Below are 57,671 nucleotides of genomic sequence, written 5' to 3' on the forward strand. Positions count from 1 at the left end.
TGCTGGCACTGCGATCGCTGTGTTACTTATACGCTTGTGTGTTGCCGTGCTGTTGTTCCATACGCTGCAATGCGATCGCTTTTATACTTGCAAGCCCTCTTCTGTATTTGCTTTATTTCGTAAAAGCGTTGCTGTGTAAGCGTTTTAGCGTCCTTGCTCATGCGATCGCTTCTTGCCTCTGCGTTGAGACACGCATAAAGCTGTATGTATACATTCAGCTTGTTTACTTTAAGCGTATATTTTGAGTGTACATTCAGTGTGTATATATTGTGCCTTTAACTTGCATAGGAGACAGATCGCGGGTGCTATCCTATCGGCTTCCTTTCGGATGCGATCGCGCTAAGCTCAAGGAGAGCTTACAAGCATTCTTAGTGTGCTGCAGAACCCTGGGGCCATCCCTTCTGGCGATCGCGTTATTGACTTGGAAACTATCATTCACGCGATCGCTGGTAGTGGAGGCTGTTGTTGTTTCTTAGGAGCTTGGAGAACTCGAACTTTCTACTCGAACTTTCTATCAGCTTGGCATAGGCCGTTTCGTAGCATGATAGGCAAGAAAACTCCTCTCTGCCTCTATGAATACAGATAGCCCTGTCTCTGACAGCGTCATCGATCAAATGATCGACCTGCGATTGCAACTCGCTCAACTCGAACACAAAATTGATACCCTCAAGCCCGCTTTCTTTCATGCCTGCGCAGCTCAAAAGCTCACTCAGTTTAGACATGAGCATGGAATCATCTGTCGTCGGCTTACGCCCGGCAAATGGGACTATCCTAGCGATATCCTGAAGCAGGAAAAACGCCTCAAGCTGCTTAAACAGCAATTTCAGCAAACCCATGAACCTACAGCTGGGCGTGAAGTTACCTGGTCTATTCGACTGACTCTTTAGCTCTAGTCTTAGCTCGTCAGCACCATTTTCATAAACAACAGCTCACAGCGATCGCATTGGCCTGTTTGCCAGTAGCTCGGCAGCTGGAAAGGGCAAAGCCAGGCAACAAGCTTTAAGGCGATCGCCTGCTCACACCTTTTTCTCCTTCACTACACTTATCCAAAATCTCTCTATCACTACTTCAATGCACATTCCACCTCATCATCAAAAGTTGGGAAGATCCCACTTAGCCTGAAACGCGACACCAGGCGCACCCAACGCTTAAACCAGTATTTCATTGGCCTCACCCTCGATTTGGGTGGCGCTGCCGGAGCCCGACAGGCACAGCGCAGCGGTTATGGGGTCAGTCTGCACACATTGCTGCGAGCGCTGGCAAAAGTGCCTCTGCCTCTGCCCACTCATCCCCACTACATTGGGGTCGATGATTTTGCCTTCCGCAAAGGAAAACGTTATGGCACCGTCATCATTGACCACGAACGACAGCAACCAATCGCTCTACTCAATGACAGAAAGGCCCAGACGTTAGCCGATTGGTTGAAAGACTATCCCGAGATTCAACTCGTGACCCGTGACCGCTCTCAAACTTATCGCGCTGGCATCAACCAAGGCGCTCCTCAAGCAATCCAAGTCGCAGACCGCTTTCATCTTCTCCAAAATCTGGCTCAAACCCTCGAAGCCGTTTTCAAAGCTCATCCGAACGATATCAAGACCGCTGACCATCAGACTTGGAGCAGGCGGTATACGCCCACTGCGTTGAGGCATAACCCGCGAAAACGACAACAACGGCTCGCTCGCTTTCAGGCCGTTCAGCAGCTCAAACAGAAAGGCCAGTCTTTAGCTACGATTGCTCAGCTGACCGGCCTCAGTGTTCGCACGGTCCGGCGTTTTCTTAAACATCCCCAGTTTCCTGAACGCAAGGTTCGCAGTGACCAGGGGGGCAGTCCTCAGTTGCAACCATTTCAAGCTCTACTGGAGAAATCCTGCCAGCAAGGAGAACGTAATGGGCGCCAACTCTTTCGGCAACTTCAACAACACGGCTATCAGGGCAGTTACCGCACGATCGCTCGCTTCCTACAACGCTTACAGCAGACCAGCCAAACACCACCCGAAAGGATCTCAAAACCAAGGCGCCGGGTGGTCAAACGAGCTAAACTAACGCCGAGACAGGCCGCTTTCCTCGTTCTCAAACAGACCGATAAACTTTCTCTCAGGCAGCAGCAACAACTCGCTCAGCTGCGGCAGCAACCACATTTTAGCCTCGCTCTTCAACTCGCTCAGGACTTTATTACCATCGTTAGAAAACGGCAGGCAGAGCGCTTTGATGGTTGGTTACAGCAGGTTGAGGACGCTCGCATCAAGCCACTCATCGCTTTTGCCAAGAGCCTCAAGGGTGATTATGATGCGCTGCTAGCGGCGCTCTCCACGTCTTTCAGTAATGGCCCCACTGAAGGCCACATTAACAAGCTCAAAATGATTAAACGACAAATGTTTGGTCGAGCCTCGCCTGAACTCCTGACAAAACGCTTCTTACTCGCTAGTTGATTACTTTATCTATTGCCTTCCTTTTCTGTATGGGCCGGAATAGAAAAGTGTGGCCGGTATTGGAAAAGTCTGGCTGGAGTGAGCGATCTCGGCCTTCAATACCAAAATTCTCCTGATCGGCTCATTCACAAACACTAAAATGGCCCTGCTTCTCTCTCGTTTCGCTGCTTCTCTCTATAGCTTCACCTAAAGTGAGAAAGAACCGAAATAATTCGGCTAAACTATAAATAGTGTTAAATCGCCGTGCTCACCTCATCAAAACACTATCTCTAGCACTGAAGCACTAAAAGTACCTTAAGCTGATTAACTTTGCTCCTGAATCGTCATGCCTAATTTCCTCAATCTTGTTAGCGATTATGCCTTCTCTGGCATCCCAAGTAACGCTGTTTATGACCTGATTAAGAGAGCATGGCAAACCATCACTCATAAAACCTGGGAAGAGCTTTATATCATTGCTTTTCAAGCTGCTATTGAAGAATCACGACCATATTTAATGAAATATGCTGCAAGTGATGGCGTGATTGAAATCGATCGGGCAGAACTTCAGCGAATTTTGCATCAAGATTTTAATATAGATGCAACGACTTTCAGCGAACTCAACAGCGATGAGTTTGTCTCGACACTTGCTCTGGCAATGGCAAATCAATCTGTGCTAATTATTGGTGGACATCCATTGAGCAATCAAGATTATACTCATCTAATCCACAACTTGATTGAGCAAGTCAAAATTCACTTTAAGCAATCTGTTCTTTCTGATCCCACAATTCTTAATCGCGTGCTGCTGGAAGAAAGCTTGAAGAATCAAAATCTAGCTAAGGAGACTTCTACCTACTTAATAAACCAATTTGGTTTGGTTCTTTCTAAATTAGAAGAGATAGAAGCGAAGGTAAAACAAATTGTAGAGGATAGGCCACTTCCTACTACAGAGCTTGCGAAGGAAATTTCTACTCGGGTTTCTGTCGATACCTTTGGTGCTCTAACTCTTGAATATCAAGCTGAACTAGATTATGCAAAAGAACTGATCAACAAGTATCAACCTCAGCAAGCTCTGAATTACTTGGAGTCCCTAAAGCAGCGCATTGAACATCAATCTCAACCGACTGTTAAGTACAGATTACTAGCTAACATGGGTGCTGCAAGACTCAGCATGAATCAATCGGTAGAAGCTGCAAAGCTTTTTATCCAAGCCTATAACTTGAATAAGGATGATGATAATGCTCGCTATTACGCAGCTTTAGGCTACGCACTTTTAGAACAGTATGACGAGGCAAAGAAGTTAATTCACCAAGTTTTAGAGAGCAATCCTACTCACGAAAGAGCTTACACAGTACTTGTTCAAATTTATCCTGAAGATAATTTGCAGGCACTGATTGAGAAGATTCCAGTTTATTGTAGAAACTCTTCTAGTGTTGCTTATGCATTAAGCCATGTTGCTAGACAACAACTTGATTTTGAACAGGCCGAATTCTGGCTTCAAGTTGCTCTAGAAAAAGATTCGGATAGCTTTGAAACACAAGCTGCATACGGAACTCTTTTGCTGCAACTAGTCAATGCAGATCCTTGGTTAGTTCAAAGCCGTCAGTTTAACGAGGAAGATCAAAAGAAGCTACAAAAAGCCAATCAGCTTTTAACAGACGCTTGGGAAAAAGTTGTTGACACTGAGCTTCATAATTTTAGATCTGATATCATCATTAATCGCAGTACCACAAGAAGATTGTTGAATCGGCTAGAAGAAGCCATTCAAGATGCTGATATCGCGTTAAAAATTGAACCTGACAATTCCACCTTCATAAGAATTAACGCAACTCTAGCTTATGAAAACAGCGATAGCGAGAAGGCAATTAGGTTACTTGAAAGGATTCTTGAGTCAGGAGATACACCTGAAGCACCTATATTGTTGGCTGATATCTTAAGAGATGTAGGAGAGTATGATCGATCAATTGAGATAGCTAAGTGTTATCTTCAACAAAATCCTGACTCTCCTCTCTCAGATGCTGCCCATAAGATAATAATGCAATCATGTGTGGAATCTAAAAATGCTGAAAGAGCGATCGAAATTTTTAACTTGATCCAAGAAAAAGAATCCAAAAGCCTTAATGATCTAGTTAATGCTGCAACAATTGCAATTTTTTTGAACGAAAAGTCTGTTGCCGTAAAACTTTTACGTGAGGCAAAAGGTCAAATTGATGCCTCCACCTTGAAAATACAAGTCTCAGAAGCTGCAGATAGATTTTATACACTTGGGGAATTTCTAGATGCGGCACAACTCTATGAAGTTATTACTGACTTCAGTCTTGACACTCCTTATAGCCGTACTCTTATCAAAGCTTACTATCATTCAGGTCAATATCGTAAAGCTCTCAATTTATGCCAGATTCTTCGTCAAAGTCATGGTATTTCTATAGCTCTTTGCGAAATCGAATCATCAATACAGGAGAGCATTAATAACTTGACCGAGGCGAAGTATCTCTGCCAAGAGTGCCTCACCAAATTTCCTGATGCTTTACTAATTAAACTTCGTCTAGCATTAATCAACTACAGGCTTGAGAAATTTGACGAACTAGACGTTTTCTTGAATTCACCAGTTGATGTGGCTGAATTGCCATTTGAATTAGCAGTTCAGCTTACTGATTTATATGGTGCTAGGAGCCTTACCGACAAGTTTTTTGAGTCATTATATAAGATTAGAAAGAAGTTTTATGGAAAGAGTATTGCACATGTTAATTATGTGACCAGATTCTTTGAAAGAGAGAAGAACAGTGATAGCTTTCTTGTTTTTCATCGCGTTTGTGTTAATTCGGCAGTTTATTTACAGGATGAATCGGGGCAAGTTTCCAGTTTTGTTATAGAAGATAAGCAAAGTGTAGACTTTAGACATAATGAAATTAACTTGGAAGACTCTCGAACTCAAAAGCTGCTCAATAAAGCTGTAGGAGATGAAGTCGTTTTTAAGGACGATTTTATTTCTAAAGACGTTAGAAAAATAGTGGAAGTTACAAGTAAATACGTTTACGCCCTTCGAGAGAGTTTAGATTTGCTGGAAAAGCAGTTTTCAGAAACTCCTGGATTTTGGACGCTCAAAGTAGATTTATCGGAATCCACAAATGGACTTCCTAAAAACCTAAAATCAGTTCTGGATAAAAGTAGTGAGTCAATTCGGGAAGCGGAAAAACTCTATAAGACAAGTCATATTCCAATCGGAACATTTGCCAAACTAACTAACAAGGATATTCCCTCAACTTGGGGCCATTTCATTAGTTCTCCTGAGCTAGGGATATTTTGCTGCCAGGGTAATCAAGAAGAACGTAGCCATGCTTTATCATTGCTAGCAATAAAGCCGCTTAGACTAATTATTGACATTATCTCACTCCTCACCATACATGGCCTCGGCGCGGCTGATGCAGTAGTTAGAGCATTCGGTCGGCTAGGTATTGCACAATCCACAATAGATATATTGCGAGATGTTGTAGAAGACTACAAAGGCATGAAGTCTAATGGTACGGCTTTTCTAGGCACAGAAGGCGGTCATTTTTTTCTACATGAGGTCACTGCTGAGGAAATTCAACGCAGCCGTGAATATTTTGAGAAAATTATCATCTGGGTTAAAAATAATTGTGAAATTTTGCCATGTACAGCAGCGTTAGATATGGAGCAGGATGAAAGACGGGAGCTTGAAAAATTATTAGGAAATTCATCCTTTGACACATTATTAATTGCCAGTGAGCCTGGGAATCTGCTGTATTCTGATGATTGGGCACTACGGCAGGTTGCTAAATCTAGATTCAAACTGGATGGAGCGTGGACTCAAGCTGTTCTCTTACGCTGTCAAGAACTCACTACTCTAGAGCAATCTGAATATAGTGAAATTGTTGTTAAGCTAGTTCGTTCCAACTATCGCTATACCAGTATTGATGATCATGCTCTTATTGCGGCGGCTAAACAAGCAGACTGGCTACCAAACGAACCATTCATTTCTCTCCTGAGGCTTTTAGAAAACACTCAACGTCAAGACTCATTAATTCTGAATGGGCAAGCGGATAGAATTGCTCTGTCATCAGTGATTGGAGTTGCAGTCAACTTCTTGTATAGGTTGTGGGAGCAGGATATATCAGTACAGCGCAAACATGCTTTAGGGATTAGCCTTCTAAACTCTCTAATGCGTGGTAGACACAATTTAAATTCTGTTTTAAGTGCTTTAGCTTCAGGAGTCAGCCGGAAATCTTTTATTATTCTTCCCTACGAGTTAGAAATACTCTTCTTAATACGTCAATGGAGAAATCACTATTACGCATAAATAAAGCGTAACTACAGTACTTATCTAATAAATATACAGAATCTAACAGGCACCTCAATTGTCGCTGGAAAGATAAGAAAGATGCTGGGTAGTGCTAAACAGGTAATGATTGGTTGTAATGGTGGATAAAATTCCACAGCAGTCCGATGTGATTACGCAGACTCTTTGAAAAGGCTAAACTGCGCCGCACAAATCGCGAGACTCGCTGCCGCAACGTACAGTTAAACCGCTCAATATAGCTGGTTTTGCCGCTATCTTTGGACACCACTCGATGCCGCTTGGATGGCAGAACGCCCTGATAGGCTTCCCAGGCATCGGTGTAGATCACGGCACACTGACGATAGACGGCCGGTAACGAGTCCCAAAGTGCCTGAGCACTCTCGTGACTTCGATTACCAACATGAGCCCCAATAATTTCTCGTGTGTGGGCATCGAGGGCAAGCCAGACCCACTGTTTGTTGCCCTTGTTGTCTACAAAAGACCAGAGTTCATCCATCTGTACGTTCAAGGGCTGTTTTTTTTGACTGAACCTCAGCCATGGTGTTGATTTGGCTCGATTTAGCGTTGACGTAATTCTGTAACCATTGCTCTGAAAGCTGCACTGCTCGGGCAATGCCAGCCATCGAAATGCGCTCTAGCAGCAGCCGGTCAACTAATTCACGGGTTTCGGTGTCAATCACTTTATTCGTTGGATTCTCAACAAATTGACGACCGCAGGTTCGGCAGAGAAAGCGCTGTTTGCCAGTATGGATATGGCCATTCTTAACGGTCTGTTTGGACGTACAGTTCGGACAACAGGGCATTGATACGATCGCTGGGCTTCGCGATCACCCTAGCAAATCCATCATTACCCTTGGGGCTCCACCAACAAATGTTTATTCGCTACTTGACATCGCTGTACACTAATTGTCCATCTACCTATTTTTATACGTGAAAAAACTTTTGCCCGATTCTTAATTCATCCCTAATTCAGACCAGGCAAAAACAAGAGGGTTTTTCTCGATTTTGAGTGGCTACTCGCAATCTCTTGTCGTTTTGTAGCTCTAATTCCCTACAACCTACTTAAATCAACCACTCTCAGCTTTTTTAGTCAGCTTCATCTTTCTCAATTCAACTTCAACTAAAACACCCGTTGCATCTCTTCATCTATAACAGCCAGATGACCTCAACTCATCTCTGCCCAAATCCCTCAAACTACTGCCAAACATAGTTCACAGCCTCCTCAAACTTGTAAAGAAAAATGCAACTAAGGGACAGGGCTTTTGCATGAAGGGGTTTGACAATTGTTCACAAACTAGCAAGGTGCTAGGAGCCAATGGACTCGTTCTATACTGGGAATTGCTGTTGACTGATGCCTTCCGTTTTAGCAATCAGATTTTCTATTTCTATAAACGCCTTAGCATCACGGAAGACGGGATCGCGATAGAGTTCCGGGATAAAAGATTTCAGTATCTCCTCAATCTTAACGGCTTGAGAGTCCCCTGGGCTCCAAGCATAAATGCCGCCTCTACGAATTTCATACTTGTAGCAATGATAATTTTGAATGTCGAAAGGTAGCTCAAGATTGTCAACTTTTTGATGCAGCAAGATAAACTTCTTGTTCAATATCATCATCATGCCCAGTTCCAGCATGATGTTAGGGCTAAAACCTGTAATATCAACGATGCCAAAATGAGAATCTTTGATTTGCTTCATAATTTCAGAAACAACATACCGATTTCCAGGAGGATGAATGTAGCGCTTAGCTTGAATATTGTTTGCGACTAAAAACTCTCTAATGCAATCCTCTAACTCATAAAAATCAGACGTTTCGCTGGTGAAAGGTCTAGCAATAAAACCAGTCCGATAAGGATTTACCTGAATCCGTGAGCCTTGAACAATCTCCTTGAAATTGACAATAGCCTGAGAAGTTTGAGTGTCGTTCAACTCGTAGGCATCAGCTTTCCAGATAATATTAGCAATTGGCTTCGACAACCGTTTAATAAAATCTACAATTTCTGTAGTAAAGTTTCCAGAAACAGGTAGCTCAATACAAAGGATTCCGCACAGCGCATCTCTAAAGAGAAGTGGAACGGCAAGAATAGAATCAGTGTCCCGAAAAAATTCCAAGTCCCTGGACTCTACTAGTTGTCCTGTTACTTTATTCTCAATAGGCTGCGTCAAATTGCTGGAATGAATATTTTCAATCCATATTGCTTCCTTGTTCCGGTAGACCCAAGGCCATATACCGACTGAATCTTTCCTGATTTCGCAAGGCTTTATAGGCTCTCGTCGGCTGACGTTTAAGCTACTAAAAGGTTGCAGGATGTCATGATATCTTCCTTCCTGTCTCCATAGAATATCTATGATGTGGGCATTTAAATTTTCTTTTATTTTCTCACTGACAACCTCAGTTACCTGACGAGCTTCTTCTCGATTTAGAAAATCTAGCGTCAGACTAAGTTGCTCAAGTTCGCTTAGCATATCTGCTGAATGATATAGACCTTGATTCTCTTGGAAATGGATAGTTTTTTTGTTAAAACCGACTTGCTCAGTCGATTCTTTCTCGTACGACCTAAGTGTCTCTCTTTCATCAGATTCATCAATAAAAACCTCAAGATCTGGAGATTTTATACTCTCAATTTGAAAATCTAAAATCTCTGTTAGCCGGCCTGAGTCAAATAGTTCTTTGAATATTTCAAATTCTTCCTGAGAACCTTCCAAGAAAAGTTTTATGCTTCCCCGTTCTATCTTTTTTAAGGTTAGTGACGAATCTCCAAGAATTTCACAAAGTTCACTAACAATTGCCTCAGCTTTATGTTTGGTTTCATCTGTAAAGGTTCCACTAAGTTTTAATTGCCATTGAATTTTTGGAGTATCGTTCAACATGATCGTCTTTTTTTTGGTAAGAAGTGTAGGGATTTTATACTCAGAAATACCTTCCAGTCGGATTTCTATGCATCCAAACTTAAATGCTTTATCAATTGGGCAACCTGCCCCTAGAGCTCTGTAAAATCCAGTTGCAAACGCAATGGCGGCTTTATCTCCAATATTTTGATTCATGCCAACTACATAGGAGATATGTTTAACAATTGCTTTGGCCAAAATCTCAGAATAACAGGCATTTAAAATAACGCAGTTAGTTTGATCAGAAACTAACATGAATAAATCAGCAAGGACTTCAGGCTCGAGAGGTTTCATCTTACCTGAGTCGTTTTCAAAACATAGTTCACCTGTGGTCAGGCCATGACCTGAAAAGTGTATTATGTCAGGAGTAGAATCAAGAAGAGCTTGCGTAATATCGGCTGGTCGTGCAGCCATGCAGTTGCTTAGAACAAATTTAGCTTGACATTTAGATGAGTTGATTTTTTCTTGAATATCTCTTAATTCCTGGCCCAAGCGAAGACGGACTGTATCACTAGGATTTGCACTTAAGAATAAAATTTTGAGATTGTCGTTATTGTTCATAACTTATTGAATGGGCACTGTCCGCTCAGCGAGTGACTGTCAGAACATAGAGGCAGTATAACTTTCAGAGAATGAATTGTATTTATTGTCAGAGTGAGCGAGTGGTGAAGAACGGCACCAAAAGGCTGAAGACTCGACAAGTGATACAAAATTATGTTTGCAAGGAATGTGACCGTCGCGTCAACGAGCGCAGCGGCACCCCCATGGCTCTGGTTGAGGATTCAAGGATTTCAGCAGTTGGGCGATGTGATTGAGGACGTTGTTTTTAGAGACGGCATCAGGCTCGAAGAGGCTGAAGTCAGCGATCTACAGAAGGCCGCCTGAACCAATGCCGTACACCACATTTGACAATATCTCAATTCGCGAAGTGGTTGTCTTTTGGCGAGAACGTCATTACTAGGCCTAAAACAACGGAAGCTGCGATTTAGTGCCATTTAGTACATTTGAATTTATGAGATTAACGAGTTTTGGTGGTTTCAGCTCCTATGGGTAAAGGTCATTCTCAAGAACTGCCTCATGATGAGAATCCCTAAAGTCATTGTCAGCAAAGGATTTGAAGGGTAAGTGACACTAAATCACACCTTCGGTCGTTTTGGGCCCTGATCTGAAAGTTATTTTGAATGTTTCAGAGATCGCTCAGCTTTTGGCAGAACACGGAATCGAGCAAATCATCCTGATTCCCCACCGGGACTTGCATCGGTTTCCGCTCCATCATTTGTTTGATGCCCATAGCTGCACCTATTTTCCCAGTGCCCACCTCGCACTGACTCACCATCAACGGCGATCGCCCGCTGTTCCCCTTGACTCTCTGCTCCTGGTCGAGAATCCAAAAAGTACGCCTCAACTCAGCAAGGGAAAGCAGGCGCTTGAACCGTTGCCATTTGCCGAAGCTGAAGCGGCGTTGATCCAGCAATGGATGGGGTCGGCTGTTTCTGATCGTCAGCCTGCCGTAACGCTGGTCGCCAGTCAGGAAGCAACGTTTACTACTGTAACGACAGCCCTACAACAGCCTCATCACATTCTTCATTTCACCGGGCACGGCACTTACGATAGCCTCAATCCTTCCCAATCCTGTTTGTTTTTAGCGGGGAGCGATCGCCTCACCCTCTCAGAAATTGTGCAGTTAGATCTGAGCGTTTATCATCTCGTCTGTTTGGCAGCCTGCGAAACGGCGGTGACGGGTGACCAGACCATTACTGCTGAATATGTGGGCTTGATGAGTGCCTTTTTGAAAGCAGGAGTAGGGCATGTATTGAGTACCCTCTGGCGAGTAGAATCCGTAACCAGTATGTTGATGATGGTGCAGTTCTACCGGGAATTGCAGCACCAGCCTCCCGTCATTGCTCTCAGAGCGGCGCAAGCCTTTTTACGGAATGGCGCCCGTGAGCAGTTTGTAGATTGGTTAGCTGACGCGATCGCGCTCCTCTCGACAAATCCAGCAAATCGCTCCTTCTGCATTTTGCTCACAGCTGAGCGCGATCGCCTCCAGAGTCTTGAGGAGGAATATCCTTATGCTCATCCTTACTACTGGGCAGCGTTCCATATTGCCGGAGCCATTTGATTTCAAGCTGTGATTCCGGCGGTCAATTTCTGCCGCTCTTGCCTAAAAATAGCCAGGTCAGGAATGCTCCTGACAAGCCAATCGCCACACTTAGGAAAAATGCCAGTCCAAAACTGAGCCAGAGATTAAGAGCAGGTGTGGGTTGATTAGCCGGGACTGGACGCCAGATTTGAATGATTTTTTCAGATTGGCCGCCAAAAGTTGAAGCGGCAAGAGACGCGGTGCTGATGCCAACACTCGCGATCGCCACCGTGCGATTAAAGGTGCGATCGTTTTTGGCCTTCTCGATATCAATAATTCCTTCAACTGTTTTGATGAAATTCTCCAAAGGTTTTGAGCCTGCACGGAAGGCTTCATCTTCAGTCTTTATTGTACGTATATATTGATCAGCCGCAAACTCAGAAAAATGACACAAAAAATTGAAATCATTATCGGGGTCAAGGTTTTTAAGTTGCTCAATTCGGGCTTTATAGTTGTTGGTATTAATGGTAATTGTTGCCATCTGTTCTCTCAGATAGACTAAGTTAGTCTCATAGTAATGAAAAATCGTTAAAGCAGTTGCCAAATCCTCTTGCAATTGTTTGAGGTTGAGCTGGGAAGTCTCGATGTGTTGGGTTAGAGAATTAACGATCTTCTCAACTCTCTGAGAGGTGGTCCTCAGTTGGATTTTTAATTGACGGCTCTGTTCATAAACCCAAAGGATTTTGTTGCGGTAGTGAAGCAGATGTATCAGGTTTTTATACAGCTGATTGATCGTTTGTTGAATCTCTGACTTTGATTGCTCATGAGGGAATAAACATATAATCGCATGCATGGTTCGATTAACCCCATCAGGAGTATCATCAAGGCGTTCTATTTCAAATAAAGTTGCCCCTTGAAATATACCTTTACCTTTGCGATCTCTCTGCCAGTTAGGGTTTTCAGTAATCTGAAGGGCTCTATAGCAATCTTGAGCAATCGCTTCTGCCTCTTGATTAGCGTCTGTTAATTGGCCCCAGAGCAGCCAGTTTTCTCCTAAATCTCCTCGGATTTGATGCGTGTATTCTAGAACGGTTTCCTTGGCCTGCTGGAGTTTCTCGCGCAATGATAACTGATCCCAGTCTGGATCATTTAATCTTCCAGAATAGTCAATCTGAAGGGCATAGGTATCGCCTAGTTTAACTGGGTAGTAGTAGCCGTTAATTTCATCAGATAATTTTTGATAGCGTTGCCCGCCTTGTGCCCCTAATAACTCAATGTGATTAGAAAAGGTATTTTCCACCTCTTGTAAAGCAGCTAGTTTCTCTTCGCCAACTTCTCCATAGATGCGTTGCCAGAATCGACGCCTACCTTCATCAGTGGTGCTCAGAGTACTACCAAGACCATCTTGTAAATCGTAAAGAAATAAATCGACCGTAAGATAAAGAAGTTGATTCACGTAGAGAAGAAGAAACGTTAACGCAACTCTTGTTGAGCAGTGCTGCTAGGACTAGAAGATTTGAGTATTTTAGGCGCTTGCTCCAATTTTTGATCAATCAATGCTAGAACACTTCGCATTTCTTCTATGTGAGGACGAACATCCCTAACAATATTCGGTGTTTCCCCAGGTACACCTGAGTCATCTGGCTCAGGTGGCAGAAAGTCTAGCCCTAGCCCTCGCTCTGCGGCGCTAGCGGTCAGCCAGCGATAGGCAGTTTTATAGGGAAGTTCTAGCACAGGAACGGCAGTGGCCAGGTCATGCAGCTCGACGACACGGGTGTCGAGAGAGTCCGAAATCGCCTGCATTTGATGCAAGACTGTTTCTGGCAATGCTTCAGTTTGTCGCCAGAGAGCATAGAGAAATGCTTTTAAGATTTGGGCCTCTGCATCTTTCATAGTCGGGAGTTTTATAGTCCAGAGAGGGTAAAGGCTGCCCAGAAGTATGGGTGACTGTAGGGTTGCTTGGTCGCCATCATTGTAATTAACTCTTGCTCACTTTCCAGAATTAGGCTGAGGGATCGCGGCAATTTGGGAATAGCCCAGTCCAACCACTGAATCAGGTCGGCTCGGGTAGCCGTTCGCAAAAAGGTTCGAGCCTTTTCGAGTGACGTCGAAAGAGATTGCCCCTGCTGCAATTCTCGATAAAACTGCACTATCAGAATGGCGGTGGCTGCCGATTCAACTTTCCAGAGGGTACTAATCACACCTCCCACCTGAGCTTTCAGGAAGGCACTCACTAAGCCCACATACTCAGCGGTAATGGTCTGGCTGCCAGTGATTGCTGTCTCGCATGAGGCTAAACAAACCAGACGATAGGGGCTTAGATCCAGGGAGACAATATCTTGCAGAGTTAGACGATCCGGTCCACTGAGGAACAAACAGGACTGGGATGGATCTTCGCTGTTGTAAGCACCATGCCCGTTAAAGTGCAAAACTTGGTAAGGCCGAGACAAATGAGCTTTGAGTTGGATATAGGTCGCGGTATGTGCCTCACCCATTCCCTCCGATAAAAGAATAGCCTCTCCCCCAGTGTCGATAAACACACGGTGAACTAAAGCGGCTTCCACTTCTGCAAAGGGCAAATCCACCAGCTTTTTCAACTTGCTAGGTGTGCCGTCGTCTTCAGAGATGGGGCGATGCTTGGGATTTTCGGCCAGTAGTAAGCTTTGAAAGGGCGATCGCGCCAGCGACTTTTGCTGGAGCATCAACCCAAAATAAGCACTGGGTAGATAAGTGCAAGTGTGGGCGGGAAAGAGCGAATGTAAAGGCAGACGATGAAGATCACGGTGGGGAATCAGGATAAGTTGAGAAAGATTTTCCAGATGCAGGTTGACTTGATCAATATTCAGCAAGTCACTCAGTTCTGAAAGCCTTGTGGGCAAATTTTGCCGCCAGGTTTCGTCACGGTTAGGGTTGAGTTCTTTATTGCCAGCGTAGCGATCGTAGGTCTGGTTCCAATTTTGAAGCCACCTTTGGAGTCGGTCGACTTGACGGATACCTGCTTGGTGATCGTCTCTGATGCGACCAACAACTACAGGTTGAGCCTGATCCCAGAGTAGGATGAAGATGGTGAGGGCATCGGAACTGAGGTGCCAGTAGACAATAGCAGTATCGGGACGAAGAAGCTGCCTCATGAAATCGTGGTTGGCAGTTGGGATGTCATCGGGGTCTTGCCAGCGCAATAGCCAGGTCATCAGCCAATTCTTGTCTAGTTCGGCGGTTTCTAGGGCTTTAACCAGGTTCCCTTGCTGAACCAGTAAATCAACTGTGGCTTGCCCAAAACTGGCAAACTGCAAGCCCAATCTTTGTTTTTGGGCTTCAGAAACAGCCTCACGCAATAGCCGGATCAGGAGCGCGGTGCCCTCACGTACCAGCGCTGCCACCGTTCCATCGTGGGTCTGCAAAGTGCGATGAGTACGGATCAGCAGGGCAAGAACCTCTAGCCGTAGCTGGGGAGAGGTGTCTGCCGTGAAAATATCCAATGCCTGGTTATAGCAGGCGATGGCTTTACGCCAAAAGGGCAACGGACTCTCCTGGTAGTTGCCCCAGATTCGATGTGCTTCCCCCAATGCTTGATGCAATTTACCCCAATCCTCACTCCTTTCGGGGGTATATTTGAATCCCTCTTGAATACAAGCCCGACACCCCTCATAGCCGCGCAAGTCCAGATCTGGATTTTGCAGATCCGGGGGTAATGATTCTGCTACTAGGGTGGGACTGCCCCAACCGTGGTTAAGGTAAAGATCTGAATACAACCTAGCAAACCCCCGGCTGATCCAGGCATCAGTGAAGTTAGGCTTGAGACTTAATACTTTGTCATAGCTAGAAATTGCGTCTTCGTAGCGCCCCAGGTTGGCGAGGGCAACCCCGCGACCATGCAAAGCCTGAGACATTTTGGGATTGAGTTGTAATGCCTGGTCTAGGTCAGAAATCGCGTCTTCATAATGCCCTAACCTGATTAAGATGGCACCGCGACCGCCCCAAGCTACAAGGAGATCAGATTTGTACTGCAATGCCCGATCGTGATGCTCAATAGCCACCTCATAGCGTCCCAAGTCTGCCAGTACCCCACCACGACCTACCCAAGCTGAAGCATTGTCTGGTTCGTAGTGCAACGCTTGGTCATAACTGGCAATAGCTTCCTCATAGCGATTTAGCCCATCCAAAGCAAAACCTTTGATACGCCATCCTTCAGCTGATTCTGGCTGGAGTGTAATTCCCTGTTCAGCAGACTCCAGGGCTTCTTGAAACCGCCCCAAGTTGTTTAATGCTGCTCCTCGATTGTTCCAAGCACTGAAGAAATTAGGGTCAAGTGCTAGCGCCTGATCGTGGCTTGAGACCGCTGCCTCATAACGTTCTAATGCCGACAGTGCCCCAGCGTGATTACTCCAAGCGTGAGCATTGTCTGGGTCATAGTGCAATGCCTGATCAAAGCTTGTCAACGCCTCTTCGTATCGTCCCGATTCAAGCTGGGCAACACCGCGATTTTCCCAAGCTCGGGCATTGTCTGGTTGGTCGGCCAAAATCTGTTCAAAATTAGTAATGGCTTCTTCATAGCGCCCCAAGATAATCAGGGTGATCCCCCGATTATTCCGAGCAGGAAGGAAGTCTGGTTGATGGTGCAAAGCTTGGTCGTATCTAGCAAGTGCCTCTTCGTAGCGCTCCAAGTTAGCTAAAGCCAATCCACATTCATATAGAGATTCCGCTTTGTTAACCTTAATCTGGAACGATCGCTCGTAATAGGAAACAGCCTCTTCATAGCGTTTTAATTCGAGCAGTGCAAGTCCACAATTTCTCCAGGCAAGTACATTTTGAGGTTGATATTGCAACGATCGCTCACAATCTGCTAGTCCTTCCTCATAGCGCTGCAAACGGATCAGAGCGAAACCTCGATTATTCCAGGCAAAAGCATCATCAGGCTTATATTGCAGTGCCCGATCATAATCTGTGATTGCTTCCTCATAACGTTCCAAGCCAGCCAGTGCAGCCCCCCTGATTGTCCAGGCTTTGGCAAAATCAGGTTTGTAATGGATCGCGCGATCTAAGCTAACCAATGCTTTTTCATAGTGCTCTAACTGAGCAAGTGCTGCACCGTATTCACACCAGACTTTAGGATTATTGGGTTGATATTGCACTGCTTGATCAAAGCAAGTGCCAGCCTCTTCATGGCAGCCCAATTGGCTCAGGGCAAAACCGCGATTAATCCAGGCTTGGGCATCCCCCGGTTGAATCTGTAGTACTTGATCAAAGTTGGTTAGCGCCTCTTCATAGCGTTCTAACTGAGATAAAGCAGATCCCTTATTGTTCCAGGCTAGAACTAGAGTAGGTTGATACTGCAAAGCCCGATCACAATCTGAAATCGCTTCTTCGTAGCGTCCCAAACATGCCAAAATAAATCCTCGGTTTGACCAGGCTGAGGCATAGTCCGACCGATAGTGTAGAGCCTGGTCAAGACTCTCTAAGGCTTTTTCGCAGCGTCCCAACTCTCCTAATGCCGCTCCTCGACAATCCCAGGCTTGGGCATTGTCAGGCTGATGTCGCAATGCCTGATCAAAGCTGGAGATCGCTGCCTCCCATTCTTCCATGTCAAGTTGTGTAATCCCTCGATTGGTCAACGTTTGAGAATCTTCAGGCTGATACCGCAACGCCTGGTTATAGCTGAAAAGAGCTTCCTCATGACGTTTCAAACGATTTAATGCGATGCCGCGACCACTCCAACTTCGAGCATCGTCTGGTTTATGATGCAAGGCTTGGTCATAACTAGCGATCGCCTCTTCGTAACGCCCCAAGTCTGACAGCGCCTTAGCCCGACCATAAAAGGCTTCGGGGTCTTCAGGGTTATGCTGCAAGGCCTGCTCAAAACTTGCAATTGCTTCTTCAGCCCTGCCCAAATTGATGAGCGAAAAACCCCGAAAAGACCAGATACTGGGAAAGTTAGAATTAAGTTGTAGTGTTCGGTCAAAATCTGCGATCGCTTCCTGATGGCGTGTTGAAGACATCAATGCAATGCCACGAGTAAACAAAGCTCTGGCATTGTCTGGTTGATACTGCAATGCGCGGTCAAAATCCGCGATCGCCTCTTCATAGCGTCGCAATAGACTCAATCCTGCACCTCGACGAATCAAAATCTCAGGATCATCGGGTTTATACTGCAACGCCCGGTCAAGACTAGCAATGTTATCTTCGTAACGTTGTAATTTACTGAGTGCCGAAGCCCGATCGCGCCAAGCTAAAGGATCATCGGGCTTGATTTGCAAGGCCCGGTCATAACTAGCAAGCGCTTCTTCATAGCGACCCAATCGATCTAATGCGTAGCCTCGAACGTACCAGCCGTGAGCCCCTTCCGGCTGAAGGGCAATACACCTTTCCGCAGATTCAAGTGCCTCTTGATATCTTCCAGAATTGTTGAGGGCTGCGCCCCGACCACTCCATACCCAAGCCAAATCGGGATTAAGGCGCAAGGCTCGGTCATAGCTAGCAATTACTTCTTCCTGTCGGCCTAGTGTCGCAAGTGCAGCACCACGGTGGCTCCAAGTTTGAACATCCTCAGGATTATGCTGTAGCGCTTGGTCATAGCTGGCAACTGCTGCTTCAATACGTCCCAAGCTGTTCAGGGCTGAGCCACGGTAATACCAAGCCTGGAAGTCATCTGGCTTAAGTTGCAGTACCCGATCATAGCTGGCAATGGCTTCTTCATAGCGTCCCAAATTCATCAGGGCAGCGCTGCGGCTGCTCCACACGGAAGCGTTGTCTGGTTTGCAATGTAGAGCTTGGTCATAACTGGCGATCGCCTCTTCATAACGTTGTAGGTTAGCTAGTGCTATCCCCCGATTACTCCAAGCTTGAGCATCCTCAGATATAAATTCTAAGACTTTGTCAAAACTGTCTACTGCATTCTCATATAGTCCTAAACTATTCAAGGCAAATCCCCGATAACGCCAAGCATTAGCATTATTAGGTTCAATCTGTAAAACTTGGTCATAACTGGAAATAGCTTCTTCCAAACGTCCTAAATTACTAAGCGCTCCTGCGCGATTACTCCAGGCTAGAGAGAATTTAGGCTCATATTGCAACGCTTGATCGTAGCAAGCAATCGCCTCCTCGTACCTGGACATGTAGTAGAACGTATTTCCTCGATTACTCCAAGCTTGGTGGTAGTCTGGTTTGAGCTGGATGGCAGAGTCAAAAGCAGCAATTGCCTCTTCATACTGCTCTAAGTTGCGTAGGGAATTTCCTAGATTATTCCAGGCTTCATGAAAATCAGGATTGAGGGCGATCGCCTGCTCAAAACTCGCCAATGCATTCTGGTGAGCCTCTGTGCTGTCCACACCATGCCCCTCAGCACTCCAAAGTCTACCAACCTGTTGCCAGATCTCTGCTGATCGAATGTCGGAGAATCCGTTTTCCAGAATTTCTTGTAACTGAGCAATCTTGGTACGCCTTTCTGGGGAGGTGAGACTGCAGTAGGTGTCCCAACTCTGGTCTCCTAAAATACTTTCCCAATTAGAATCCGTATCCATAGCTGTTGGTCAACTCCCCAGCTTTCAGTTTGTGATGTACCTCCCAATATAAGGAAGTAAGTTCGGAAAGCTACCGTTTTTCCAAAAGCCTTTAGAGCCTGACTGCCTTGTAGCAGTGCGCAAGCTTACCCCTCTTTTGTCAGTCTGAGAAAATTCGACGAATTTGCATCATTTCAGCCTAAGAGGTATCAAGGTTTGACCCCAGTTTGATTACAGAGGGATAATTCATATCCAAAATTAGCAATGCCAATTTTTGAAGTGCATCGAGTTTTGGAAATTTCACCAGCCATTACGCATCAAGGTTTCAATGCTGTGGCGCGAGAGTACCCTTGCACAGTTTCGCCATTCATCTTCCTTAGCATCAAGATTGGCGTTGTAGCGAATGTCAAAGCCATTGACCCGCTTCTGAGCGTTGATGTACTCGTCGAGTTTCTCGTCTAGGGTCTCAATATTTTTAATCCAGCTATCTTCAATCGTGTCGGGTAAGGAGCCAAAAAGATCGAAGCGGTCTTTCATTCGCTCTGAGAGACGTTCGTAGATGGTTTCATCGACGGTATCCTGGTATACCAGGTTGAGCATGTCAACAGTAGGGCGAGTTTGGCCAAAGCGTTTGATGCGCCCTATCCGTTGCTCTAAGCGAGTTGGGTTCCAGGGTAAGTCAACATTGATGAGAGTACCAAGGCGCTGAAGGTTAAGTCCTTCACAAGCGGCATCGGTGGCCACCATGATGCGAATGGCTTGCTCTTCGACCATCTTTTTAAGCGTTTCTCGCTTGGCTCTGTTTGAATTTTCCGGCCCACGGAAGAGGGCGCTTTTATTAGCACCGGCATATAAACCAATGAGCTTGTCAGGAAAGAGAGCTGCTAGATTTTCAGCGACCCAGGCGGCGGTGTCGTAGTACTGGCTGAAGATAATGCAGCCGTGCTGAACCCAGTCTTCCTGAGTGAGGTAATGTTTGACAGCCTTGAGTTTTGGATCTTCCTCCTGCATCTCTTTGAGGGCATTAATCAGATCGTGCAGAGCTTCTTGCTCCGCGATCGCTAACTCAATATCTCGCACTGACTCTTGCTCGTTTTCGTCTTCAGCCGCCTGCTTGTTTAATAACTGCTGAGCTGTATTGAGTCCGGCCACACAGCTAGAGCAGAGCCGCTGCTCGACGAGATTTTTCATGAACCCGGCTCCAGCTCGTCTGCCATAGATTCGGCCAAACGTCTGTGCAGCCTCGTAAGCGTTGAGAAAAGCCTGATCAGTTCTCAATGCCCGTCGTTGAAACAAAATGGCAAAGGTATTGGGATGGCGACACTTTTCCTGGTTAGGATGCAGGTCTACGCCGACTTTTTGTAGCAGTCCGGCGTCTTCGAGTACCTTGCGTTTGCGCAGCACCACATGGCGCACGATGGGGTTGTGGCGCTGGAAAAACCGCATGTTGGCCCGTTCGGTATCCAGCAGATCCTCCAAATCATCCCGAACGGCGTAAGGCAGGTTGACGATGGGGGCAGCAGTATCAAACTCTTTAGGCTGCATTCCCAGCTCGCCGCGAATTTCATGGATAACACGGCGAAAGTCGCTTTCTGCGGAAGAATCGAGAGGTGGGAGAGGCGATCGCAAATATCGCCAAGCTTCTTCAAGATCGTCAATAAGCGATTCGCCCGTTACCATCGGAACGATCTGTTCAGGGTAATGCCAGGGACTCAGCTCGTTGCCCATGACGAAGCGGCCATCACCCTGGTGCAAAATCTTCAACTGATCCCATAGGTCTTCGACTTGTGTTTGCATGGGGGTGGCCGTACCCAGCAAGACATGGCGCGATCGCCCTGCTGCGGCCAGCATGAATTTCAACAGGGCATTGGGTTCACCCGCATCTTTACCCATGCCCTGCTTACTGCGAGATTTGTGGGATTCGTCCTGAATCAGAATTTCAAAATTGAGCTGACTAAGGAGATCGCGCTCTTTCGTCGGTTGGACGATCAGCCCCGTGGAGATAATGCCAATGCGGAGCGGGCAGCGCGTCACATTTTCGGCACCCGTGGGGGAAATCGCCCGGTCTTCTGGATCGAGCCATACTTTTTTCTGGGAAGACCAACGAGCACAGGGGAGTCCCAGTTTATCCAGTAGTTCGGTCTGCCACTGCTCGGTCAGGGGAGCAGGCGCAAAGATGACAATGGGACGGCGGCGGCCCCGTGCGCCCTGCTGGGCAATCTCCTGTTCGTGGACCAGGGTTAAGGTGAGAGCCGCTGTCGCGAGCGCCAGGGTTTTACCTAAACCCACTTCATCGGCTAGCAAGAGCCTGACAACACCATGCCAGCGCAGGTGCTTCATGCATTCAGCGACGAAGGCCCGCTGCCAGGGTGAGAGCGACAGCCCTTCCCGGTACATGGGCGACTCCACTAGGGCGGCAGGAGCCAGACTCTCCTCATCGGGTTGGTCGTCCAGTTCAATCTCTACCCGATGGGCGCGACGCCCTACTTCCTGGACGACGGCTCTAGGCAGTGGGACAGCCTTAGCCCATAGCGCCTCAAATTCAGCTTGTATCCAGTCCACGCCTTCAAGGCTTTCGTCTGACCACACGATTTCGTAGTGAGATTGCCAGCCCGCACGGGTTTCGTTCATGGAGCCGATGAACCCAATGCGGCGACCATCGTGCAGTTCGATGACGCCTGCTTTACCGTGAACGAACCCGCAGAAGTCGTCTGGGGCAACGCGGATGGCGTTGGGGTGTTTATCTAGAAATTCGTAGAGCCATTTATAGCGAGGACGGTTGAGCAGTGATTCTGCCTCCACGGGCAAGCTATTGAGGCGGCCTAGCAGCTTAGATTCCTGAATTTTGGCGACTTTGATGTCTTCAGAGCGCACGTCGGAGTTGCAAACGATGCGGACATCCTCAATACCGTCGAGGTGTTCTCCCGCAATCTCAAACAGGGACGAGGTGAAGTAGCCCGCGATGCGGTGGTAGCGTTTTGCTTGCTTCAGGTACTTGGTAAGCACCGTCTGGTCTAGGCGATGAGTGCGGGAGGAATACCGCTGTATTCGAGGTTGGCTCATGCCACGCTGTATTGGGTATAGGGACGCTTATAAGGGGGCTGTAATCCCAGGACAATATCGGTGGCGGGTACCCCGCGATCGACTAGCTCTTGCCCCAAATCGGCTTCCGTCATGTTTTGCTGAATCCAGACTTTCCCTTGCTTGATATCGAGGTGAATGTAGCAGGCGTAAATGCGATGGAGCCCCTGCCAGCCCAATTCCACCAATTGATAGTGGTCGTTCTCGGTATCACAAATGATTTGACATTCAATGTCTGGGTCGTCTTTGGTTCCGTGACTTTGCAGCAATTCACGGATGATTTTGCGGTACTGATTTAAGGTATCCATTCCACAATTTCCTCCTGAGTAGGGTTGTAGATCAAGAGTTTCAAGGCATAGCTTTTGATGGCAGATTGGACAAAGCGCTCTTGGAAAAAGCTGTTGAATACGTCTTCAGGAACAGCGAGATAGAGGATGCGATCGCCCTCGGTCATCTCTAGCGCCAGGCGGTAGTTGAGAAATTGCCCCAATGCCGCATGGAAATCATTGATAGCGGATGGATTGATGAAGCTTTTGACTTCCACCGCGATTTTTTGGCCCTCTCGTTCCGCTGCGAAGACCTTCTCAGCCGCCAGGTCAATTTCCAATTTAACCCGATCAATCCGAATAGTTAGGGGATCTTTAGTAATATTCCAGCCCTCTTTAATCAAAGCTGTTTTGACGGATTCATGAAATAAATCCTTCGCCATCTCTGATTAACCTCCATACTTGCCCCCTAATCCCCCGATACCGGGGGACTTCCGATCCGGCTCCCCCAAGTTTGGGGGCTGGGGGGCTGCCAGCCCTGTTTCCGATCATCCTCCCATTCCCTCGTTGCGGATGCGGTTAGCAATAATCTCCGCTTTCTGGGCTTCTTCGGGACGCACCCCATCCCACATATCAGCAAGGTAGTGCGCCATTGCCATCAGGTGGCTGCGTTTTTGGAAGTAGATGTCGTCGAGGCTGGTGCGAATCTGGCCTAGGACGACTTTGGGGTCTTTGTCGTTGAGCAGCTCTTGAATGGCCATGAGCAGTTCGCTGAGCAGGGTACCGGCCAGGTCGCCACTGGTCAACTCGCGAGGCTTCAACTGTTTCGCACCTTTAAGTCGTGCCTGGTTGGGCTTGAGGGAAGCCATGAGCGGTTGATACTCGACATGGAATGCCTTGGAGAAGTTCTGGTAGTTGTCGAGTTTGGCTGCGCCGGTTTTTTCAATGGCGGCCATGCGGAGGTAGAACCGCTCGACGCCGGTGATTTGGCTCCAGGTGTCGGGGTTGAGGGCTTTGAGACGATCGGGAATCAGCAAGTTGTTGGCGACCTCGGAGGAATATTCCACGATTGCATCAACGACGGTTTCCTCACCTTTTTGGCGGGGTTGGAGGGCGAGGGTGGTGACATCGCGGCCATCGACTTCGGTGTAGCGGGTCAACACTTTGAGGGCGGCGGCGTACCCGGCCATTTGCAGATCAGAGTCATTGAAGACAGTCTCGCCGTGGGCCTGGGCAGCATCATTGAGGTTGAGCATGGCCTCGATTTGGACCTGCACTTCTTTGCGGATTTTGGGCAGGAGGCGCTGCTTGAAGGTGGAAGCAGTGTCGAGGCGCTTGCGGAGCAGTAGGGTGACGGTGCCCTGCACGTAGCCGCCCTGTTTGAGTTCGGAGGTGGTTTCGGTGGCGATGTACCAGGCGCTGACGACTTGCAGCCCCGCTGCCCAAAAGATGGACACCATATCGGCCCAAACCCCGGTGTCTTGGTGGGTGAACATGACGCATTGCAGGCCGTTGTCGGGCATGTGGTTAGTCATGGCGCGGTAGGCATCGACCATGCCTCGGCGGAAGTCTTCACCATCGCCTTTGATAGCGAGGGCGCGACGGGAATCCCATGTCCATTGGTCAAAAGGGGGCGGGGGATTTTTACGGAGCCATGCAATGAAGAATTCAGTTATTTCTTCATAGTTGACAGCATCGGCATAAGGCGGATCTGACAGAAATAAGCCCGAAGATTCACTCACATCCCATGCAGATTTGCAGTCTATTTTGTAATTACTGCTCAGATTAAAAGTACCAGCGCCAACACCATTACTAAATAATGTATCTAGAATATGGGAAACGCTACGAAGGCTATATCTATAGTTAGTGTTTAATGCTTGATTATAGAAAGCATTTGCAGTGTACTCTCCTGAACCGGGATGACCAGTATTCCAAGCACATAGCTTACAAGCATTGTTAAGGACAAGAGGAATCATTGCCGAAAGATGAGGCAGGATAGCTTCATTTTGGAACTGATTGCGGAATATAGCTATTCCAAGCAAGCTTCTAGCACCAAACAAATGATGCCAATATTGCCAACCTCTCTCACGAATAGGCTGTGTAGTATTGTATCCCGGTTCAATTGACATGTCTGGCAAGATTCCCTTTTGTTGCCAAGCTTCTAAATGTTCGCTTACAAGATTATTTACCTTGTCTTCTCGCGCTAAATCCTCGGAAGTTATGCTCCCGAAAAAGGCTTCTGGACGGCCTTTATCAAGAGTTTCCTTCGTCATCCAATGGATACAGAAAAGGCGTTCCTGCCAAATGTCGTCATGGTTTGGGATAAAGTCATGCTTGCCCCAAAGCCGCAATTTATTTCCGGTAGTACCATCAGCCAATCGATAATCGCCACGAAGTGTTTTTATCGGAGTTCGATATTCTTTACCATCTAATTCGTAAACTAAGTTTCCATCCCGTAATGTACCGAGTTTGGCACACTTCATTTCTTCTTTAGTTGCTCCAGTAATAATTTCTATATCAAAAGCTTTACGCTCATGATTTGGAACCATCTTGCCGTAAACATTACGATTTGAACTTACGACCCAACTGGGAGTAACAGGCACCATCCATCCCGTCTCAGGGCACCGCGTCTCCAAACAATACAAAAACGCCTTTGCCCTGTCCCCCCGCTCATTGTGCTCAATCCCCAACTCGGTGATCTCCCGATCTACCGCTTCCGCCACTTCCTTTTGGGCCTGCGCAATCTCTGCCCGCTTCTCCGGGCTGGCTCCAATGATGTTCAGCGCCCCCCAGGTCAACATGCAGGCCACCGGATTCAGATCCGACGCATACACATCACACCCCAACCGCGCCGCCTCAAACGGAATCGAGCCGCCCCCACAAAACGTATCCCCCACCCTGGGCCGATGCCCATAGCGCAATATCCCCAACTGCTCCACCAGTTCCTCATGGGAATTGGCTTCAATGCCAAACTCTGCCAGGTGTGCGTTCACGTTATCCCAAATCGGCCCATAGAGCACCGCCGGATCAATCTCCTCCGGTCGCCGACACAGCCCCACCTTCTCCTCATAGGACAAGCCCGCCAGCGCTTGCGCCAACAGCGGATACTTCTGCTCATCCGCTAAGCCCCGCTGCCAGCGCACCTTCAGCTTCGGATACTGCGACCCATCCAGCGGAAATTGCAGCGCTTCAATGTCGTCGGGGTCGTAGAACTTGTTGGTGTAGTCAAAATAGTCCCAGGGATTCTGGAGGGTGATGCGTTCCGCAATCTCCGAGACCTTTAGCTTCGGCTCCCGCCGCCCAAAAGCCTCGTCATCCATGCCCATCAGCTTCTCAAAGATGTGTAGGTCCGCTTCTAAGTTATCCGTCACCGGCAACAGACAGCCCAGCACGATCGCCCGCACCATGATCAGCGGCTTGCGCCCCTTCCAATAGGATCCCAGCGCCGTCAGGGTTTGCCCCGCCCCGGCTTTCCGTTCCTTCTGGGCCTCCGCCGAAATCTTCTGCGCCGGAAACACCCGCTCAATCAGCGAGGGGGCATCCTTGAGCGCCAATGGCTCCAGGGCAGGTTTGGCGGCAGTATTCGCCGTCATGGCTTCGGTCTCCTAATTGTTCTGAAATAGCGGCAAAGTTTCGTAGATGGTGTCATCAGGCTTACCAGCCTTCCGGGGTTCTCGAATAGTGGGTTGAGGGGTATCACCCAGGGCGTATTTCAGCGCCATGCGCCACCCTCGCCCTGCATCGCCAGGGCCACCCACCGTGGTTGCCGTCATGCCAAACAGCCACCAGCGCTCCTCCGGGCGTAAGGCTAACCAGTTCCGTAGGGCCGTGCCGACCTTTTCCTCTTCCAGGTCTTCGATCGCCCAGGCCAACACACAGAGTTCCTTACCCAACAAGCGATCGACGCGGTTTTCCCCCACCTTCCATTGCCCTGGTTTCAGCTCATGGGCTTTCAGGCGTTCATTAAACATCCGCTTCACCGGATTGGCGATCTCCGTCCAGACAGAACGGGGCAATACCACCCGATCCAGCAGTTCACTTTCATCACCAACGGTGTGCATTCCCAGGTCTTCAACAATCTGCACCGGCTGCTTATTGCCCCGAGGAATGATCACCACAAAATGGTGGGGCGCTGCCGTCAACGGCACCCCAAACCCCTGAGTAGCATGGGCCGGTTGATTGGCCTTTTTGCGTGTTTTTTTCGGTTCGTTGACCATAAGAGCTGAGTACTTTTGTACTGAAACCATGTTACTGCTCCACCGTGTTGGGGGTTAGCTCAATGCCTGCGAGTTCTGCAAAGGTTTTTAGATCAAACCCAGTATTAAACGCAGCCCCATCCCGGATAGTTAACTGTACCAAAGCATCTGGCTCACCCAGATTGTCCCGCAGGGCCTCAATAACTTTTTCCAAAATGGCCGGGGTGACAGGCCGGTCGTTAAACCTGACCTGGACGGCTTGTTCGCCCTCACCCACATTGAGGGTGACCCCGTGGAAAATGATGCCCTGCCGATCTTTGAATTGAGCGATGACATCAAAGACGGCACCCGTGGTGTCAAAGCGGGGTTTAACCCGGACAATTCTGGCCGGTTGAGTTTCATCCAGTTCGACCCGCTTGGTACCCTTCTCGGCGATGGTGAAGGTTTCTGTTGCCGAGGCTTCACCCGCACTGGCATAAACCTGAAGCAAAATTTGACTATCGGAAATGGGCACCGGGCCGTCATAGATCCGCCCCTCCCGTGGATTGGTGGCATCGGTGGTGTAGCGCAGCACGGCATTAGGCGTTACAGCGAGTTCCACCTCACGATGATCGGGGCGATCATGCACCTGATACCGAATTTTGAGCTTGGCTACCCACCGTTTCGGCTCCCCTGGTTCATGGGTGCCCGTTGTATCAATTGCCAGAAAATACAGGGTTGGCTCTTTGGTGCGAAAGGCATCCAGGTCATCAACGACCGGATCTGCCTCAGTGACAGCGGCGGCAGTGCTGTAATGCACCCTGGGACTTGGCCCTGCATGGAGCGGGGTCAGCGTAAACACTGTTTCGCCAGTTTGGGTGTCCTGCATCTGGCTGACAATGTTGACGGCGGTTTTCTCCTTGGGAAACGGGCCTTTCTCAATCCAGCCATCATTACCCTCTCGCCAGCGCCCCTGAGATAATGCCTTGACCTTGAGCTGATCTAACCCCTTGATGCCGGGTAGCCACGGCCATGCCGGATTACTCTTGGCTCGCATGAGCACATCCCGCCAGGGTGTGCGGCGATCGTTCTGGGGCCAAAGCTCCTCTTCAGCCATTGCGAAGTAGGGCAGCGGGTCTGCCTCAGCATCCGTCGCGAGTTTGTTGTCGCAGCGCATACTCTCCAGCATGGCCTCGATCTGGGTTTCTACGCTGTCCTCACTGGTCTGTCCAAATTTCAGCCCATTCTCGATGGTGGCCTGCTGTAGCCCATCTTCGGCAGGGTAGAACAGGCGATTATAGGTACCCTGAAGGGCTTGGAGAAAAGCGCCCTCAGCCTCTTCCTTCGCATCCTGAGCCTGGGCATAGAGGGTATCGCTAGCGTTGATGCCTTTCGCGATGTTCTCGATTGCGTATAACTCTCGCAATGCCTCTTCGACCCTGCTGGCCATGTGGGTGTCGTTGCCCGACAGCACCAACAGGTTGTTCTTCTCAGAAACCGACCGATAGAACCGATGGATGTCCTCTGGCGGCACACTATTGTCTGGCGGCACCACCACCAAAATGCGATGGGTGCTCAACCGAATTTCGTCAATCTCTGGCATCACCAGGACTTCTTGATAGGCTCGCTTAGAACGAGCTTCCAGCTCCCCTTCCAGACGAGTCCGTAGCGCTTTATAGACCTTTGGATTGGGCAATCCCTGAGCTTCTCGCTGAATGCGCTTAGTCAGGTTCTCAGTGTCTTTGAAATAGAACAGCTCGCCATCGGCATGGAGATACCAGGCTGTTTTACGCAGGCGATCAAACGCCTGGGCAAACTCCTCGGGTTTACGGTTGGGTGCAGCCAGGTACTCAATCACTTCCTCTCGGCGCAGCCCCATGTGCCCTTTCACCGCCAGGGATAGTGAGGCGGAAAGAATCATGGCCGCGACCTGAGAGGCGGCATCACTGTTGAGATTGGCATCAATTTCTTCGGCATGAGCGTTGCCATTGTCGGCAATGTCCATCGTGATGGCCGGACGCAGCGCCCGGTTAATGTCCGTCACCTCGTTCATGACCTGGCTGTCGTTCAGGTTGAGGTGCTGGGTGCCAATCAGAAAGACATCATTCTGATCGCGATTCCAGGCCGAGCGAATGACCCGCGCCGCGAACTGCAACAGGCCACGGGTTTCCCGAAAATCTGGGTTGTCTTTAAACAGCGCGACCAGATGCTTAAATGCCGGATGAAAGGGATAGGTTGCCCGAATTTCGTCGGCAATTTGCTCTAAGCTGCGAGCGGTCAAATAGCCGCTGTCTTCGGCCAGCTTCACCTGGGCGGCGTAAGCTTCTGCCACCTCATCAATTTCTTCGTCAGTCGGCAGCTCCGAGAATAATCGCTTCCGCAAAATCGAGTAGATTTCGCTCCCCTCTAGGGAAACCGGGGTAATTTTATTGGCCTGTCGCGAGGCTTCTCGCTGCACATCTGCAACAAGTTTCTTGACCTCCTTCACTTGTTCGCGGTAACTGTCCGATAGGTTGGCTAGCACGACACAGCAACGGGGTAGCTCCAGCGCTGCCACAAACAAGTTCGATAACGCTCGGGTCAGTACGTCTACCATCGAGCCCCGACCGACCGGCACCGTTCGCGCTTCCAGGAAGTATGGGGGCAGCTCGTCGAACAGGATCAATGTGGGGCGATCGCCAATAATCTCCTTCCAGTGCTCTTTACCCGGAGCCTTCGGTCCATCTTTCCAGAACTGACGCATCTGCTCTTCCGCGCCAAGCTGTTTAGCAATTTCGCCCCACAAGTAATGATCGGGACTATCGCGACCATCGAACACAGCGACACGGGCAGGCTGATTGTCCAGACGAGCAATGACATCACTGGGTAAGACATGCGATCTCTGTGACGGGTACTTAGCCAGCAGCCCAAGGGCACACATCAGGTGAGTTTTACCCCCCCCCATTGCCTGGGCCAGCTCAAACAGGGCCTGATCGGTTTGCCCTGATAATCGCAGCAATCCCTCTCTGAGCAGTTCTTCCATGCCACGGGTGAGATAGCTTTTCGCAAAGAAGGCTTGGCCCTCATCGCTGGCATCAATCATCTGAGCTAAGCTTTCAACCCCTCCAGCAACTTGGTAGTCCAGTGTTGAGGGATGAACCTTGCAGGCATCTTTGACTGTTTTCAGCATGGCGATCGCTTTTTATGCTTTCCTCTAAGGCTGGCCCCAAAGGGTATAGTTCATGGCTTTACTAAGATAGCCAGATAGAAGCTCCGTTGAAATCCCCAAACCACTTGATTTATTGATACTTTTCCAGCTCTCTAGGAAAAATGACTCATCCCTTCATTAAGTTTTCCAACTTTGAAGTCTGAGTAGAAACGCTGACAACTGCACTTTAGATTAGTCATCAAACGCACAATCCAACGGTACTGCTTAGTGTTGTCTGCCATTGGTTGACCGTCGGCATCAGGATATAAGACATCAGGGCTTGCGGCAGTTTGAACCATAATCTAATTCCTGCGACCCACTCCTGTCCAATCTAACTTACCCTCGCTTCCAACCAGTCAAAGATCTGCTCTAGCTGAGCCGTTGTTACCAGCCCATACTGCCACAGCACCATTGGCAACAGATTTGGCATCGCAGCCGACTGTCGCAGTCCCAAAGCAATCGCTTCTGACGGAACCGCCAGTTCTTGCTGCAGATATTCAACCAGCTGGGCCTGCTGACTCATCGCATCGTCCTGCCTGTTACAGCCTGCTGGGCGTAGTATAGCCGTCAAAGGTGAAATTTCTGAGTAGTCTGTCTCTCTTATGAAAGTCAATCCCACATTCATATCGATACAGCCTGCAGGAACAATATTCCATAGATAGACTGCCCTGCGATCGCAGCTTGATTACACAAAAACTTACACGAACGATTCGTTCTTGGCTAAAGGCTGCCACGGTATATCCAGAAAGCCCATAACCCAAGGGGTTGACCGGCCTCCCGGTGACCTAACTCTCTATCGATGTGGGTTCAAGTCCCACCAGTTAGGGGAACAACTGACTCCAAGGGCCACACCGAGTAGACCCGGAATTCTACAGAGTAAAGTTGGCTCTAACGCCCAATCAGGGAGCCGAAGCAGATAGGTACCCTGGGGCAAACGGGAGATGATACGGATAAACAGATCCTAGAAAAGCATCCGATTTTGGGGCAGCAATCTGACTAACTCATGCTGACCACACTGTCGATAATCTCGCTGCAATTTGTGTAAGTTAGCAGCTTCCCCGAGAGGGCAAAAGGGGTGAATTGGATCGTCCTAAGTCATCAGTCAATCGATAGAGGGAACGAAGAAAAACGGCTCTAAGGTCTGTGGACTCAGGTCGAAACCGCAGTAGGCAAGACGGGATGCGGAACCCCTTAGAACCGGGTAGGACAGTCCGTAATTGGACTGAGGTTATCAGAACGCATTTACTAGAGAAGCGTATGGTTAGACACATTCGCCCCAAAGCGGATAGTGAATCGTGGGCTAAACAGCCCTGGAAGCAATATCGCAAGATACTCTTCCGCCTTCAAAAGCGAGTGTGGAAAGCGGTTCGAGCGAATGACCGGAGACGGGCCAGGAAGCTCCAAAAGCTGATCCTGAAAAGCCGCAGTGCTCAATTTCTGGCAGTTCGACAGGTTACCCAACTAAACCAAGGTCGTAAGACCGCTGGAATAGATGGGAAACTAGCGCTGAAACATCACGAACATTTTGAATTAGTCGAGCAACTGGCACGTCATGGGACGTCATGGCACCACCAAAAGCTGCGACAGATTCCTATCCCCAAAAAGGATGGAACGACTCGTATGCTGAAGGTTCCGACAATCTCGGATCGCGCTTGGCAATGTTTAGTCAAGTACGCGCTAGAACCTGCCCACGAAGCAATCTTCCAAGGTCACAGCTATGGGTTTAGACCAGGTCGTGGCACATGGGATGCTCAAAAGGCAATCTTTGATCTACTCAGAGGTAACTATGGTCTCCATAAAATCATCTTAGAGCTAGACATCGAGAAATGCTTCGACCGAATTGACCATAGTGCGTTGCTTCGGCTAACCATCGCTCCCCAAATGATCAAGGGAGGCTTGTTAAGATGTCTGCGAGCAGGCACCGATCCAAGCTTTCCGAATCAAGGGACTCCGCAAGGAGGAGTAGTTAGCCCGCTATTAGCGAATATCGCACTACACGGTGTAGAGACCATTGGTGCCCACCGACCGAAATGGAATCGGAAGGTGCTCATGAACACCTGTATCCGGTATGCGGATGATATGGTGTTTATTCTCTATCCAGAACAGGAACCTTTGGACGTACTGAAAGAAGTTGACGTATTTCTAAAGGAACGAGGCTTAAAAACAAAAGCCTCAAAAACGCACATCGTCCCCGCGACCGATGGATTCAATTTTCTAGGATGGAACTTTAAGGTGAGATCCGACGGAAAGCTAGTCTGCATCCCTTCAGAGGATAATTTCAAAGCATTCCGTAAGAAAGTCAAGGCCATCGTCAATAGTTCGAATTATGGAGCCAAACTTAAAGCTATCAAGCTAGCACCGCTAGTAAGAGGGTGGCGAAACTACCATAAATATTGCGATATGAGTGGTTCGCGTTTCTCGCTATGGGGAATGCAGTTTCGAGCCTTTAAGCGGTTCAATCGTGAGCGAAAGCAGGATCGCTACAGCGCCATGGCGTTGAGGGATAAGGCTTTCCCCACGGTTGGATACAAACAGTTTGGCCACGTCAAAGTACAGGGCGACCGCTCACCCTTTGACGGCGACGTTGTCTATTGGAGTAAGCGAAATTCTAAGCTGCATGATGGGCCGACGGTTCAGCAGCTCCGCAGGCAAAACCATACATGTGGACAATGCCATCTGGCATTCATCGAGGGTGAAAAAGTTCACCTTCATCACATCGATGGTGACCGGAACAACTGGGCGATAAACAACCGTTTAGCCGTCCATGAATCTTGTCACGATTATATCCACATGGGCAAACGCTAATTCTCTCCTCACTCGGCTGGAATTAGCTCAGGTAGTCGGGAGCCGGATGCGGTGAAAGTCGCACGTCCGGATCTAAATGGGAGGGGCGAAGTGGTAACACTTCCTCCGACCCAACCGAACGATTCTTGCTAGCAAAGATGAAGTTCAGCATCGGCCAACTAGAGCTAAGCATCTAAACATAAACGGTACGCTAATCTCGTATAGCGTTGCTGTGACTTGATTTGCTTCACGGCCAGCGCGATCGCCTTTTGTGCTCCCACCAGAATGACCCACTGCTTGGCCCGCGTCACCCCGGTATAGAGCAGGTTGCGCGATAGCATTACATAGTGCTGCATGAAGACTGGCAGAATCACCACTGGATACTCACTGCCCTGGGACTTGTGAATCGTCGTGGCAAATGCCAGCGTGATCTCGTTCAGGTCGGCGTAGTCATAGCTCACCTGGCGATCGCCAAATTGAGCCATCACTTCTGCTTCTTCAACATCTATCGCGGTGATCACCCCCAGGTCACCGTTGAAGACTTCGCGGTCATAGTCGTTCTTCTGCTGCAATATGCGATCGCCCTCTCGCAGCGTCATGCCGGCCCTGACAATTTCGGCTTTGGCGAGGCTAGGCGGATTCAGCAACTGCTGCAGCGTTTGGTTGAGCTGACGTGTCCCTACCTCGCCTCGGCTCATCGGGCAAAGCACCTGCACGTCTTTCGCGGGTTCAAAGCCTAGCGTCGGTATCAGATGGGTGATCACATCCTGGATTGCCGTGACACCGTGCGCTGGCTCGGCTGCCTCGAACCAGAGAAAGTCACTGCGCGGCTGATCGGTTACTGGCTCTAGCTGCGGGAAGTGGCCCTGATTGATGCGGTGAGCGTTGGTGATAATCGCCGATGCCTGCGCCTGCCGGAACACCTGCGTCAGCCGCACTACTGGAATCTGCCCAGATGCAATCAAATCCTGCAGCACTGCTCCGGGTCCCACGCTCGGCAGCTGGTCGATATCACCCACGAGCAATAGCTGCGTCTGTGGCGCGATCGCCTTGAACAGCGAGTTGGCCAGAAACAGATCCAGCATCGAAGCTTCGTCTACCACGATGGCATCGGCAGGTATTGGGTTCTCTAAGTCACGCTTGAATTTCATCTGCTTCGGGTCAAACTCCAGCAAACGATGAATTGTCCGAGCGGGCTGACCTGTCAGCTCACTGAGGCGCTGGGCGGCTCGTCCAGTCGGAGAGGCTAGCTCAATCGTCTTGCCCATCGCCTGCCACAGCGCCACGATGGTGCGGCAGGTGAACGACTTGCCCACACCAGGACCGCCGGTGAGAATCAGCAACCGCTGCGAGGCTGCCATCACCACTGCCTGTCGCTGCTGCTCCGATAGCTGTAGCTTTGTCTTGGCGCTAAAGCGATCAATCCAGTGCTCTACGCGCGGCACATCGACAAAGAGCGCTTGACTCAGCAGATGCTTGACTCGGTTGGTCAGTCCCTGCTCAGCATGGAAGAAGGGGGGAGCATAACAGAGAAACTGACCCTGAAATTCACCGCTGCCCCCCTGCAGCATCAGTTCTGCGTCTATGGCCATCTCAGTGGTCAGCGCTAAGATGTCTTCTGGCGCAGCTCGATGTTCTGGCAGCGCTAGCCGCGCTGCGGTGCGCTCCACTAGCTCTGGCTGAGGCAGAAAGCAGTGACCTTCTTCGGCGGCTTCGCTGAGCACGTGCAGAATCCCGGCCCGGTAGCGAAACTCCGAGTTCGGGGCTATACCCAGATTGCGGGCGATCGCATCGGCAGTCACAAAGCCAATGCCGTAGACATCGGTAGCAAGCTGATAAGGGTTCTCGGTCACTTTGGCGATCGACTCATCACCATACTGCTTGTAGATCTTGACGGCGTAGGTCGTGGAAACGCCATGCCCCTGCAAAAACAGCATCACCTCTTTGATCGCCTTCTGCGACTGCCAAGCCGCTTGAATCAGCTTTACCCGCTTCTTGGCTATCCCTGGCACCTCGATCAGCCGCTCAATCTCGTTCTCGATAATGTCTAACGTATCGAGCTGGAAGTGAGCCACAATGCGCCTAGCGGTCACAGGGCCAACGCCTTTAATCAGGCCGCTGCCCAGATACTTCTCGATGCCCGTCAGCGTCGCAGGCTTGGTCTCGCGATATTGAGCGACTTGGAACTGCGGGCCGTACTTGGGATGCTCGCGCCAAGTGCCCTGCATCTGCAGCGTCTGCCCGGCCTGCACGTTGGCGAAGTTGCCTACAATCGTTACTAGGTCACGGGTACGCGGCGCTTTCAGCCGCGCCACGGTGTAGCCCGATTCTTCGGAATGGTAAGTGATGCGTTCAACAACGCCCTGCAAAGATTCAATCTGAGGCAGCTGCTTCATCTACGGCTGGCAACAACTCTAGTTCAAATTTACGCTACCCGATCCCAAAGTGCTCACCCCATTTTCCTACAAGCTAGCGACTCCAATGCCTCTGACTGATATTGCCTATATTTTCTTAGGTAACAACCGCGCTTATATGTTACCTAAGAATCTGAAAATTGCGCCTAGCTTTAATTGGCTTTTGCCGCTGCTACGAGAACATTGATTCAGCTCGCAAACCAGGATCTATTGCTATCAACTTCGGAGTAAGCAGAGAATAATCCTGCACCCAGCGATCGCGCTCCAGATTACGGACATGCCTGTGATATCCCTAGCAAAGTTCAGTTTAGGGCATTGTAGTTTTAGCGCTACGCTGCTCGTACAAAATGGACAAAAACTCTGCTACAACCTTCTGAGGATGTTCTAAGCAATCTTTGGCCGTAAACCGAACAGTAGGAACACCAGCTCTCAGCAAAACCCGATCACGCGCATAATCGCGTACAGCTTGGTCTTGCTCATTATGATGCTGTCCATCAACTTCTAAAATCAGGCAAACGCCTTGGTAGAACACCATGAAGTCAGCTTCCACTCTGCCCGTGAGCTGGCCATTGCTAACTACCGTGTCTTGAAGATTCACTCGTCCACGAGCATTAGCGAAATAGAGCAGTCCAGTCTGCTCAAGTGCTTTGGCAATTCGCACTTCTGCCTCTGAGCGTAGATACAACCCACCCCACTCTTTCGTATAGTTGCCCCCACCATGACTCTGCTCACGTTGAGGAGTAGGAACTGTTAAAGCTGTACCCCGGATAATTTGCTCAACTTGTGAGCGATAAGCCTCAATACAGAAAATGTGCCAGTGGTGCTGAGTTCCAGCTCCCTTTGGCTGCCCCGCATAGGCCAGATGGAACACATTTTTCTTGACCATAAAGCAAAAGCCAGGGCGCGTTCTGTTGTACAACCACGCATTCGCCTGCTGACGCGCCTTTTTCTTGGCCTTGCCAGTTAGAGTTCGGCCAGAGGGACTCAAGGATACAATCACATCCAACAGCTTGCTGGTGGGCACCTGAAAAGAACAAGGCAAATTGCCGCCAATCGGAACGATGGTATTTGCAGTTGAACTACCGTGTTCTTCAAAATGGAATTCTAGCGACTTAGATTCACTGGCTGGCGAAGGCATCGATCCCCCTGGAACTATTCTCCTAACATTCCCAGATCAAACTTTGAACTGATTCTAAACAGCTTGGTGAATCTAGTCACCTACAGCGTTCTTAACGTTGAGTGATAAGGAATATGTCAATTTAGGAGCTACTGTTTTCTCCTTGTTAGTCTCCAGTCACATTGCTGACATTGCCAATCAACCTGCGTTGGCTCATAAGCAATTTTAGCTTTACATTCAGGACAGCAACCTGTCAGTAGTGGATGCCAGTTTAAGAGCTGCTCCTTTTCTGATAGGCTCAGCTCGCGCCCTGACTGATATACTGGCTCACGATTATAGTAAGCGGCCTCTTCTTTCTTGTTCTCATTAGCCATAGCTGCAAACTGACAGAGTCTCTCTGATTATTCCCTATCAGCAACAGCTAGCTAAATGTAAATATAGAGAAGGCTTGCAGTCACTACAGAGAAGGTAAAGTAGTTCAATAACACGCTCACACTGTCACTTATTACTGCCACCTACAACCGGGCACAGATTCTACATCAGCGGGCACTGCCCAGCATTCTAGCTCAGCAGACAGAAGCAGAAAATTTTGAATGGATTGTCGTTAATGATGGCGCAGATCCAGGAACAACTCAAATCCTGCGATCGCTGAGGGCACCTTTCCCTATCATTCATCTACCTATAGCTCACCCGAAGGCAGGCTTCGGGCTTTGCCATGCCCGCAACCTGGGCTTGCGGCAGGCGACCGGAGAACTGATCGCCTATCTTGACGATGACAATATACTCGCGCCTGAGTTTACTGCTCAGACCTTACGCTTCTTTCAGCAGCACCCCCACATTCACTGTTCTATGGTGCAGCAGCGACGGCGACGGGAGTTAGATACAGCAGCCGGAAGCAGCTTCATTTCTCCGTCTATAATTGCGACGGCAACCGAGCTAATTCGGCAAAAAGTCCCATTTGATAGCAATGGTTTTGTCCACAGAAAAGTAGATTGCCCCTGGTGGAACCCAGAGTTTCGCATCTTTTGTGATTATGAATACTTTCTTCAGTGTCTTGAGCAGTGGGGCCACAATGCTTTTACTATTCACCCGCGTATTCTGGTTAACTATGTACAGACAACAGCCGGGATTATCGGCCAATCCCGCTATGGGCAATGGGCTGATGAACTGCGCCGCCTCTGTCAGAATGCTGAGGACTATCCAGCTATTCAACCTCACCAAAAGGAGTTGCAGCAGCTAGCTGATAGCTGGCAGGCGAAGAGACAGCAGGCGATCGCGGGCTTCAAAACAGCAGCGTATAAATAATATTCGTTAAGGCGATATGGCAATGATCTAACATGAGTAAGCTTCAGCAATTGTTTGTCTATGAAGAATGATTCCAACATGACGAATCTACTCAAGAGTTTTTCTCTAATTCCTCAACAAGTTCAATGACTCGTCCAATTGCTCTTTCAAGACTACTGCGCTTTCTTTTAGGAATAGTCTCAAAATCAATTTTTTTTACTTTTCTGGTGGCTTCTTGAAAGGCTTTGATAGGCGTCCATTCTTCATGCTCATTTTTGGAAAGAGGCGACGGAAGAAGAGTCTCCTTATTTTTAGTATCTTTAACAGCATTTTTAATTTCAGCGACTGACATGCCTTTAGCTTTCTCAATTAGCTCAGCTTTGACAGCTTCATCCTCAATCTTGCTAATTTCCAAAGCACTTGCTGGTGACATCCCTTGTTTTATAGAATTTTGCAGTGTTTCTGAAAGCTGTAGGAGAGGAAGACGGCTAGAAGCAAAGCTTTGAATTGAAATCTCGAACTGATTGCGCTCCCAGGTTTCTTTGATACAGTTAACTCTATGCTCATCAACTTTAGAAGTACCACGTGCAATTTGCCTAATCAACGCGGATAGCTCATCTAAATTAACTACTTCACCCTGAGCTAATAGCGCCTCGCAGAGAATGTCTAAGACTGCGTTAGAGTCGTCAATTGCATTAAGTGGTCTACTAGCTCCGTTAAGCTGATATGAGAACTCAGCCAACTTTAGCGGACTATCTATACTTTCTACAGAGAGCAAAGCCGTTTTGTATCCAAGGCGCTTAAGAGCCTCTCCAGTGGTGTGCCCTCCGAGGTATTCATAATCATGCTGAGGATCTTCTACTCTAATTACTGGTAGGCTACCGCTAAACCCATGCTCTTGAATACTTGCCATAATCTGCTGAATATGGCTTTCTTCTGTGTAGGAGCGATACTGTTTGCGCCCCCAACGGATTCGATCTAGTCTTCCCTCGATTAGCTTTGTAGGGCTGTTTTCTTCAGACACAGCATTAGCAGAAGTTCCCCAAGAGCCAATGTTTTTAAATTTACTCATTTCATACCCTCTAAAATTTCTTTAGCAATTGCCTTACAATCTGCCCACGCGATGCCCGCATTACTATCTTTTCTACCACTGTCCACACGGGCATCTCGTACTAAAACACCTTGAGCAGAGGCTTTTGCATAAGCCGAAAAAGCCCGCATATAACCGCTTAAAACAGGCTGGTCATGTTGCCTCAAAAAACCACGCGCTTCCTGTTCATCCTTAGTGCGGCTGTCCACAATCGTAAGACAGAAGGTATATGGAATATCTGAGCCAAGCGTAGCAAGTCTACTCAAAAACCTGGGTAGAACTTCCAAGCTTAAAGCTTGAGCCGTAGTTGGTACCAATAATAAATCAGTATCTTCAAGCAAATCTCTCAAGTCTTCATCGGAGGGTCGTGCTTGAGTATCTATGACAACATGCTCGGCTGTGTTGCCGCGTTGAAACCACTTTGATGCCTGCTTTTCGCCAACAACAGTAAAAGGAAGATTTTTAGTAGCAGCTCGCTCTGCCCAATTTAGAACAGAACGATTAGGATCACCATCTATCAACAAAACTTTCGCTCTCTCAGCCTCTGCAATGGCTGCTGCCAGGTGAAATGATAGTGTTGATTTTCCGACACCTCCCTTATCTGATGCAGTAGTAATGATCATTAGTTCAAAATTGAGTTCAACTACAAATTATCCGGCAAAAACCGATAAAACGTTTTATCGGTTTTTATAGCTCACAGCACAATGGCAGAAAAATCACAAAAATAACACTTTGCTTGTAGCAGTACCTAAAAGTCTTTTAAGGTATTGGCTGCTCTAGAGAGATGAAAAATGAATGCGAAAGGGGACAAAAAACATCCTTGTGATTGAATATTATCAGGCCGCAGTCGCAATAGCCATGTGCAAGAAACCTGGGCCGTTACCCTCCGCGTCCGCTTGAGCTACTACATAGCGGCGATCGCCGTTCGGAAGCTCCACCAATAAGTAAGGATAAGCGTCAGGATAATCCCCTTCCACATCGGCTGCTAGGATTCTAGCGCCTACTAGCTGCTTGAGTTCTTTCTGGTAAAAGTTCATCGTTATTCCTCAAATGGCTTCTCTAAATCTCTAGGAACTGCCAGTGAACATCGGCAAGCTGGCAGCAAATCTCCGTGGCTGTGCCTTCAAATGTCCATCCAACCTGCTGCCCCTCGCGCTCATGCAGTGGTCTAGGCGGCAGTACATAGCTCTCATCGCTTAGATAGAGAGCGCTCGGCAGCTTTTCTACCCGACGAACGCAGTTCCGACGCTCATCAAAATAAACAGAAGTGCGGTAGCTCCAAAGTTGCATGTCTAGTTTTACTCTGTGACGATAAGGGGGCGTTTGCCCCCAGTTGCAGGCTAATCTTTGTAAAGATACAAACCTAGACCAAACTTCGCTGCCGCTCGTCTAAACGCTTTGCTTTCGGCGTTGGATGAAGGATCCCCGTAGGCTAGCTCTACCTCTTCGCCATCATCATTGAGGCGCTTAAGTTCCTCGGTTCCAGTCGCTTCGCGGTAGATATGGCCTTCACGGGTAGGAATTGTTAGACGGCCTACCAGAAACAAGCGATCGCTAGAGAGCTGTGTACTGATAATCTGCCACGTCCAGCCAGGAGCATACTTATCTAAAATGCTGTTGGCTGTGTACCAGTGAATGAAAGTAATCCGCTTGCCACCACGTTTCTTGGAGCTGAGCAAGTTTGCTGGCAGTGGTCGCTTCAGGGCTTCTTGAATCTGCTGCAGGCTCCATTCACCCACTTTGCTAGGAGGCTGGATCGGTGCTTTAGCAGACTGAGGAAACTGAACCAGCGCGGATGCACTTTGAGATTGACTTTGCATAGTTATTCACAAATGATTATGGTGTCAGAGCTTTGTTAGGGGCAGAGATGCCCCTTAAGTGATTTATCTAGAACAGCAACCAATCATCACCATCCATGTAAAAGTCAAGATCAGTGGCTGGATCAGGGTTAGGTGAATCAAACCAATACTCTGCTCGCGCTTCAGCAGCAAAGGCTAGTTCCTCCGTAGTAGGGCTAGACTTCCTGTTTTCATTAGGAGCATAGAAATCTGATTCAACCTCAGCGGCTTCAGGATTGAGTGCTTCGGGCGTCCATTCAATGCGATCAGTGTCAGCTTGTTCTCGCTTTTGGGCTTCGTAAGCAAGGGCAACTTCAACAGGCATTACAATATCTCCAGGGTTAACAACCACTTGAGAGGGCATTCAGCTTGGTGGCAGGTGTCCTCTCTTGCTCTATACCCTTATTATACACTGGTTAACCAGTGATTGCAAGCTATAACGCTGGTTAACCAGTATGATTTATGCTAAATTTGCCTTGAATCTGTCACTCCAGGCAGGCATCAGTCACTATGGTTAAAAAATCTCAGTTTGCAGGACTCACTCCTTTCAAGCCTGAAGGTGAAGAAGCTTTAGGCCGAAAAGTTTATGGAACCAAAATGCCTGAGTCAGTCGGAAAGATTCTTGATGAGATGGGCACAGCCAAAGCCCAGTACATCCGACAAGCTATCATTGAAAAACTTCAGGCTGACGGCTATCTCTAAGCTCTTTATCCTAAGAACGCTCTAGCAAGAATTTATAGAAGGATCTTTATAACTCCTGGCGATTGGCCTGCTGGCTATCTGCTAGATCCATCCGCGAGCATTGAAGGAGCGTTTATCTTCTTTTGGCTTTTTGTGCTGGCTGTAGTAATTTCGTATTGGAGCGATCGCTGCCAAGAAGATAGGAAAAAACTCTAGCAATAGCTAGAGCTTTATGAGCCTCAAAAATATTCTTTCCAAAGTTATTCAAAGCTCAGCAGCGGCAGAGCAATCTGACCTACTTCATTCGCCAGTTCTGTTTCCTCTGGCAAGGAAAAGCTGATATATCCGGCATCCCAAAGCACCACAGCAACCCGGTCGCGGGGTGGATTGCGGCAGCAGCGGAAGTCTAACACCACACCGAAGCGCTGACTCGGCCAGCCCCTCAAAAACACGACGCGATCGCCTACCTCCATCTATATTTCGGCTTCTGGCTCGGCGGGTGAATCTGGAATCTCGCTAGAGGAATCAGCCGCTTGCGTACTGAAGGTTTGTACTTTTGCGACCAGTGCCCATAGCTCACTATTCTGCTGCTGCTGAAGCAAATTAAGCAGGTCGGTTTCTATCTGATAGCGCTGATGCGTTTGCTCTAACTCTTCAAGCTGACTCTTTAGACCCGAAACGGCCTGGGCCAGCTCGCTATTGGACTGAATTCGCGCTTGTAGCTCTTGTTCAATCGCTTGCTGCGCCTGCTGGAATAGATGCATTGCTTGCTGAGTCAGAGCAGGCCAATTTACAGGACTGGGAATAGAGCAGGGGTTAAGCGTAAACCTTTCACTTGAGCAGCTTTCAGCAATACCCATGATCAGCTGCATATAATCATTGCCTGACTCGATTTCGCCATCGAGCTGCCTCAATAATGGCGCAATCCTTGAGTCGCTAAAAACATGGCCTTCAGCCTTGCAGACCTCGGGCAGCGGGGGCAGGGCCAGGCCCTTGAGATTAGCTGATAGGCTCTTGGCGATCGCAGCAATAATAGCTACCCGATCCTTCAAAGCCATCGCTCGCCATCTAGAACCGAATAAAGTTTCTAGCTGCTGTACCGCTGGTGTCGGCAGAAAATCAGAGATAGGATCCATAAGTCGTTCCTGAAGAATTTGCTAGGGAATGAAGTGAGAGGTTTAGAAAGAAGTAGCTTCAAGCAGGGCCTCGTCAGCGCGATTTCTCTCTAGCGGGCTAGCGCTTCCCAGGCGCGAGCGATGAAGGGCAATCTCAAACATCTCAGCCTTCATCTCGGCGGCGGTGGCACGCTCTAGATATTCAGGGCAAAGCTGTTCGTACTGCGCGACAAACTCCTGGCTTTTGGTAAGAGCTGCCAGCAACTCGCTGCTGTGCTCTTGGAGCTGCTGGCTGTGTCCCTGCTGTTCAACCAATCGGGTTTGAAGCTCACGGAGTTCCTGCTCTAGCCAGCTAAGCTGCCCGCGAAGATTTTCCTTCCCCTTTTCAGCTAGGACAACTTGCTCAGCAGCTTCATCACATCCTTGCTCCATCTGAGCCAGATCAGTCTCAAGCCGCTCTTGCTCAGTAGACAGCTTCCTAATCAGACGGCGATCGCTCAGCATCACCGTGAGACTGCCTAACAAAAAACTATTGGTGGCTAGCGTTGCTAGAAAACCAGCCTTCTTGTGAACTGGAATCAGGCACAAACTCAGCATGAGAGCCAGAGCTGAGCTGCCTAGAACGATCGAACTGGCGGTTTGACGTTGCATAATTGAATTGCTCCTTAGCTATTTGCTTTGTGGGGTAACCCCGGTCTGCTTTGGTTGGTTTGGCCGGGGTTTGAGATTTTTGTAATTTCCCGTTTCGCTCCAGAGAGCGATTGGCGGCTCAAAGTGCAGTCGGTAGCAGCCTGTCATAGAAGCTCTCTCACCTTTTGCGAGAGAGCTGGCAGCGTTCTGATTTCTTTGGCAATCGCTCTAGCGCCATGAGTTGAACAAAGCGCCTCAAGCACATCTCGCAGATCGTACTCTTTCAGCGTTTGCAGAGCATCGCGGTGAAGTTTTGCTGGAGCATCAGCAGTAGGCATCATGACCTCTCAATACTGGGGTGGACACAGGAGACGGATTGACCTGGACGCCTAGACTTTTTGAGTGATTTACCAAGACATCCGAGACATCTGCCTCATTTTGCGAGACGATTTTCAAGTAAAACTGAGTGAAAACGGCTGTTTTTGTTTAGCCACGGCGAGCCGGGGCGTCTAGCTGCACAGGGACACGTCCGCAGCTTGAGCAGACATAACGCAGCCGACCATCGGCATACTCCCCCTTGCGGCGAAACCTGTCGTGGCCGCAGTGGACGCATTGAGTGTCAGGCGGAGTCCCCCCGTCTAGCAGGCCCAAAGACATCTGGTTCGCTTTAGGCGCTGTCACCTCAGCCCCCTCTGGGAACTCGACTCCCTCTAGCTGGCCGACATAGCTGCTGTAGGCCGGAAGCTGGATGAAGAACGGCTCGGCTTCTCTGGGACTGACTACCAGCGCTATCCGATAGGCATCGGGAGAAACGACTTTGCTGGTGGGGTCAGTCGGGTACGCTGACTTGCCCTCTACCTCGTTCAGCTCCACGCAGAGCTGATTGAGCGCGTCTAAGCGCTCCTCAAAAGCTTTCATCTGATTGCCCTTGAGATGCTTGTTGATCCACACCTTCGCCGCTGTCGCCGTGAAAACCTGCGTGGCGTTCTCAAAGTCTTCTGCCATCAGTTTGGTAGCATTGCCGGTCTTGCGGTTGGCCTGAGAACCACCGCTGACGCCAGAGACATTCGCTCCCTGCCCTGCCGTTAAGAAGCCCATCCTTGTGTGATCAGATAACTGATAAAAATCTTTCATCACTAGGCCCAGATCTGGGTAGTCGCGGGCGATCGCGTTGATTTCATCCACCATCACCGTGATGAACGGCTTGTTGGCGGTTCCGGGCAGGTCGTTGCGGCGACGCTGGAACTCGGCGTGGGCTTCCCCTAGCCATGAGATCGCGGCCTCGATGCCGTCGCTCCCCGGTGGCACCACCCCTGGCACATGGAACCAGTCTTTGGGACTGCCGGGTATTGGGTTGATTAGCCAGAGCTGACCTTTCTGGAGCTGGGCGATCGCGCAGGCGATCAGCTCTAGCAGCGGCGACTTGCCCCCGGTCGAACCGGCTACGACCCGCACCCTGGGTACAAACTTGAGCGCCACAACCTCCTCAAACTCTGCCGCACTGTAGCAGACCAGCTCCGTGAAGCGCTCGGCTACCAGCTCAGCGCCCACGGCTTCTGCTTTGGCCGCTGTCGAGCCGGGGGCTGAGCGCTTTCGGCTCTTAGCTGAGCGAGACTGACTTTCTCCAGCCGGAGTAGACAAATCAACACTCAGCAAGAAGTTACGCGGGTCTAGCTCAAAGTCCTCGGAGCTAAGCCGATGCTGAGAGACGCCCCAGGCTCCCACTTCATCGCAGATTTTGTCTATCTCTGAATCTGTGAGCTTGGTTGTGGCTGGATTTCGATCAACTTTGAAGCGCAGCCGAAAACCGCCCGGTACTTTGACGCTCTCTACCGCATCTAGAATCACGCTATGGGCTGCAAAGTGCTCAATCAGGCGGTTGCCTGCCTTGTCGATGGACGTTTCGCCAGGGAAGCGGCAGGGGGCTTGCAGCACTTCAATTAAAGCTTCAGCGTCCACGATACGCTGCTGCAAACTGGCTAGTTCCTGCTTGAAGCTGTCCTCAATCACGTTGAAGCCGACCTCAACCTGAGAAGACCGCTCGACCCACTGGGACGCTTCCGAGACGTAATCATCGCGTAGTTGCTCAAACTCAGCATAGATAGCTTGCTTCTCGCCTTCGTGAGTAGTGCCGAGTTCCAAGTCTCGGATGCCCGACCAGAGCTTGCAGTAGCTCAGCGTCATCTCCTCTAGAAGAGACAGAAAGAAGCTGTAGGCATCGTCATGGCAATCGCACTCTTCACTCATAGCTTTGACGCGATCTCGCAGGCCCGCGTCATAGGCCACCAGAGACTCCCGGTAGTGCGTCCACCGCTTTTTCTCTGGCTCCTCCAGCTCGACTGGCTTGCCCGCATACTCCAAATCTGATACCGGACGATTCGGGTCGAAGCGATCGCAGATGGCAATGAGTCCCTGAAATAAAGGATTCCAAACGTCGAGGATCTGAACCTCAATCGCGTCTAGGTGGACGGCGAGGTCATAGCGTTTTTCACTCAGACGGGATTGAGCTTGTTCGAGGGACTCCTGCATCTGGGCTAGACGCTGCGAGAGCGTCTTGACCTGCTCTCGTCGCCGCCCTAGCTCCGTCTGGTTAGCGCTGTCTCTAGCAGCTAGCTCAGCCACTTGCACTTGCAAACGGCTCAGTTGTCCTGTCATCTGGCTGGCTTCGGTCTGTAGAACCTTCATCCGCTCTTGGCGATCGCTCGCTTGGCTTTGAGCCTCTGTTAGCGTTTGCATCAGCTCTCTCTGTGATGCCTGCAAAGCATCACGATCACGGGTCAGCCGTTCAACCTGGTTGCTTCTCTCTTGCTCTAAGGTTGCCAGTCGATGCTCCCAATCGTTGTTGCTCTGCACCAGCAGCGTTATCGCGGTCTGAGTGGCGCGTTCGCGGCTAGACTTCAGAGCGGCAAATGAAAGTCCTGTCGTCCCCAACCCCGCGATCGCCATGCCCGGATTCTGAAACAGAATGCCACTGAGCAATGAAATCGATAGGGACGTTCCACTGGTCAGCCATACCAGCGTAGACAGGTAGCCGAACCTGGAATGCACCTTCTGGTGGCGCTGTTTCTCTTCTTTACCGCGTTCCCGTTGCGTTTTCATGAGGATGCTCCCTCGAAATGAAGTAGTGAGGGACGCCAGTGGGCGTCCCGTCTCGTTAAGCAGATAGCTCTAAGGACTGAGCCTTCATCAAGGCTTGCTGGGCTTGAGCCTTGAGTCCCTGGATTTCGTTGCGCACTTTGACAAGCTCGATGTCCGTCCGTTCTTGCAGCAGTCCTGTCTTAACCTGCTCGCCAGACAGCTTGATGTTGGCTTGCTCATTGCGCTGAACGGCAGTAGCAAACTTAAGCCGCTCGGTGCTCAGGTCTACAACAGCAGTCGCGGCACTCACCTGTTTGCGCTGCGTTGTCAGCGTCTCTTTCAACGCCGTAAAGCCATCTCCCAAAGCTTTCTGGTAGCTCGTGTGCGTCTTCATCACCGCTGAGATGAAGTTATAGCCTGTTTCAGCGACCTGCTGCGCCGCTATCATCTGGTGATAGTCTTCAATCCGCCGATCCGCTTCTGAGCGCTCCATCCGAGGTGCAGAAGAAGTACCCGGATCATAGATATCAGACGGAATCAGGCTATTGGGATCATGGGCCGGAATGTTGTAAGGCAATTCAATCGAATCACTAAAATTACCTATTTGGGACGGTGTACTAGGGGTCAAACCACCTCCAGAGACATGGGGAGTCTTAGCAGTGGAGCGACGAGTACGTTTCTTAGTCAAAGGATTCTTTTCGGCCATTAATTTTTCTCCTGATGATATGCAGGGCTAATTCGACTTTTGCTTGCTGAGCGCGGATAGCCGCTAGACGGGTTTGCTGGACGGATATCTGGACAGCGATCTCTTCAATGCCGCTATCAATCGCAGCTCGCTCAGTTCGTTCAACAGCTTCCTTGAACGCTAAATGACGGTAGATCAAAGCTTCGGCAAGACGGTTCATGGCGAGCCTGGGCAAACAACCAGATGGCAAGTGCAGAAGCGATCGCTAAGACAACTACGCTGACTGCACTGGTGGTTCCTCGCCGGGCTGTGGCTTTCCCGGCAGCGTGCCGGCTTCGGCAGCTTGAACGGTAGCTTTGAATGCCTCGTGCTTAGTTTGCAGAGCGCTATAGCCTAGCTGCACGCCTCGAAGTTGGTACTCCTGTAAAAGAAGCTGATCGCTGAGGCTCATTGCTTCACGGTACTGGGCATTGAGCGCTTGAGTCCGTTGGAACTGCTGCTGCATGTGCTCTAGAGCTTGCCGCTGCTGAGCCTCAAAAGCAGCTAGGCGTTGCTCTTGCATAGCTAAGTATGCAGCGTCATTAGCAACTGGAACAGGGCTAGACACTGGCGGTAAAGAAGGCGAAGAACCGATATGCAGCGTCAAGCCTTCAGAGAATTCACCCTCGAAAACTTTGGTAGGGCTGACAGGCAATTCTTCTTCGGGCACCGGAAGCAAATTGGGATTTTGCTCATGAATTGAAGTAATCCAATCCTCGGCAGACATATCTTCTGAAGCTTGGCGGAACTCGGCTATGAGTTTCTGGCAGTACGGCGTATAGCGAGTTTTGGCAGAGCTGCCAGTTTTCAACTCTGTCTCACCAATCCACACGTAAGCTTGAAGAATAACCTTGAACCATCCTTGAATAGTCCGAGAGGACACGCCAAATTCATCAGCAAGCTCACTTGCTGACTTCGCTCGTACTTCGCTCGAAGCTTCGCTTAAAGCTTTGGAGGCTTGCGCCGGGAGCTGTTCCATAGTCTCAAATTCAGTATTTGCAGTAGTTCTAAGCATTTTCGGGTTCCTTTCGTGACATTCATTCGAAGGTCGCTCGACCTCCTTGCGAATTAATCTTAGTGCATCCTAACAAGTTTTGTTAGAAACATAATAGGTTTAGTTAGAATTTATTTAGATCACAAAAAAATCTACTAGGTGAGTATGATGTTTTCAGATGATCAAACCGCTGAAATGGCTAAAGTTACGATTACTGCTTTCGTCGAAGAGGAACTGAAAGAAGGGCTTAAGGCCCTTGCAGACCATGAACGACGATCGATGTCTCAAATGGCAGCGGTTTTGATAGAGCGTGCTGTAGAGGAAGCCAGGCAACAAGGGATTATTCCTCCAGTAGAAACCAGTAGTGAATCGAAGTAAGCTCAATCGGATAAGCCAAACTCAAAACGCTGAATGTATCAGCAAACCCAAAATTACTGCCTGACGGTTTTTGGACTCAAAGAGCATCAAAGCTTTGCTGGGCAAAGGGTATACGCCCGATGCAAAAGAGTTAAAGAACCACTCATTTAGGTTCCAAGCTAGCCAAGACAATTACTTGAAACGATCTTTATGACAGATAAAGCTAAAAGAGAGACAATATCCGTCGGCAGTCTTGCGATAGAAGGCTTCATGACGCCTGATGACTCTTACCCAATGTCTCAGTTACAAGCTGCTGAGTGCATTGGCATGAATTCGATGAGCACATGACGTTTTTTACAGTCAAAGGCATTCAAAGCCTTGCGAGGTAAAGATTATACGGATCGCGCTTTTGAGAGGATAGCGGTTGAAGCGACGGATCAAACCAGAGGGGAGACTCGTATTAACGCTATCCCCCTCAATGTCGTCATGCTGTTCTAGCTTTATCAATGTTCACGTGGCAACAAGTCAGCTCTCAGCTGCTTGCAGCTTTAGCTATCGAAAGCCTAGAGCGTAGACTTGACAAGGCTTTTAGTGTTGACCAAAGTGAGACGGAGTACAACAATCGCTTAACACAACGCATTCAATATCTAGAAACTGACTTAGAACGGTTAAGTGAGAGCTACTCTGAACCTGACATACTGCAAGAACATATCAATCGATTAGAAGATCAGGTTAGACAGCTAGGTGGTCAGCCTTGGCAGCTACCCAGTAGTGATGAAAAGCGAGAGCGATCACTAAGTGTCTAGCGTACTAAATCGAAAACAATGAGATCACAAGACGACATCGAGTAGGCTCGCGGCTTGGCGATTCAAGGAACACAGATCGAGTTTGCGACGTATCTTCTCTTAGGATGAACTAGCGAGTGCAGCAACAATCCTAAAAAAATTTGAGAAATTCTGAATCAGAGCTGAGCTGTGATTTGAGCGAAATAGACACGTGCTTCTCGGCTAGTACCTCAAAAACAGTTGCTGTATCTGTCTGTTTCAAAATCTTCTTGAGAAAAGCTTCTTTTTGGTCATCGTCTAGGGAGTTGTAGATGATAGTTAAAATTTGAAGAACAGTCATTCTGGGATGGTGGAACCAGTAGAGGCACTCAATGGATGATGAGAGTTATCAGTTGAGGGGGAGCGATCTCGGTACCCAGCGGCAATTGCCAGAAACAGCTCGGCAAGATCGTCATCACTTCCCTGAACTATAAAAGCGCGGAGCTGAGCCAGAAGAAGTGCTTTGTTCAACAAGCGTAGTCTTGCTGGATCACTGCCGCATAATTCATCTTCGATCAACAAGGAGCAGAAATACAGATAAGCATCGGCTGGCAGGGCGCTTAGCAAGCGATGCAATGTCTGTGTTGTGATTTCTTGCTGCTTGTTTCGGAAGAGTGAAATTGTATTTTCCCTAATTTTTCCTTCTTGAGCAAGCCACTTAGCAGTAATTCCTTCAGACTTAAAGGCTTGCAAGGTTTGATTGAAAGCATCAACAACACTAATTCGATCCACGGCAAAAATTCATCAAACCGCCATTTTTCCAGAAGAACTTAGAAAGAATCTGGTAGAATCTCTTCAGACGATAGGTTCTTTCCAAGCCTATCGCCCTACAATACCAGCCATGCAGGCTTCTACCCGACATTTTTACGAAAAATTAGAGGTAGCGCTGCCGTGGATTGATAGGGCATTGCACCTGAAAAATCGTCAGACAGTCCCAGGTTTTGTCCAGGTATGGAGAGAAAGATGCTCAAACTTATTTAAAAGGCACAAGATTCCCAGCGTTGGCTCACTGAGAATCTTGCTTCGATATTCGTCGATAATAAATCGCATAAAACACTTCAACAGCTTTGGCAGGCAAGATTGGGTGCTATGCAGAATTATTGTTTTTTAAGATACCATATTGAATTCTTTTCCTACAAGAATTGAATCAATTTGCTGTACCTGTGCCTTATCTAATCGAGCTAGAAGCTGCAATACAGTAACAGTCACCAGTAACGGATATAAAGTTCAGTAACAAGAACTTTTAGGCGAGATCACATAGAATAGCCCTACGTAGCCTAAAGGAGGTGATGTCTGTTGAAAGTTTGAGAGCGCGAACCCCTAGATAGCAGAAAACGTTAGCACTCCCACCGGCAAGTGATTTGCTAACGCTCTCTCTCCAGAAGCCATGCTTGCTGAGCAGCGGCACGGGGTTCTGTTTTAAATTTCTGTCACCATACTAGCGCCTGTGGATCATCTCTGCAATAGTGCGTTTGTTTGTTGTGCAAATTTTTTGGAGACATCTTTAGATGACTCTGTTTTGCCACAGCTCAAATTCAGGTGATGAGAACGCTTCAGCTCAGCATCACTGAACTTTAGTTTTTCTGAAACAATGCACGTTGAATTTCAGCAGGAATGCTGTATCGGCTCAGCCGTTGATATTGAGCTGTACCAGGCTGCCGTCAACATTCACCAAGATCTAGAAATTGCCGCTGGCGGCGAACCCAGCACACCGATTCACGATGCCCTCGGCTGGCAATACAAACGCTTCAGCCTTCAAGCTAGAGACAATCTGGCAGGCGCTATCTTTTTCAACGAAGATGGCACCCCCTGGCAGGTCAAGCTGGCTCAGGCCAAAATTGACAAGCGTAAAACAACGAAGGCGCTCAAACATGCGCTGAACTTAACTGAAGGAGCGATCGCCCACCGCTTCAACCAGCTCATACAGCAGCACCCCCATCTGCTCAGACGGCGCAAGTACGAGACGCCCATCGGCAACGGCAGTAAGCCTTATCTACCTCCTATTCCAACTCAGATTAGACAGCGCATCAGCCAGCACCACGGCATCGAGGTGCCGCTATCGGGTTCTTTTTGGCAGTGGTTAGCGCGTCATCCTGAAGTGCCGATTCTCATTACCGAGGGAGCAAAGAAATCGCTTTGTCTGCTCTCTCAGGGCTATGTCGGGATCGCCCTCTATGGGGTCAACGGTGGCTATCGCTCTAAGGATGCGTTAGGTCATCCGGTACAACCCTATCTGATTCCAGAGCTGCTGCCCTTTGTTGCAGGCGATCGCTTAGTCACGCTAGCTTTCGACCAGGATGCTGCTGCTCAAACTCGCAGGCGAGTAGCGATCGCCCTTTCTCGCTTTGGCCGACTGCTGGAAGCGCAAGGTGCAGCGGTTAGCATTGTGCAGTGGGATGGCGCTGTCGGCAAAGGTGCTGACGACTTTATCGTGGCCGCTGGCGCTGAAGCGTTTGGATCTCAACTAAAGCAATCTTTACCGCTAGAACAGTGGAAGCTCTGGAATGCCCTCGATAGCCAGCTCACCCACAAAGCCGATGTGCGGCTCAATGTACCAGAGATGCGGGCACTCAAGCCTGAGTCTGTCCCCGCTGAAGGCATCGTGGCGATCGCCGCGCCCAAGGGTAGCGGTAAGACTAACCTGATTGCCTCGCTGACCGCTGACTCAGAACGGCTCTTGCCTGCGGGTCACCGCATTGCTTTAATGCGCAATCTCTGCCAGCGACTTGGTGCCGACTACCGAGGTGACTTAGACAAAGCTCAAGGCCAGTTCATTAGCGGTGCAGGCTATACCCTGCGTGTCGGCACCTGTGTCGAGTCCCTGCTGGCAATCAATCCTGACCAGTTCGCTGGCTGCGACCTGGTGCTCGATGAGGTGGTGCAGGTTTTGAGATCGCTATTGACCAGCTCCACCTGTAACCGTGATGGCCGCAGACCGGCGCTGCTGGCCCGGTTCCATCACCTCGTTCAGATAGCTCGGCGCGTCATCCTGGCCGATGCTGACCTCAACAACGATGTGCTGGACTATATTACTGAGCTTAGGGGCGATCGCCAGAAACCTTTCTTAATTCGCAACGACTACAAAACCATCAGCTACAGCGTCCGCTTCATTGAGGCCAAAGATGCCTCTGTGATTACGGCGCGGCTGCTGGCAGATATCCAAAGCGGCAAAAAGGTCTTCGTTGCCACCGATAGCAAAGCAGGTTCTAAGAAACTAGAACGGCTGGTGGCTCAGATTGAAGGCTTGGGACTGCGCTGCCTGCTGCTGAACTCTGAAACCAGTGGCGGCGAGATTGAGCAGGCGTTCATCCAGAACCCCAACGCCCATCTAAAAGACTTCGACGTGGTGATCGCTACCCCGTCGATGGCAACGGGCGTCAGCATTGAGACAGACTACTTTGATAAAGTCTACGGCCTGTTCTGGGGCGTTTCTTCTACCGATGCTGACATGAGCCAAGCGCTAGGCCGGGTACGTCCACCCATCGAGCGCGTCGTCTGGTGCGCTGAGCATGGCCGCAACTACAGCCGTCTCTCGCGCAGCACCTCACACCTGTTCCTCAAAAAGGTGCTCAGGGATAAGACCCATACCTCAGCTTCGCTGATTCGCTCTAGCCTCAGAGAAGATGTTACCGGGGCGATCGCGGCCTATGACTGGCAAAGTGACCCCCATCTCAATTTATGGGCACGGTTTGAAGCTGAACGTAACCGCTCGATGGGTAACTTACGCTTAGCGCTGAAGGTGCGCCTGCAATGGGAAGGCAACCGGATTGAAGCGATCGCGGCTGAAACTGACCAGGCCGCCAAGCTGCTGCTCAAAGAAGCTAGAGACGCGATTAAGACAATGGAAGCTCAGCAAGTCGCTGAGGCCGATAATCTCACTTACTTAGAGTACGAAGCTTTGAAAAACAAGGAAAACCTCACTCCAGAAGAACGCCTCGCCGCTGCCAAGTTTGCGATCGCTGATTTCTACTGCCTGCCAGTTGAAGCGGTCACCGCTGAGCTAGTAGAAGCGGACAATAACGGCAGACGGCGGGGGGAGCTGCTACAGCTTGAAGCATTACTTCATCCTGATACTGCCATTGGAGCCGATGCAGGCAAGTTGGAGAAGCAGGCCAACTGGCAGCAAGGGCTGACGCCTTGGGATATGAGCGATGCTGAACTCAAGCGCCAGCTGCGGCAGCGACTGGGACTCACAGACTTTTTAGACGAAACCCGCGAATGGACCCGCTACGACTTGGAAGCGTTTGCTCAAAGAGCCAGAGCGATCGCCTTGCAGATCAAGCTAGCGCTGCACTTCACGATCAAAGAAGAGATGAGTCCGGTTCAAGTTGCTCACCAGCTCCTTGCCCAGCTCGGCATCAAAACTGAGTTTCGCTGGAGCCGGAGGATGCCGGGGTACGAGGGTCAAAAACTCAGGGTTTATCGACTCAATGTTGATATCTACCAGCAGCAGCTAGAAATCTTGCAAAGGCGGGCTGAGCGGCGCGAGCTCATTACCCAAGCCCAGACGGAAACAGACGGATCACCCTCAACTGATACAAATACAAACTTTATGGGTGATCCGACCCCAACCTTAGAATTAGAAAAGACAGGAACCAAGTCGTCCCTCCTTGCCTCAGATGAACAAGCTGAGCCAAATCTACAGCCCCTATCTCTGACTTTTCAGACATCTGAACTGAATCTGGAACAGACAATCCACCGAAAGATAAGTTGAGGAACGGTCCATAGTACGAACCAGGAACTCTCAATCGTCAGAGTTCTCTGCTATTTTAGCCTCAAGTTCTTGGGCTGCGGCTTCCAGCTCTATCTCTAGCTGTTCGATTGTTGGCAGACTTTCTTGCAGCCTTTCTGGCAATCGATGGGTCGAAACAGCAATAGGGGTACTAACGTTGCGTAAGGCATACTCTGCGGTAGTTTTTTTACTAGAGCGGCAGAGTATTAAGCCAATAGTGGGATTATCATCGGGGTGCCGGAGGGTGTCGTCTACTGCCGAGACGTAAAAATTCATCTTGCCAAAATATTCTGGTTTGAACTCAGTGACCTTGAGATCAATGACGACATAGCAGCGGAGCTGCACATGGTAGAACAGCAGGTCGATGTAGTAATCATCGCCATCGACCTCAAGATGAAACTGGCTACCCATAAAAGCAAAGCCAATGCCAAGCTCCAGCAGAAACTCACGAATATGAGCCACTAGAGCAGTCTCCAACTCTCGCTCCTGAGCGTCCTCAGCCAAAGACAAGAAGTCAAAGGAATAGGGATTTTTAATCAGTTGGCGGGCTAGATCTGACTGAGCCTTTGGCAAAGTCTGCTCGAAGTTGGTCACAGCGCCGCCCTGTCTGTGATAGAGACCACTTTCGATCTGTAAACTCAAGACGCTGCGACTCCAGCCGTTTTCGACCGTCTTTTGGGCATACCACAGCCGTTGCTCTGGCTCCTTGAGCTTGTCCAAGAGGACGCAGTTATGAAACCAGGGAATTTGTGCAGCAGCTCGCTGCACAATCTCCTCGTTGGGATAGGCTTCGGCAAATGCTCTCATATATTTGAGATTGCGAGGGGAGAAACCTTTGATGTTCGGAAACTCTTGCTTTAGATCTTGCGATAATCGATCAATAATCTTGCTGCCCCATCCTTGAGCTTGCTGTCGCGTGAGAATTTCACGACCAATTTGCCAGTAAAGCAAAACCAGCTCTCTATTAACAGCCAAGGCGGCCTTAACTTGTGCAGTTCGGATGCGGCCTTTCAGCTGTGCTAGAAAAAGCTCATAGCCGTCAGGTGGAATCAAGGAAGAATGACTGGGCATCAAAAGGACACATATTTTTAGACAGATACTCAGCATGACATATCACTATCTTTCTGATAGAAGGCTCCGCCGAGAAGATATGAGGCTGTTTTCTGACTTAGGATAAGAGCACCGCAACTTGCCGATCGCAGCTGATAAACCATGCCGATCGCCGCTAGCCCCACGAAAACCTACACAGTAGAAGAGTACCTAGCCCTAGAGCTAGCCTCTGACAGTCGCAGCGAGTATCGCAATGGACAAATTATTCCAATGACTGGGGGGACTCCTGCTCACAATCAAATTGCTAGCGCCCTGAATGCCCTGCTTTGGTTTGGCCTACGTGGAAAGCCCTATAGCCTCTTCGTCGCTGATCAGCGCCTGTGGATTCCATCAGCCGATCTCTACACCTATCCTGATGCGATGGTCATTGCCAATCCGCTAGAGCTAAAGTCAGTCCGCAAGGATACGGTGACAAATCCGCTACTGATTGCCGAGGTTTTATTCGAGTCAACCCAGGGCTACGATCGCGGCGACAAGTTTGCGGCATACCGAACGATTCCCACACTGCAAGAGTATCTGTTAATCGAGCAGTCCAAGCCAGCGGTTGAGCAGTTTGTGAAACAGAGCGAGAACCAATGGCTACTGACCGCTTACAGCGGTCTGGAAGCCAAGGTAAAGCTAGCCTCTATCGAAGTAGAAATCGCTCTAAGCGACCTCTATAGATCCCTTCAGCTTTAGCTAGCGCTATCAGCGTCTCTGAGCGAACCGTCGGAACCTCTACTTTTCTTAGGTAACATTAAAAGGCTTGGTTTTGTTACCTAAGATAGTCCACTTAAAACTCCTGTGGCAGGCTCGCCTCGGCCTGCTTGCTGCCGCTCTCGCCCTCTTCATCGGGTGGCATCGGCAGCAGCCTTTTAGCCTCTTGGAGCCGGAGCTGGAGCTGCTGTTCCATATTGAGGTCGGGGCGTCTTTTTTGCTCGCGGCGAATCATGCGGTCGCGCACGGTTTCCCACATGCCTTCACACTCTTTTTTGAGCTTGACATCGGCTTTGGGAACAGGAAGCTGCTCATAGTGGATGGGAAGCTGGCCGTAAGCCGGGTTGATGTAGACGCACTCCCCCACGTCAAAGCGCATCACCTCATCAGGCGTCAGCAGCTTCTTGGTACGCACCTGCTCACTCACCGAGCGATTGCGGCCCCAGTCATCACCACGACTGCGGCTATAGGATTTAGTTTGAAAAACGACCTCTTCCTCGCCTAGCTCATCGGTGTAGCTCCTAGCTGTCTGCACGTCTCCAGGGTTGAACCAGAAGCGCGTGCTGCATGACGAAAGCAGCGCCTTAGCTCGTTGCTCACCATAGCTTTCAACAATCTGGGGGAACGACTGAAAGCCAAAGATACCGACAAAGCCCTTAGAGCGGTGCTCATTGGGCCAGCTTGGAGCTTGGGGCATGAAGATAGTGGGAAACTCGTCCGCGCTAAAGATAAAGGGATGCTCGCGCTGTACTGAGCAGTTGCGGTTGATGACGACGTTGATAATCGCCGCCAGCAACGGATTAACGACATCTTGGCGGAAGATATCTGACTGCACGACTAGCATCTCTTTGCGCTGGAGCACAGGAGAAATATTGGTTTGGCCCAGCAGAGATCGCAGCAGGTCAGGGGCAATAAAGCGAGTGAGGACATCAGCGGCGGTCGCCATGATGCCGGAAGCTGTCTTTTCACTAGCTCCCGCCTGAATGAACTGAGAGAAGTTGACCTGAACGAAGTAGGGCAACCTATCTTGCTTAGCGGCATACGATAACCGCTCAACTAATCCCGGAAGCTGCACCAGGCTGAAGGCCATCGCCAGGTCTGGGTACTGGGTCGATTTGGCGTACTGGAGCAAAGCCTGAATTAGCCGTTGCCCAGCAGGGCCAAAGAAAGCATCAGAGCGCCCGCTGTTGCCGCCCGTCAGATTTTTGTGAAAAACTTCGGCTAAGACCCCGGCTGTGGTGCTATCGTTTTCATCTTCGAGAAAATCCAGCGGGTTAACGATGCCGCTATAGGCTCGCCCTGGTGCGAGAATCTGCACGTTGTAGCCATGCCGCGCCGCTAGCGTTGCCAGATAGCTGAGCTGGCCGCCCTTGCCGTACTCATCAGCTTTGTAGTCGTAGAGCAAGATGGGGTGGCCCTGCTCAATGGCCGATGTCATCATCGGGTCAATCACACTGAAGGTCTTACCAGATCCGGCTTTACCGATAACAACTGCGCTGCGATTAGCATCGGGGACATAGACCGTAGGCGGCGTGCCGTTGATGAGCGTCATCGCAGCAGCTATGAAGCCTCCTGCCTGCCACTGGCTAGGCGACCCGCACCAGAGGCAGACATCATCGGCATCACTGGAGCTGAGCTGCTTGTGCGCTCGCCTGACGGCTTTGAACTTATCTTGCCGGTTAGCCCAGCGGCCAGAGGTGAGCTGGTTTTTGCGCGGGCTGAGCAGATTCAGCACGTAGATGCCTACAACTAGACCAATGAGAACCAACCCCTGTGTGGAGAACAAGACATCTTTGATAACCTGCCAGGCTTCTCTAAAGGGGTCGAAAATCGCATCCTGTAACTGGGCAAATATCATCATAGTTAAGCCTGCTCGGTTCAACGGGAAGGGTGATTGGCTCCTGCTCAACGGGAGCCAAGATAGAGTTTTCAATGCTGATTTCACCCAGGGCAGTGAGCACGGCCATGTCTAGCCCCAGCTGATCAGCGGCGGTGCGCAGCGGTGTGCCGTTACGCGCTAGAGCGATCGCCTCCCTGATCTCTGTGACCACCGGATCATTCGCGGGTGTATAGCCCTGCTCAATAGCGATCGCTAGCCCCTGCTCAATATCCTCTAACGTGGCTTCGCCCTGGTCAGTACGGAGTACGTTGGGCCTGAGCGCCACGGTGTTGAATAGCCGAGTTTCTCTGACCTCGCCAGCTGGGGCGATCGCAATGCCGTTCGACTCGGTTTGAGAAGGTCTGCCAGAGTTTTGATGTAAGTCAAACAAGTAGGTGTAGGTATTGCCCTGCTCATCGAGCGTGCT

At 49.4% G+C, this 57,671-nt stretch carries 42 protein-coding genes and 2 pseudogenes (1 of these 44 running past the window's edge); 11 read left to right on the plus strand and 33 right to left on the minus strand.

What is annotated here, in order from left to right; genetic code table 11:
• The first annotated feature begins 572 nt into the window (after window positions 1-572).
• The 3 genes from QJQ48_RS23695 (at window position 573) to QJQ48_RS23705 (ending at window position 6,723) form a co-directional block, all read left to right on the plus strand.
• On the plus strand, window positions 573-887 hold the full coding sequence (locus tag QJQ48_RS23695) for a hypothetical protein (protein WP_346293724.1): 315 nt from the start codon (window positions 573-575) through the stop codon (window positions 885-887).
• Between the two features lie 231 nt (window positions 888-1,118).
• Window positions 1,119-2,429, plus strand: coding sequence for an ISL3 family transposase (locus QJQ48_RS23700; RefSeq protein WP_346293764.1), 1,311 nt, complete (start codon window positions 1,119-1,121; stop codon window positions 2,427-2,429).
• A 325-nt stretch (window positions 2,430-2,754) separates the two neighbouring features.
• Window positions 2,755-6,723 carry a tetratricopeptide repeat protein gene (locus QJQ48_RS23705; RefSeq protein ID WP_346293725.1) on the plus strand — a complete coding sequence of 1,323 codons (3,969 nt, stop codon included), beginning with the start codon at window positions 2,755-2,757 and terminating at the stop codon, window positions 6,721-6,723.
• A gap of 94 nt (window positions 6,724-6,817) precedes the next feature.
• Here the strand turns inward: QJQ48_RS23705 and QJQ48_RS23710 are convergent.
• Both QJQ48_RS23710 and QJQ48_RS23715 read right to left on the minus strand, forming a co-directional pair.
• Window positions 6,818-7,526 (minus strand): IS1 family transposase gene (locus QJQ48_RS23710; protein WP_428843087.1). Its coding sequence is split into 2 segments (ribosomal slippage): window positions 6,818-7,249 and window positions 7,251-7,526, totalling 708 coding nucleotides; the frame shifts between segments, so codons are not numbered across the junction.
• A gap of 523 nt (window positions 7,527-8,049) precedes the next feature.
• Window positions 8,050-10,170 carry a GAF domain-containing protein gene (locus QJQ48_RS23715; RefSeq protein WP_346293727.1) on the minus strand — a complete coding sequence of 707 codons (2,121 nt, stop codon included), beginning with the start codon at window positions 10,168-10,170 and terminating at the stop codon, window positions 8,050-8,052.
• A gap of 71 nt (window positions 10,171-10,241) precedes the next feature.
• Between QJQ48_RS23715 and QJQ48_RS23720 the strand changes: the two are divergent.
• Both QJQ48_RS23720 and QJQ48_RS23725 read left to right on the plus strand, forming a co-directional pair.
• Window positions 10,242-10,379 (plus strand): annotated as a pseudogene (locus QJQ48_RS23720) (IS1/IS1595 family N-terminal zinc-binding domain-containing protein); the annotation flags it as partial.
• Between the two features lie 407 nt (window positions 10,380-10,786).
• The gene (locus QJQ48_RS23725) at window positions 10,787-11,731 is read left to right on the plus strand and encodes a CHAT domain-containing protein (protein ID WP_346293728.1); all 945 of its coding nucleotides are present in this window, start codon (window positions 10,787-10,789) and stop codon (window positions 11,729-11,731) included.
• Between the two features lie 22 nt (window positions 11,732-11,753).
• Here the strand turns inward: QJQ48_RS23725 and QJQ48_RS23730 are convergent, their stop codons facing one another.
• From QJQ48_RS23730 to QJQ48_RS23780, 11 genes and pseudogenes are all read right to left on the minus strand, one after another.
• Complete coding sequence (locus QJQ48_RS23730) at window positions 11,754-13,148, minus strand: hypothetical protein (protein WP_346293729.1); 1,395 nt, start codon at window positions 13,146-13,148, stop codon at window positions 11,754-11,756.
• 17 nt (window positions 13,149-13,165) lie between these two features.
• Window positions 13,166-13,585, minus strand: a complete 420-nt coding sequence (locus QJQ48_RS23735; RefSeq protein WP_346293730.1) for a hypothetical protein — start codon at window positions 13,583-13,585, stop codon at window positions 13,166-13,168.
• A gap of 11 nt (window positions 13,586-13,596) precedes the next feature.
• Window positions 13,597-19,209 carry a tetratricopeptide repeat protein gene (locus tag QJQ48_RS23740; protein ID WP_346293731.1) on the minus strand — a complete coding sequence of 1,871 codons (5,613 nt, stop codon included), beginning with the start codon at window positions 19,207-19,209 and terminating at the stop codon, window positions 13,597-13,599.
• A 279-nt stretch (window positions 19,210-19,488) separates the two neighbouring features.
• On the minus strand, window positions 19,489-22,251 hold the full coding sequence (locus QJQ48_RS23745) for a phospholipase D-like domain-containing anti-phage protein (RefSeq protein WP_346293732.1): 2,763 nt from the start codon (window positions 22,249-22,251) through the stop codon (window positions 19,489-19,491).
• Window positions 22,248-22,577 (minus strand): XisI protein, encoded by a 330-nt coding sequence (locus QJQ48_RS23750; RefSeq protein WP_346293733.1) that lies wholly within the window; start codon window positions 22,575-22,577, stop codon window positions 22,248-22,250. The genes QJQ48_RS23745 and QJQ48_RS23750 overlap by 4 nt, the downstream gene beginning before the upstream one ends.
• Window positions 22,565-22,978 carry an element excision factor XisH family protein gene (locus QJQ48_RS23755; protein ID WP_346293734.1) on the minus strand — a complete coding sequence of 138 codons (414 nt, stop codon included), beginning with the start codon at window positions 22,976-22,978 and terminating at the stop codon, window positions 22,565-22,567. The genes QJQ48_RS23750 and QJQ48_RS23755 overlap by 13 nt, the downstream gene beginning before the upstream one ends.
• 105 nt (window positions 22,979-23,083) lie before the next feature.
• Window positions 23,084-26,128 carry an anti-phage-associated DUF1156 domain-containing protein gene (locus QJQ48_RS23760; protein WP_346293735.1) on the minus strand — a complete coding sequence of 1,015 codons (3,045 nt, stop codon included), beginning with the start codon at window positions 26,126-26,128 and terminating at the stop codon, window positions 23,084-23,086.
• A 12-nt stretch (window positions 26,129-26,140) separates the two neighbouring features.
• Complete coding sequence (locus tag QJQ48_RS23765; protein WP_346293736.1) at window positions 26,141-26,752, minus strand: anti-phage-associated DUF3780 domain-containing protein; 612 nt, start codon at window positions 26,750-26,752, stop codon at window positions 26,141-26,143.
• Between the two features lie 31 nt (window positions 26,753-26,783).
• Window positions 26,784-29,879: an anti-phage-associated DUF499 domain-containing protein gene (locus QJQ48_RS23770; RefSeq protein ID WP_346293737.1), complete on the minus strand. Its 3,096-nt coding sequence runs from the start codon at window positions 29,877-29,879 to the stop codon at window positions 26,784-26,786.
• A 203-nt stretch (window positions 29,880-30,082) separates the two neighbouring features.
• Window positions 30,083-30,196, minus strand: a pseudogene (locus tag QJQ48_RS23775) (Uma2 family endonuclease); the annotation flags it as partial.
• Window positions 30,197-30,228: 32 nt separating this feature from the next.
• Window positions 30,229-30,420, minus strand: a complete 192-nt coding sequence (locus QJQ48_RS23780; RefSeq protein ID WP_346293738.1) for a DUF2949 domain-containing protein — start codon at window positions 30,418-30,420, stop codon at window positions 30,229-30,231.
• A 734-nt stretch (window positions 30,421-31,154) separates the two neighbouring features.
• On the opposite strand from QJQ48_RS23780, the gene QJQ48_RS23785 reads away from it, so the two are divergent.
• Entirely contained in the window at window positions 31,155-32,702 is a 1,548-nt protein-coding gene (locus QJQ48_RS23785; protein ID WP_346293739.1) for a reverse transcriptase domain-containing protein, read from the plus strand.
• Window positions 32,703-32,866: 164 nt separating this feature from the next.
• Here QJQ48_RS23785 and recD2 read toward each other — a convergent pair whose 3' ends face one another.
• Both recD2 and QJQ48_RS23795 read right to left on the minus strand, forming a co-directional pair.
• On the minus strand, window positions 32,867-35,077 hold the full coding sequence (gene recD2, locus QJQ48_RS23790; protein WP_346293740.1) for an SF1B family DNA helicase RecD2: 2,211 nt from the start codon (window positions 35,075-35,077) through the stop codon (window positions 32,867-32,869).
• 325 nt (window positions 35,078-35,402) lie between these two features.
• On the minus strand, window positions 35,403-36,233 hold the full coding sequence (locus QJQ48_RS23795) for an endonuclease domain-containing protein (RefSeq protein WP_346293741.1): 831 nt from the start codon (window positions 36,231-36,233) through the stop codon (window positions 35,403-35,405).
• Between the two features lie 483 nt (window positions 36,234-36,716).
• Here QJQ48_RS23795 and QJQ48_RS23800 point away from each other — a divergent pair, with 483 nt between their 5' ends.
• Complete coding sequence (locus QJQ48_RS23800) at window positions 36,717-37,517, plus strand: glycosyltransferase family A protein (protein WP_346293765.1); 801 nt, start codon at window positions 36,717-36,719, stop codon at window positions 37,515-37,517.
• A 91-nt stretch (window positions 37,518-37,608) separates the two neighbouring features.
• Here the strand turns inward: QJQ48_RS23800 and QJQ48_RS23805 are convergent, their stop codons facing one another.
• From QJQ48_RS23805 to QJQ48_RS23830, 6 genes are all read right to left on the minus strand, one after another.
• A complete protein-coding gene (locus QJQ48_RS23805; RefSeq protein WP_346293742.1) occupies window positions 37,609-38,568 on the minus strand; it encodes a ParB N-terminal domain-containing protein in 960 nt (319 codons plus the stop codon).
• Complete coding sequence (locus tag QJQ48_RS23810) at window positions 38,565-39,209, minus strand: nucleotide-binding protein (protein ID WP_346293743.1); 645 nt, start codon at window positions 39,207-39,209, stop codon at window positions 38,565-38,567. Before QJQ48_RS23810 ends, QJQ48_RS23805 begins: the two co-directional genes overlap by 4 nt.
• Before the next feature lie 213 nt (window positions 39,210-39,422).
• Window positions 39,423-39,623 carry a hypothetical protein gene (locus QJQ48_RS23815; protein WP_346293744.1) on the minus strand — a complete coding sequence of 67 codons (201 nt, stop codon included), beginning with the start codon at window positions 39,621-39,623 and terminating at the stop codon, window positions 39,423-39,425.
• A gap of 22 nt (window positions 39,624-39,645) precedes the next feature.
• The gene (locus QJQ48_RS23820; RefSeq protein ID WP_346293745.1) at window positions 39,646-39,876 is read right to left on the minus strand and encodes a hypothetical protein; all 231 of its coding nucleotides are present in this window, start codon (window positions 39,874-39,876) and stop codon (window positions 39,646-39,648) included.
• Window positions 39,877-39,926: 50 nt separating this feature from the next.
• A complete protein-coding gene (locus QJQ48_RS23825; RefSeq protein WP_346293746.1) occupies window positions 39,927-40,406 on the minus strand; it encodes a Rad52/Rad22 family DNA repair protein in 480 nt (159 codons plus the stop codon).
• A gap of 67 nt (window positions 40,407-40,473) precedes the next feature.
• Entirely contained in the window at window positions 40,474-40,749 is a 276-nt protein-coding gene (locus QJQ48_RS23830; protein ID WP_346293747.1) for a hypothetical protein, read from the minus strand.
• A 185-nt stretch (window positions 40,750-40,934) separates the two neighbouring features.
• Here QJQ48_RS23830 and QJQ48_RS23835 point away from each other — a divergent pair, with 185 nt between their 5' ends.
• On the plus strand, window positions 40,935-41,126 hold the full coding sequence (locus QJQ48_RS23835) for a hypothetical protein (protein WP_346293748.1): 192 nt from the start codon (window positions 40,935-40,937) through the stop codon (window positions 41,124-41,126).
• A gap of 239 nt (window positions 41,127-41,365) precedes the next feature.
• On the opposite strand, the gene QJQ48_RS23840 is transcribed toward QJQ48_RS23835, so the two are convergent.
• The 8 genes from QJQ48_RS23840 to QJQ48_RS23875 all read right to left on the minus strand — a co-directional run bounded on the left by QJQ48_RS23840 (window position 41,366) and on the right by QJQ48_RS23875 (window position 47,631).
• Window positions 41,366-41,578, minus strand: coding sequence for a hypothetical protein (locus QJQ48_RS23840; RefSeq protein WP_346293749.1), 213 nt, complete (start codon window positions 41,576-41,578; stop codon window positions 41,366-41,368).
• Entirely contained in the window at window positions 41,579-42,241 is a 663-nt protein-coding gene (locus tag QJQ48_RS23845) for a hypothetical protein (RefSeq protein WP_346293750.1), read from the minus strand.
• Window positions 42,242-42,283: 42 nt separating this feature from the next.
• Window positions 42,284-42,871 carry a hypothetical protein gene (locus QJQ48_RS23850; RefSeq protein WP_346293751.1) on the minus strand — a complete coding sequence of 196 codons (588 nt, stop codon included), beginning with the start codon at window positions 42,869-42,871 and terminating at the stop codon, window positions 42,284-42,286.
• 143 nt (window positions 42,872-43,014) lie between these two features.
• On the minus strand, window positions 43,015-43,191 hold the full coding sequence (locus tag QJQ48_RS23855) for a hypothetical protein (RefSeq protein ID WP_346293752.1): 177 nt from the start codon (window positions 43,189-43,191) through the stop codon (window positions 43,015-43,017).
• 145 nt (window positions 43,192-43,336) lie between these two features.
• Window positions 43,337-45,949 carry a hypothetical protein gene (locus QJQ48_RS23860; RefSeq protein ID WP_346293753.1) on the minus strand — a complete coding sequence of 871 codons (2,613 nt, stop codon included), beginning with the start codon at window positions 45,947-45,949 and terminating at the stop codon, window positions 43,337-43,339.
• A 55-nt stretch (window positions 45,950-46,004) separates the two neighbouring features.
• Complete coding sequence (locus QJQ48_RS23865) at window positions 46,005-46,634, minus strand: hypothetical protein (protein WP_346293754.1); 630 nt, start codon at window positions 46,632-46,634, stop codon at window positions 46,005-46,007.
• Window positions 46,609-46,833, minus strand: a complete 225-nt coding sequence (locus tag QJQ48_RS23870; RefSeq protein WP_346293755.1) for a hypothetical protein — start codon at window positions 46,831-46,833, stop codon at window positions 46,609-46,611. The genes QJQ48_RS23865 and QJQ48_RS23870 overlap by 26 nt, the downstream gene beginning before the upstream one ends.
• Window positions 46,834-46,887: 54 nt before the next feature.
• Entirely contained in the window at window positions 46,888-47,631 is a 744-nt protein-coding gene (locus QJQ48_RS23875) for a hypothetical protein (RefSeq protein WP_346293756.1), read from the minus strand.
• A gap of 183 nt (window positions 47,632-47,814) precedes the next feature.
• Between QJQ48_RS23875 and QJQ48_RS23880 the strand changes: the two genes are divergently transcribed.
• A complete protein-coding gene (locus tag QJQ48_RS23880; protein ID WP_346293757.1) occupies window positions 47,815-48,024 on the plus strand; it encodes a ribbon-helix-helix domain-containing protein in 210 nt (69 codons plus the stop codon).
• Between the two features lie 1,100 nt (window positions 48,025-49,124).
• On the opposite strand, the gene QJQ48_RS23885 is transcribed toward QJQ48_RS23880, so the two are convergent.
• Window positions 49,125-49,559: a hypothetical protein gene (locus QJQ48_RS23885; RefSeq protein ID WP_346293758.1), complete on the minus strand. Its 435-nt coding sequence runs from the start codon at window positions 49,557-49,559 to the stop codon at window positions 49,125-49,127.
• An 859-nt stretch (window positions 49,560-50,418) separates the two neighbouring features.
• Between QJQ48_RS23885 and QJQ48_RS23890 the strand changes: the two genes are divergently transcribed.
• Window positions 50,419-53,541, plus strand: a complete 3,123-nt coding sequence (locus tag QJQ48_RS23890) for a plasmid replication protein, CyRepA1 family (RefSeq protein ID WP_346293759.1) — start codon at window positions 50,419-50,421, stop codon at window positions 53,539-53,541.
• A 30-nt stretch (window positions 53,542-53,571) separates the two neighbouring features.
• On the opposite strand, the gene QJQ48_RS23895 is transcribed toward QJQ48_RS23890, so the two are convergent.
• The gene (locus QJQ48_RS23895; RefSeq protein WP_346293760.1) at window positions 53,572-54,630 is read right to left on the minus strand and encodes a PDDEXK nuclease domain-containing protein; all 1,059 of its coding nucleotides are present in this window, start codon (window positions 54,628-54,630) and stop codon (window positions 53,572-53,574) included.
• Between the two features lie 141 nt (window positions 54,631-54,771).
• Here QJQ48_RS23895 and QJQ48_RS23900 point away from each other — a divergent pair, with 141 nt between their 5' ends.
• Window positions 54,772-55,347: a Uma2 family endonuclease gene (locus QJQ48_RS23900; protein WP_346293761.1), complete on the plus strand. Its 576-nt coding sequence runs from the start codon at window positions 54,772-54,774 to the stop codon at window positions 55,345-55,347.
• 94 nt (window positions 55,348-55,441) lie between these two features.
• On the opposite strand, the gene QJQ48_RS23905 is transcribed toward QJQ48_RS23900, so the two are convergent.
• On the minus strand, window positions 55,442-57,226 hold the full coding sequence (locus QJQ48_RS23905) for a type IV secretory system conjugative DNA transfer family protein (RefSeq protein WP_346293762.1): 1,785 nt from the start codon (window positions 57,224-57,226) through the stop codon (window positions 55,442-55,444).
• Window positions 57,180-57,671, minus strand: partial view of a hypothetical protein gene (locus QJQ48_RS23910; RefSeq protein ID WP_346293763.1) — the 3' portion only. Its footprint extends 390 nt past the window's final position; the window shows 492 of its 882 coding nt (coding positions 391-882); its start codon lies beyond the right edge, outside the window; the stop codon is at window positions 57,180-57,182. Before QJQ48_RS23910 ends, QJQ48_RS23905 begins: the two co-directional genes overlap by 47 nt.

The sequence above is a fragment of the Sphaerothrix gracilis Ecp01 genome (assembly GCF_030405905.1).
Classification (GTDB): Bacteria; Cyanobacteriota; Cyanobacteriia; order Phormidesmidales; family Phormidesmidaceae; genus Sphaerothrix; species Sphaerothrix gracilis.

What these genes read in the sequence shown, in the direction of transcription:
- QJQ48_RS23695 (WP_346293724.1), top strand. Translation starts at nt 573, where the DNA reads ATGAATACAGATAGCCCTGTCTCTGACAGCGTCATCGATCAAATGATC.
- QJQ48_RS23705 (WP_346293725.1), top strand. Translation starts at nt 2,755, where the DNA reads ATGCCTAATTTCCTCAATCTTGTTAGCGATTATGCCTTCTCTGGCATC.
- QJQ48_RS23715 (WP_346293727.1), bottom strand. Translation starts at nt 10,170, where the DNA reads ATGAACAATAACGACAATCTCAAAATTTTATTCTTAAGTGCAAATCCT.
- QJQ48_RS23735 (WP_346293730.1), bottom strand. Translation starts at nt 13,585, where the DNA reads ATGAAAGATGCAGAGGCCCAAATCTTAAAAGCATTTCTCTATGCTCTC.
- QJQ48_RS23740 (WP_346293731.1), bottom strand. Translation starts at nt 19,209, where the DNA reads ATGGATACGGATTCTAATTGGGAAAGTATTTTAGGAGACCAGAGTTGG.
- QJQ48_RS23745 (WP_346293732.1), bottom strand. Translation starts at nt 22,251, where the DNA reads ATGAGCCAACCTCGAATACAGCGGTATTCCTCCCGCACTCATCGCCTA.
- QJQ48_RS23750 (WP_346293733.1), bottom strand. Translation starts at nt 22,577, where the DNA reads ATGGATACCTTAAATCAGTACCGCAAAATCATCCGTGAATTGCTGCAA.
- QJQ48_RS23755 (WP_346293734.1), bottom strand. Translation starts at nt 22,978, where the DNA reads ATGGCGAAGGATTTATTTCATGAATCCGTCAAAACAGCTTTGATTAAA.
- QJQ48_RS23760 (WP_346293735.1), bottom strand. Translation starts at nt 26,128, where the DNA reads ATGACGGCGAATACTGCCGCCAAACCTGCCCTGGAGCCATTGGCGCTC.
- QJQ48_RS23765 (WP_346293736.1), bottom strand. Translation starts at nt 26,752, where the DNA reads ATGGTCAACGAACCGAAAAAAACACGCAAAAAGGCCAATCAACCGGCC.
- QJQ48_RS23770 (WP_346293737.1), bottom strand. Translation starts at nt 29,879, where the DNA reads ATGCTGAAAACAGTCAAAGATGCCTGCAAGGTTCATCCCTCAACACTG.
- QJQ48_RS23780 (WP_346293738.1), bottom strand. Translation starts at nt 30,420, where the DNA reads ATGAGTCAGCAGGCCCAGCTGGTTGAATATCTGCAGCAAGAACTGGCG.
- QJQ48_RS23785 (WP_346293739.1), top strand. Translation starts at nt 31,155, where the DNA reads ATGGTTAGACACATTCGCCCCAAAGCGGATAGTGAATCGTGGGCTAAA.
- recD2 (WP_346293740.1), bottom strand. Translation starts at nt 35,077, where the DNA reads ATGAAGCAGCTGCCTCAGATTGAATCTTTGCAGGGCGTTGTTGAACGC.
- QJQ48_RS23795 (WP_346293741.1), bottom strand. Translation starts at nt 36,233, where the DNA reads ATGCCTTCGCCAGCCAGTGAATCTAAGTCGCTAGAATTCCATTTTGAA.
- QJQ48_RS23805 (WP_346293742.1), bottom strand. Translation starts at nt 38,568, where the DNA reads ATGAGTAAATTTAAAAACATTGGCTCTTGGGGAACTTCTGCTAATGCT.
- QJQ48_RS23810 (WP_346293743.1), bottom strand. Translation starts at nt 39,209, where the DNA reads ATGATCATTACTACTGCATCAGATAAGGGAGGTGTCGGAAAATCAACA.
- QJQ48_RS23815 (WP_346293744.1), bottom strand. Translation starts at nt 39,623, where the DNA reads ATGAACTTTTACCAGAAAGAACTCAAGCAGCTAGTAGGCGCTAGAATC.
- QJQ48_RS23820 (WP_346293745.1), bottom strand. Translation starts at nt 39,876, where the DNA reads ATGCAACTTTGGAGCTACCGCACTTCTGTTTATTTTGATGAGCGTCGG.
- QJQ48_RS23825 (WP_346293746.1), bottom strand. Translation starts at nt 40,406, where the DNA reads ATGCAAAGTCAATCTCAAAGTGCATCCGCGCTGGTTCAGTTTCCTCAG.
- QJQ48_RS23830 (WP_346293747.1), bottom strand. Translation starts at nt 40,749, where the DNA reads ATGCCTGTTGAAGTTGCCCTTGCTTACGAAGCCCAAAAGCGAGAACAA.
- QJQ48_RS23835 (WP_346293748.1), top strand. Translation starts at nt 40,935, where the DNA reads ATGGTTAAAAAATCTCAGTTTGCAGGACTCACTCCTTTCAAGCCTGAA.
- QJQ48_RS23840 (WP_346293749.1), bottom strand. Translation starts at nt 41,578, where the DNA reads ATGGAGGTAGGCGATCGCGTCGTGTTTTTGAGGGGCTGGCCGAGTCAG.
- QJQ48_RS23845 (WP_346293750.1), bottom strand. Translation starts at nt 42,241, where the DNA reads ATGGATCCTATCTCTGATTTTCTGCCGACACCAGCGGTACAGCAGCTA.
- QJQ48_RS23850 (WP_346293751.1), bottom strand. Translation starts at nt 42,871, where the DNA reads ATGCAACGTCAAACCGCCAGTTCGATCGTTCTAGGCAGCTCAGCTCTG.
- QJQ48_RS23855 (WP_346293752.1), bottom strand. Translation starts at nt 43,191, where the DNA reads ATGATGCCTACTGCTGATGCTCCAGCAAAACTTCACCGCGATGCTCTG.
- QJQ48_RS23860 (WP_346293753.1), bottom strand. Translation starts at nt 45,949, where the DNA reads ATGAAAACGCAACGGGAACGCGGTAAAGAAGAGAAACAGCGCCACCAG.
- QJQ48_RS23865 (WP_346293754.1), bottom strand. Translation starts at nt 46,634, where the DNA reads ATGGCCGAAAAGAATCCTTTGACTAAGAAACGTACTCGTCGCTCCACT.
- QJQ48_RS23870 (WP_346293755.1), bottom strand. Translation starts at nt 46,833, where the DNA reads ATGAACCGTCTTGCCGAAGCTTTGATCTACCGTCATTTAGCGTTCAAG.
- QJQ48_RS23875 (WP_346293756.1), bottom strand. Translation starts at nt 47,631, where the DNA reads ATGGAACAGCTCCCGGCGCAAGCCTCCAAAGCTTTAAGCGAAGCTTCG.
- QJQ48_RS23880 (WP_346293757.1), top strand. Translation starts at nt 47,815, where the DNA reads ATGTTTTCAGATGATCAAACCGCTGAAATGGCTAAAGTTACGATTACT.
- QJQ48_RS23890 (WP_346293759.1), top strand. Translation starts at nt 50,419, where the DNA reads ATGCACGTTGAATTTCAGCAGGAATGCTGTATCGGCTCAGCCGTTGAT.
- QJQ48_RS23895 (WP_346293760.1), bottom strand. Translation starts at nt 54,630, where the DNA reads ATGCCCAGTCATTCTTCCTTGATTCCACCTGACGGCTATGAGCTTTTT.
- QJQ48_RS23900 (WP_346293761.1), top strand. Translation starts at nt 54,772, where the DNA reads ATGCCGATCGCCGCTAGCCCCACGAAAACCTACACAGTAGAAGAGTAC.
- QJQ48_RS23905 (WP_346293762.1), bottom strand. Translation starts at nt 57,226, where the DNA reads ATGATGATATTTGCCCAGTTACAGGATGCGATTTTCGACCCCTTTAGA.